A 57,671-nucleotide genomic window follows, 5' to 3' on the forward strand; every position below is an offset into this window, starting at 1 on the left:
AANCTTGATAAGTATGTAGCTGGTCTAGATAAAACTGGATCATCATTCTCTAGACGTCTAAAAGAACTTCAAACTCGTCACAACACAGTTGATGAAGATTATCTTGAAGATCTTGAAGAAGCTTTAATTATGTCTGACATTTCAGTCGAATTAGTTATGGACATCGTTGATGAAGTTCGTAAAGAAGTTAAGATTGAAAATGTTACTGACATTTCACTTGTTAACGAAATTATTGCTGAAAAAATGTTTGTTATTTATACAAATAAATCAAATATTGATACTTCACTAAACATCGAAGAGGATAGAATTAATGTTATCTTAATGGTTGGGGTTAATGGTGCTGGTAAAACTACATCAATTGCTAAACTGGCCAATATGTTAAAACAAGAAGGTAAAAAAGTTCTTATTGCTGCTGGAGATACATTCCGTGCTGGTGCCGTTGAACAACTGGGTGTTTGAGCTGATAGAATCGGTTGTGAAATTGTTAAACCAATTAAAGAAGGAATTGATCCTGCATCAGTTGTTTATGATGCTGTAGCTAAAGCAAAAGCAGAAGATTACGATGTATTAATTATCGATACTGCCGGAAGACTACAAAACAAAGTTAACTTAATGAATGAGCTAGCTAAAATGAATAAAATTATTCAAAAAGAAATTCCTAATGCACCACATGAATCACTATTAGTTATTGATGCAACAACTGGTCAAAACGGAGTTTCACAAGCAACTTCATTTAAAGAGGTAACACCACTAACGGGTATTATTCTTACAAAAATGGACGGAACATCTAAGGGTGGTATTGTTCTAACTATTAAAGATAAATTAGAACTTGCCGTTAAATACATGGGACTTGGAGAATCATTAGATGATTTACAAGAGTTTGACCTTGACGCATTCATTTACGGAATGACAAAAGGATTAATGGAAGATGAATAAATTAGAAGAAAGAGAATACTACTTAGATCTCTTTGATAAATATAGTGGTTTTCTAACTCAAACACAAAAACAAGCTATTCAATTATGCTGAATTGAAGATTTATCATTAGCAGAGGCTTCAGAAGTTGTTGCAACTACAAGAAGTGCAATACATGATGCTATAAGCAAAGGTAAAAAGAAACTTGATAAAATTAATAAAAAAATGAATGGTGAATAATTAAAAGAACTGAATGGTTCTTTTTTCTTTTTTAAAATAACTTGAATTAGTTAATATTATTTAACAAAATTACAAGAGGTTTTTTAATTTAATGTATAATTCATAAAGAAAATAAAAGGGGTTTTTATATGAAATATAAGAGAATTATTATTAAACTTTCTGGAGAAGGTTTAGCGAATAAGGAAGATAGTTTATCAATTGATTTTAAAAAAGTTAAATTAATTGCTGAGCAAATTAAAAAAATACAAGAGCAAGGTGTACAAGTTGGTGTTGTTGTTGGTGGAGGTAACTTCTGAAGAGGTGCTTCAGCTGAAAAGAATGGTATTCCAAGATCTAGAGCAGATTACATAGGAATGCTTGCAACAATCATGAACTCACTTGCATTACAATCAGGTTTTGAAGGTTGTGGAATTAAAACAAGAGTTCAATCTGCAGTTAACATCGACCAAAGAGTTGCTGAATACTACATTAAAGAAAAAGCTATGAATTACTTATCACAAGGTGAATTAGTAATCTTCGCTGGTGGAACAGGTAGACCATTCTTTACAACAGATACTACTTCAACACTTGTAGCATCTGAAATCGGTGCAGACATTATCCTTATGGGTAAAAACGGAACTGATGGAATTTATACAGCAGATCCTAAAGTTGACCCTTCAGCAACACATATTGCTGAAATCACATATGATGAATTACTTGAAAGAGGTCTTGCAGTTATGGATTCAACAGCTGCAGCTATGGCTAGAGATAACGGTGTTAGTCTAATGGTTTTCAACATTAATGAAGAAGACGCATTAGTAAAAGCAATTGAAGGAAAAATTAAACATACTAAGGTGGTTAAATAATATGGAATTAGATTTATACATAATGGAAGCTGAAGATGGGATGAAAACATCTGTTGAAAATTACGAAGTTAACATTTCAAGAATTTCAGCTGGTAGAGCAAACCCAATGATCCTTAACTCTGTAAAAATGGATTACTATGGAACACCAACTCCAATTAACCAATTGGCATCTGTTTCTGTTCCTGAACCAAGACAATTATTGATTAAACCCTTTGAACAAAATATCAATAAAGATATCGTAGCAGTAATCAACTCAGCATCACTTGGATTAAATGCTGTTGATGAAGGTCACCAAGCACGTATCACTTTCCCAGAACTAACAACTGATCGTAGAAGACAACTTGTTAAGGGATTAAGTGAATTCACTGAACAAGCTAAAATCGGTGTTCGTGCAGCGAGACAAGATGCAAATAAAATGATTAAAAAAGATGATGAACTTTCAGAAGATGATGTAAGACATTATCTTGATGAAATTCAAAAACTAACAAACTCATTTATTGCTAAAATCGATGTTATGACAAAACAAAAAACTGAAGAACTAATGACAATCTAGGTAAAACCTAGATTTTTTCTACTATAATTATGTATATGAAAAATTACATAAAAAATATCAACCCAAGATACCCATCAGCTATTATTGCAGCATTGCTTATTATTCCGATTTTCATTTGTATTATTTTAGGTGGAGAAGGTGGAAGAATCTTCGGTTCTATCGTAATGATTATAGGTGCTATTTATGGTTCTTATGAATTCGTTAAGCATATGAAATTACATAAAATTTCAAAGATACTAATTCCTTTCTTGACTGTTTCTGTATTCCTAGTTGAAAAAGACTTCGTAATGATTAATATTATTAGAGATGGCGCTGGAGAATTAGGGAGAATGCAACTTACTCATATGATTGGATTTTCAACAGTATTAATACCTGCAATCATATTAACTCTTGTACTCTTCGATCCTATCGCAAGTACTGAAGGTAAAGTAAAAAGTTATATTTACGCTTTATTCATCACAATAGCTTCTGGATTATTTTTTAGAGTATTATTCTCATTAACAGTCATTGATTGAAAAATTGTTATGTTATTAATTCCTGTAGCAATCATTTCTGATTCATTCGCTTATATAGGGGGATCATTATTAGGTAAGAAATTCCCTAAGAAATTAGCTCCTAAAGTTTCTCCAAAGAAAACATGAGTTGGATTCATCACTGGTTATCTATTTGCAGTTCTTTATATTGTGCTTTACGTACACTTTACAGGTCTGTTTAAGTTTGATGGTGGTGTTTACATTGTTAAGAGTTCATTAATGCTTCCTGAGTCACGTTACATAATTCTATTTGTTGGTATTGCATTAGCATTGCCGATAGTTTCTCCGGTTGGGGACTTGATATTCTCTGCATTCAAAAGAGATATGGATGTTAAAGACTATGGAAAAATTATGCCTGGACACGGGGGTCTTCTTGATAGGATAGATTCTTGAATATTTATAGTAATAACATTTGCATTGATTTTTGAAATGTTAGTATGATAATAAAAACCTAATTCAATAGGTTTTTTATTTTGCCTTTTGAAACTATAAGAGGATACTTTGTTATTTTTTTATGCATTATATTTTCACAATACAACAAATAGAAATGTAAAAAGACATAAATACCTACTTAAAAATAGGAGTTTGAATATTAAAGTGTTTAATGACATTTTTTGAAAATGCAACTTTCGCAATTGTGATTTATTTTTAATAGGGTTTTTTAAAAGTAAATTTCAACCTTACTATATAATTTAATAACTATGAAACAAAAGTTTATAAAATTCGCAGAAAAAATTAAATATGAAATCAGTCCAGAATTATCAGAAGCCCAAATTTACGGTGCAAAATTATTAGAAAAAGACGTCTTTGAACTATACTTCAGATTCGAAAAAACACCATCGGTAGATACGATGGCTGGTTTTGTTGCGGCTATTAATGAGAATTTTGAATTTAGAGCAAAACTAAACTTCAAAATCGAGGAAGTTACTGAAGATGAAGAATTGATTGCTGGATATGTTAAATATGTAATTAGATCATTTATCAATATGCCTCATGTATCTATGCAACTAACTAAAGATCAATTCTCTTATGAAGAGGGAACAATGACTATTGAATTCAAAACTAGAAGTCAATTAGAAAAGATAGAATCATTAACTAATGAAATCCAAAGAGGAATGAAGATGCTTGGTTTCAATAAAATTGAATTTAATCTTGTGTTCAAAGAACCTGAATGAAACTTATTAGAAATGGCTGCAAAAGAAAAAGAAGAAATCCTTAAAAGAGAACTTCCAAAAATCGATGCACAAAAATCTGAACCCGTAGAACATCAAAAGGTTAAAAAATACAATTCAAAAGCTATAGAACTTTCAATACCAGAAGCAAAAGAATTACAAAATGAAAGAGTAACCGTTGAGGGTGAAATCTTTGCGAGAGAAGCCAAAGTCACAAAAACAGGTTGAAATATTATTGAACTTGCAATCACTGACTACAAAGATGCTGTTTATCTTTCTATCTTTGCTGGAAAAGGAGAAGAAGAAGCTGCTAAATATAATCAATATAAAGTTGGGAGTTGAGTAAGTGTTTCAGGTCAAATGACACTAAACACTTATAAAGGTAATCAACACGAAATTAAAGTAAATAAAATAGCTCCTATTAAACCTAAGAAATCTAATAGACAAGACAACGCTACTAAAAAGCGTGTTGAACTAAACACAAAGACAATCATGTCTACTATGGATGGTATTGCATCAGCTGGTGATTATGTAGCCAGAGCAAAAGAGTGAGGACATAGTGCTATTGCTATTCTTGACTCAGAGTCTGTACAAGCATTCCCAGATTTTTATAATTCATCAAAAGGGATAAAAGCTATATATGGTTGTTCTTTCAACATGGTTGATAAAAAAGCTAATTCAGTTATCAATCCAACAGATGAAGGTCTTTCAGATGCTAAATATATCGTATTCGACCTTGAAACTACAGGACTGTCACCACGTTTTGAAGACATCATAGAATTTGGTGCTACAAAAGTTGTGGGTGGACAAATGGTAGAACGTAAACAATTCTTCATTAAACCATCAAAAGAAATTCCGGATTTCATCCAAGAGTTAACAGGTATTACACAAGACATGTGTGAAGATGCCGTTAATGAAGAGCAAGGTATGAAAGATATTCGTGATTACGTTGAAGGGTATGTTCTTGTTGCTCATAATGCAGCATTCGATATGGGATTTATTGACGAGAAACTCGCCAAGTATAATCTTGAACCTTTAAACGCTGTTGTTGTGGATACATTGCCGGCTGCAAAAATTCTAGATCCAGATCAAAAAAGATTTAGACTTGAAAATGTAGCACTCAAAAATGGACACACATACGATTCAACAGTTGCTCACCGTGCTGACTACGATGCTGAAGTTCTAGCTAACACTTGATTAACAATGATTGCAAGATTTAAACGTCAAGGAATAATGACATTGAACGACTTAGCAACAAAAGTTAACGACACTGTTTACAAAACTTCTTTCTCTAAAGAGGTTTCAGTTATAGCTAAAAACAACCAAGGTCTAAAAGAGTTATTTAAATTAGTTTCTAAATCATTAACAGAACAATACTTTAAATCACCAAGACTATTCTGACAAGATTTACCAAAATCAGAAAACTTACTAATAGGTTCTGGTGGTATTAAATCTAAATTTGTTGACTTAATACTTACTGGTACAACTCAACAAATAATCGATGACATCCAAAGATATGACTACATCGAAGTACAACCGCTTAGAAACTTCTCTCATTTAATTTCAAGGAGAAATATTTCTAAACAAAATGTTAAAGATTCTATTAAGTTTGTAATTGAAGAAGCTAAGAAAGCTGGCAAGCCAGTTGTGGCAACTGGTGATGCTCGTTATGTTGATGATATGGATTCAATTTACCATTCAGTTTACATTAATGCAAAAGGTCTTGGAGGAGTTAGACATTATCTATTCAAATATAATGAAAGAAACCCTCAATACCCAGTCCAATCACTTCTTACTACAAATGAAATGAAAGAACAATTTGCATGATTAGGTGTTGAAGACTTAATTGAAGAAATTGTTGTTACAAATACAAATATGATCGCAGATCAAATCGAATCAGTTCAAGTTATTAAGGATGACCTATATACTCCTAAGATTGATCAATCAGATGAGTTACTAACTGAACTTGTTTGAAAAACTGCAAAAGAACAATATGGTGAAGAATTACCTGAAATTGTTTCAGACAGAATTGAAAGAGAACTTGGTAACATCATTAAATATGGATTTGGTATTATCTACTATATTTCACATAAACTGGTTGCTAAGTCTCTTGAAGATGGGTACTTAGTTGGTTCTCGTGGTTCTGTTGGTTCATCTATTGTTGCTACATTCTCTGGTATTACAGAAGTAAACCCATTACCAGCACACTATGTATGTAAGAATTGTAAATATTCTGAATTCCATGGTGGAGGAGACTTTAAGTGTGGATACGACTTACCAGATAAGTACTGTCCAAAATGTGAAAAAATGCTTTACAAAGAAGGGCATGATATTCCATTCGAAACATTCCTTGGTTTTGAAGCTGATAAAGTTCCTGATATCGATCTTAACTTCTCAGGTGATTACCAACCAATCATTCACCAAGAAGTTAAAAGAATATTTGGTGATAAGCATGCTTTCCGTGCCGGAACAATTTCTACCGTTGCTGAAAAAACAGCGTTCGGTTATGTTCGTGCTTGAGCAGAAGAAAATGGTAAAACAATTTCTAGAGCCTTCACAGAATTTATGGCTAAAAATGTTAAAGGTACAAAACGTACAACGGGTCAACACCCTGGTGGTATTATTATCATCCCTGGAGAATTTGATGTTGAGGATTTCTCAGCAATTAACTTCCCAGCAAATGATACTGACGCTGCTTGAAAAACAACTCACTTCGACTTCCACGCCATCCACGATAATGTTCTTAAATTAGACTTACTTGGACACGATGATCCCACCGCTATTAAAATGTTGGAGAGATTAACAGGTGTGGTTGCTACAGAAATTCCTAACTGTGATGAAAATATTATTTCTTTATTCTCTTCACCAAAAGCATTAGGTATTGAACCACAAGATATTTCTGGTGAAACAACTGGAGCCATGGGTATTCCTGAATTTGGTACAAAATTCGTACGTGGAATGCTTAAATCAGTTAAGGTTGACACATTTGCCGATTTAGTATCTATTTCAGGTCTGTCACATGGTACAGACGTTTGAACAAATAATGGTGCCGACTTGATTCGTGACTACAATAAAAAAATCGGGGATCTTATTTCCTGTCGTGATGACATCATGACATACCTTATTAATAAAGGTATGGATTCAAAAGAGTCATTTGTTATCATGGAACAAGTTCGTAAAGGTAAATCAGTTACAGCTGAGCAAGAAGAAAAAATGAAGGCTGCAGGTGTTGAAGAATGATACATCGAGTCATGTAAGAAAATCAAATACATGTTCCCTAAAGCCCACGCTACAGCGTATGTTAAAATGGCATGAAGAATTGCATGATTTAAACTTTACCACCCATTAGCTTACTATGCAACTTACTTTACTACCAGAGCGGATGTTTCAGATGTTGAAACATTAATGGAAGGTAAAGAAAAAATTAAAGAAGTTCTTGTTGACTTCAAAGCTAGAAGATATAAACGTGGTGAAGAAGCATTAAGTAACAAAGAAGAAAACTTAATTCCTATCCTGGAACTTTCTGAAGAATTATATGCACGTGGATTCAATGTTTCAAATATTGATATCAACAACTCACTTGCTAATGAATGAAAAATACATGAAAATGGAAGAACATTAATCCCTCCATTCTCAACAATTGATGGACTTGGAGATGCTGTTGCAGTAAGTATTGTAAAAGCAAGACAAGAAAGAGAATTCACATCTGTTGAAGATGTTATGAAACGTTCTTCTCTAAACAAGACATCAAAAGAAAAACTTAATAAACTTGGTGTGTTTAAAGGTATGGAAGAAACAAACCAATTATCATTATTCTAAAACTTACTAAGGTAAGTTTTTTTATTTAAAAAAATAGCCTAAGCTATTTTTATACTGCCACTTTACCTTTAATTAAAGGGTGTGGATCATAATCACATAATTTAATGTCATCGAATGTAAAGTCAAATAGTGATTTTATGTCTTTGTTTAATTCAACTCTTGGTAACGCTTTTGGTTTTCTTGAAAGTTGTTCATTAACTTGTTCGATGTGGTTTGAATAAATGTGTGTATCACCTGTTGTGTGGATGAATTCTTTAGCTTTTAATCCCGTTACTTGTGCAACCATCATTAATAACAATGAATATGAAGCTATGTTGAACGGAACACCTAAAAATACATCTGCTGATCTTTGGTAAAGTTGTAATGAAAGCTCTCCATTATTAACAAAGAATTGGAAGAAAGTATGACAAGGTGGTAATGCCATGCTTTCAATGTGTGGTGGATTTCATGAAGATACAATCAGCCTTCTACTGTTTGGGTTTGTCTTGATTTGTTCAATAACATTTTTCAATTGATCAACACCTTCGAAGTCCCTTCATTGTTTTCCATAAACAGGTCCTAATTCTCCGAATTTTTTGGCAAATTCTTCATCTGATTTGATTTTTTCAACAAATTCAGCTTGTGTCTCATTTTTGTATTCTGTACTATTTTTAAAACTTTCATAAGGTCATTCGTTTCAAATTCTAACTCCATTATCAACTAAGTATTTTATATTTGTATCACCATTAATGAATCATAATAATTCATGAACAACCGCTTTTCAAAATACCTTTTTAGTTGTTAAAAGTGGGAACCCCTCTGTTAAATCGTATCTTCTTTGTGTTCCAAATTTAGAAATTGTACCTGTTCCGGTTCTATCGCCTTTTTTTGATCCTGATTCTAAGATTTCTTCCATCAAAGTTAAATATTGTTTCATATTATCTCCTACTATTACTCTCTCGTGTATGTATAATTAAATTATAAAGTTTTCAGTCAAAGAAAGTTATTAGATATATTTAAATATCATTACATCGTTGATGAAAAAGAAAGAGGTCAGAATGGAATTTACACAAAAACAATTAAATAGAAGATCAGAAAGAGCTTTGGATATTAACAAACCAATATCAAAAGAAAATATAGAAAAATTAAGAGATGTTGTTAATGCAGGAGCAACTTCAATAAATGGTCAAGGAGCATCAGCAATCTTTATTCAAGATAAAGACATGATTGCAAAATTATCTAAATACAACTGAAATCAAGAACACATCAAAAAAGCATCTTTATTCATTCTTTTCGTTGGAGATATGAATAGATTAAAATATGCATATGAAAAACAAGGCATTAAAGATTGAGAATTAAATGATAAAAACTTCAGTGAGTTATTAAACATTGGTACAATTGACGCCACAATTAAAGCGCAATCTGTAGTAGATGCTGCCCTTACACTAGATATGGGTACATGTTTCATCGGTGGTATGAGACCAGTATCTGACAAACTAATAGAGGATTTAAACTTACCAAGTAATGTATTCCCAATTATCGGTTTAACTGTTGGACACATAGAAAAACAAGAAGAAGTAAAACCAAAATTAGATGCAGTATTTTTCGAAAAATATGATGATGAAAAAATGCGTAAAGAAGTGGATAGATATGATGAAGTAATGAAGGGATATTACGACAAACGTTCTTCAAATAAGAAAGAGGCTAATTGAAGTTCAGTAACTACTGGAACATATAATTATTCATTTTCAGGACCTATGTATGACAAATATTACAAATTATTAAAATCTAAATTTAATACTAAAAAGTAATCAAATATTATATAATTTAATAGCCATCACAACGGAAACCTTGTAACCCGGTCAGGCCAGGAATGGAGCAGCCGCATCGAGAAGTGCTGTGTGTGGTGGTTTTTTTATGCCCTTTTTTCTATGTGAGTTTTTTTTAACTTTTTTGTTGGAGAAAACCTATAAAAAAAGTAATAGAATAATCTTAATGAAATTTTTAACATCGAAAACATGAACAAGGGACAATCTCACTGACTTCTTTAAACGAACTAGTGAGAGCGACTTTTGTTCCCTAGAAGACAAAACATATGCAATGCTATTTTTCGAAAACTCAACAAGGACTCACTATTCGTTTAACAAGGCCGTTCAGGACTTGGGAGGAAAAGTGCTAGATTTAAACACTAGTGCTTCCTCATTAAGCAAAGGTGAGTCTTTTTATGACACAGTTAAGACGTTTGAGGCATTCGGAGTAGATGGTATTGTAATCAGGAGTTCAATTAAGGAGTATTGAAACCAATTAGAAGGAATAAATGTACCAATTATTAACGCAGGTGATGGAGCGAGTTCACATCCTTCACAAGCTTTATTAGATATGTACACTGTATACAAAGAAAAAGGAATGATTGAAAATCAAAGAATTTTAATCATTGGTGATATTAAGCACTCAAGAGTTGCTAAAACAAATATCGACACATGAAGAAAAGTAGGTTCTCAAGTAGATATCACTGGGCCTATGGAGTTTAAGATTGACGATCCAGGATGAATTGATGAATTCGATTCTAAGCTAGATCAGTATGATGTGGTAATGCTATTAAGAATTCAAAGAGAGCGTTTAGATACAGAATATAACGATGAGGACTATAATAATAAATATGGTTTAAACTCAGAAAGATTAAAACGTATGAAAAAAGACGCAATCATTATGCACCCAGGACCTTTCAATAGAGGGGTTGAACTTACTGATGATGTTCTAGACGATCAAAGATGTCGTATATGAGAACAAGTGAGAAATGGTGTGGAAGTTAGAAAAATGATTCTAGCAGTTACCAAGGAGACACATGAATAAAAAAGAAATTCTTGATATTATCAAGAAGAAAGAAATACAGTTTATACAATTACAGTTTATCAACATACACGGGGAATTACATAGTGTTGAAATACCGGTAAATCATATTGAAGGAATGCTAAATTCTGAAACTATGATTGATGGTTCATCTATTAAGGGATATACAAAGATAGATAATTCGGATTTATATCTAAAACCAGATCTTGATACCTTCTTGGTACTTGATTTTATCAACACACCTTATACAGTAGCTAGATTTATATGTGATGTTCTTAATAAAGACGGAACAATGTTTGAAGGTGGCTCAAGACAAACTCTAAGAAGAGTTGAAGAAAAAGCTTCTAAATCAAACTATAAATTATATGCAGGACTGGAAGCGGAATTCTTCTTATTAGAAAAAGATGAAAATGGTAAACTTATCCCAGTTGATAAAGCTGATTACTTTGGAACAACTCCAGGTGATACTGTTTCTGATTTAAAAAGAGAAATGGCGGTTCAATTAATGAATCACGGTTTTGATATCGAAGCCTTTCATAAAGAAGTTGCTCCAGGACAACATGAAATTAACTTCAAATACGATACAGCTTTAAAAACAGCTGACAGAATGATTACATTCAAATGAATAGTTAAAACAATTGCGGATCAATATGGATTAATTGCAACATTTATGCCTAAACCATTTGAAGGTAAGAGTGGTTCAGGGCTTCATTCTAATATATCTATCTTTAAAGATGGAAAAAATATGTTTTGTAATGATAAGGATGAATTATCTAAAGAAATGATGCACTTCATTGCAGGAATCATTAAGAGAACTAAAGAGATGAGTGCAATTACAAATGCATCAGTTAACTCATATAAAAGATTAATACCTGGTTTTGAAGCTCCAAATTGTATCGCTTGATCAGATTCTAATAGATCGGCAATGATTAGAGTTCCGGCATCTCGTGGTGCGGGAACACGTGTAGAAGTAAGAAGTGTAGATGCAACATCAAACCCTTACATAATGCTTGCCGCATTATTCTCAGCTGGTATTGAGGGTATCGAGAAAAAAGAAACACCTTTAAAACCTGTTTATGAAAACCTTTATAAACTTTCAGCTGAAGAATTAAAAGAAATGAATATTGATTTCATACCTTGTTCATTAGGTGAGGCTCTTGAATTATTCAAGGAATCAGAGTTTTTAAAGGAAATTATGGGTGAATGTCAATTCGAACATTACTATAAGCATAAACTTACTGAATGAAAAGAATTTAATCAAGTAGTTCATCAGTGAGAAATAGAAAAATACATCAAATATTAATTAAAACTCTTGAAAAAAAGAGTTTTTTTATTTTTGTAAACTATGATAAATAGTGATTATTATCGGACTAGTTCTTAATGTTATGATTTATTATCAAAACAAATTTCTATTTTTATGTAATATTATATTAATGAAAAACACACATGTAGATACAAATAAAAAAATTAGACTGGTACAAGACCAGCTACAATTTTCAATTTTTGTTTACATTTAGAAAATAAGGGATATATTCCCTTATTTTTTTGTGGATTTAAGGAGTAGCAATGAAATATATAAATGGAATTATTTACTACAAGGGTGAATTGGTTAAAAAAGATTTCGCTGTTGTAAATAAAAGAATAGTATTTGATGGTTTAGAGGATATGCAAGATACAAAGGATTTGAAAAACAAAACAGTTTCACCAGGATTTGTGGATGTTCATATACATACGAGAGTCCCGGGATTTGAATATAAGGAAGATTTAGATCATATAGAAAATGCGATGTTGCATGGTGGGTTCACACACGCGATTGCACAATCAAACACGAATCCTAAACCGGATAATTTAGAAACGTTAAAAGATATACAAGAATTGCTCGATGAAAAACGAGTTAATATAATTCAAGCTGCAAGGATTACCAAGGATGACAAAGTAGTGGATATCGGAAAGATGTCGGAGTCCACGAGGTTATTTACTGATGATGGATTTCCAGTGAAGAAAGAAGAAACAATGTTGGATGCTATTAAATTAGCTAAAACAACGGACTCAACATTAATTCTTCATGAAGAAGATAGTGAAATCAAAGGAGAGATGTATCATTGCTCCTTATCTGATAAAGAAAACATCAAATCATTTGATGAAGATTATGAATCAAATATAGTTGAAAGAGACATAAGGTTGAATAAAGGTATAAATGCAAATATACACATGCAACATATCTCAACTGAAAAATCTATAAAGGCAATTGCTAAAGCAAGGGAAGGTGGTATGAATATTACCGCTGAACTTACTCCGCATCACATGTCACTAGATAACGAAATGATTATTAATGATGGTAAGTTCAAAATGAATCCACCATTATCAAAACCAGAAACAAGACAAGCTTTAATAAAGGCTTTAAAAGATGAGGTAATCACAATAATTGCAACAGATCATGCACCACATTCTGTTGAAGAGAAATCTGGAGGGTTCCAAAAATCAGTTAACGGAATAATTGGTTTAGAAACTTCTTTTGCAGTGGTGAACACAATCGCTCAGAAAAACCAAATACCATTGAAGACAATAATAAATGCTATGTCTATTAACCCAGGAAAATTAATGGGTGTCAATATGGAAATAGAAGAAGGAAGTATAGCTAACCTAACAATATTGGATGTTGATAAAAAATGAGTATTTAAACCAGAAAACATTAAATCAAAATCAAAGAATACACCTTTCCTAAATATGGAATTAATCGGTAAGGTTGAATCAATCATCTTAAATGGTGAATACATAGAATTGAAAGAGAAAAATTAACAAGGAGAATATTATGAATATGAAAATTAAAATGCCAGGATTAGAATTTGACAAACCCGTTTACAATGGGTCAGGATCATTTGAGTATGGAGAATACCAATGAACAGCTTTTGCAAAAGCAATGGACTTTCAAGGATTGCCAGCAGTAACATTGAAAACATCAACAATTAAATCAAAAATTACACCAGAGAAAAGATCTAACTTGATGTATTCAAAAGGTTCACAAATAATGAACTCAATCGGTTTACAAAATCCGCCAATTGAAGGTGTTGTTAAAAAGATTGCAGAATATAATGAAATCATAGAACAACCATTAATTGCATCAGCATCAGGTGATACAATTGATGAATTTGCAGAAAACGTAAAAATTCTTTCAGAACAAGATGTTGTTGCTGTAGAAATTAACCTATCATGTCCAAATGTAGACAAGGGTGGAATTACATTTGGTACAGATGTTGAAGTTGTTGAAGAAGTAGTTAGAAGATGTAAAGCAGTTTCTAAAAAACCTATTTACGTTAAATTAACACCTAATGTTACAAATATTGCGGATATTGCAATTGCAGCAGAAAAAGGTGGAGCAGATGCAATCATTGCTATAAACACATTATTAGGATTTATGGTTGATCCTAAAACAGGAAAACCAGTTGTAGCACGTGGTTATGGTGGTTATTCAGGTCCTGGTATTTTCCCAGTAGCAGCAAGAGCTGTTCACCAAATCTTTAAGGTTGTTAATATTCCTATAGTTGGTGTTGGTGGAATTATGAAAGGTCAAGATGTTATTGATATGATGTCTGCAGGAGCTTCAGTTTGTCAAGTAGTTACTGGTTCACACAATGATGTGGAATTCTTCACAAAAATTAATAAAGAAGTTGAAGAAATTTTAGAAGAACTAGGAGTTAAAGATATCAATGAAATCATTGGTAGATCACACAAATTTAAACCAACTCAAGTATTACCACAAGGACAAAATTCACATTAATATGGAATACAATTCAAAAATTATTATTGCGTGTGATTTTAATTCAAAAGAAGAGGTTTATTCATTAGTTGATAAATTAAAAGGTAAAAAATTATTCCTTAAATTAGGAATGCAATTACTTTATAAAGAAGGTTTTGATTTTATTAAAGAATTAAAAAGTCAAGGACACAATATCTTTATTGATTTAAAGGTTCATGATATACCAAATACAGCAAAAAATGCAGTTAAATCAATCGCCACATACGAACCTGATTTTATAACAATTCATGCATTGAATGGAATCGAAGCAATGAAAGCAATGCAAAGTGCAGTAGAGAATAAAAATTCAAAATTATTAGCCGTAACTATTCTAACATCTATGGGTCAAGAAGATATGGAATCTATGAATATAAATGTTCCTGTAAAATCTGAAGTTGACACACTACTTGGCTTAGCTAAAAAAGCCGGAATTTGAGGAGCAGTTTCAAGTGCTCAAGAATCGCCAATGGTAAAGAAACATGGGATGTTTTCTATAACTCCAGGTATCAGATTAGAGAGTGATGAAAATCAAGATCAAAAAAGAGTTTTAACACCTTACAAAGCTATTAAAAATGGTTCAGATTTTATCGTAGTTGGAAGAACTATAACTCAATCAAAAACACCATTAAAAACATATGAAGAAATTGAATCACAAATAAAGAAAGCGGAGGAAGAAAATGAATAAAGTTGCAAAACATTTATTGGATATAAAGGCCGTCCAATTAAACACAAAAAATAAATTTACATGAGCAAGTGGAATTAAATCCCCAATTTATACAGATAACAGATTAATAATGTCTTATCCAGAAGCTAGAAAAGAGATTGAAGAAGAATTTGCTAAGTTAATTATAAGAACTTTCCCTGAAGTTACGTTACTTATGGGTACAGCAACAGCTGGTATTCCACATGCTGCGTTTCTTTCAGAAATCATGGACTTACCAATGGGATATGTTAGAGGTAGCGCAAAAGCACATGGTAAGCAAAATCAAATTGAAGGATTAGTAAGAGAGGGTGATAAAATCGTTGTTATAGAAGACTTATTTTCAACTGGTGGTTCTTCATTAACTGCAATTAAATCACTTGAAGATCAAGGGTATGAGGTATTGGGTGTTGTGTCAATATTCTCATATGAACTAACAAAACTAAAAAACAACTTCAAATCCATAAAATATGCATCATTAGTGACTCTTGACGAGGTATTAGAGGAAGCAAAAAACTCTTCTTACCTTGATTCAAATGAGATTCAAGAGGTTAAAGAGTTCATTTCAAAACTGTAATAAAAAAACAAGTAACCTTGTTTTTTTTATTGGCTTTTTATTTACCTGCTGGTGCATATGGTGGGTGCTTAGCAACTCATGCTGAATCTAATAATTCTTTAGATGCTGCGTGAGCTAAGAAACCTACGATTAATGCTGCAAGTAGAAGTACAATACCTAAACCTAACATTATTCAACCAAATGATTTACCTTTGACGAATGTTAAAATCATTCCTATAACGAATAGTAGTCCAGCGATTGCACCGATAGCAACTGCTATGTAACCTCCATAGTAAGCTAAGTATCAAGCTCCTTTATATTGGTTATTTGGTAATAAATCTAAAGCGTCTTTGTTGAAAGACTTACTTATTGTATGACCGTGGTCCCCGTTTGTTAGTGCCATTGCACCTAAGATAATTCCTAGTAATGCTGCCACTGCGATAATAATCATTGTTACTATCCTTCTTGGTGAAAATTTTCCCATGTATCTCTCCTTTAATATTTCGTGCTTTTATTATACAAGGAAACGACGTCAATACCATAAAAATAAAGAAAAAAATAACTGTATATAATACACTCAATTTTTTTTATTTTTCTCATAGATTTATCAGTTCTCCATGATATGATTTTTATATGAGTTATAAAGCACTATATAGAACACATAGACCGACTAATTTTGATGAAATTAAAGGTCAAGACCATATTACAACAACATTAAAAAACATCATTAAATCTGAGAAGGTATCACATGCGTATTTATTCTCAGGACCAAGAGGTACTGGTAAAACATCAGCTGCTAAAGTATTCGCGAATGTTTTAAACTGTAAAAATCTTTCTGAAGATTTAAAACCATGTTTAAAATGCGGATTATGTTTAGAAGCTAAAAAAGGTTCATCAATGGATATTATTGAAATTGATGCGGCTTCAAACAATGGTGTTGCTGAAATTAGAGAGTTAAGAGATAACGTTAGATACGCTCCATCAAATGCTAAATATAAAATTTACATTATTGATGAGGTTCATATGTTATCAAAGGGAGCTTTTAATGCGTTACTTAAAACATTAGAAGAACCTCCAAAACACGCAATATTTATTTTAGCTACAACAGAACCACATAAAATTCCTGTGACAATATTATCTAGAACACAAAGATTTAATTTTAGACGTGTTGAAGATTCAGTATTAGTTTCTCACTTAATTGAAGTGTTAGACAAAGAAGGGTTAAAATACGATAAATCTTCTATTAAGTTAATTGCAAAATTAGCTAACGGTGGATTACGTGATGCATTATCAATTGCTGACCAAGCATCTTCATATACTAATGGAGGAATTTCTTTCGAAGCTATTTCACAAGTATTTGGAATTGTTTCGTTAGAATCTCAAGTTGACATTATTAATTTTGCTGCAAGTAAAAATGTAGATGGATTATTATCACTAATTAATAAATTTATAGATGGTGGAATTGATCTTACTAGACTTTCAATGTCGCTTATAGATATTATTAAGGACTTCATTATCTTTAATAAAACAGGACAAACTAAATTATTAGAAGTACTTAATGAAGAACAAGTTGGAGAATTATCAATTACAGTAGATTCTGCATATAACATGTTAGATATACTGGTTGAATTAATTACTCAATTATCTCGTTCAGAGTATCCAAGACAAGCATTCGAATTAGCAATGCTTAAATTAACAAAAACAGCAGAAAATGTTGTGGTTATGCCAAAAACATCTCCTGTATTAGAAAACAAAGAACCTGCATTCACAGCAATCCACGAAACAAAAGCACCGATTGTTGAAGAAAAAGTAGAGGAAATTGCAATGCCAGAACCAACGCCTGAATTGCAAGCACCTATTATTAATGGAGATTCAAAACCAAGTCTATTTGAAGAAATTCAAAAAGAAGAAGTTATTCAAGAGTCTCAAGTGGAAGAACCACAAATTGAAGAACCACAAATTGAAGAAGAAGAAGGTGAATCATTACTAGAACAACTTTCAAAACCTAAGAAAGAAATCCTAAATGATCCAACACAACCAAAATATGTTCCATTTATTAATGAAAGACCTGTTGTTAATAAAGTTGAACCAGTTGAACCAACACCTGAACCAAAAATCGAAATGGCTACAGCGCCAAGCGAAAATATTCAATTCGAAAAAACTGATGAAATACCTAATGTTCCAGAAGAATCTTCAGACTCATTAATGGATTTATTCAGTACACAAGAATTAAAAGAAAAAGTTCCTACAGAGGAAACAATAATTGATATGGAAGAAATTGAATCTTCAACTCAAGTTATTTCAGCTGACTTAGAAAAAACAAGTCATGCAGAAGAAATTGAAGAGGACATTACAACAACACAAGAAATTCAAATCAATGCTTATAAAGAAGAAAAAGTTGCTGATGTGCCAATGGCAAACGAAGCTGAAGAACCCGCTGATTTATTATCACTATTCACTTCTGATGCAACAACACAAATTCAAGAACCAACACAAGTAACTAATTCTGTATCAGATATTATTAACTTATTAGTTCAATCAGATAAAGCGGTTCAAGCACACGTTAAGAAATCATGAACTTCAATAATTTCTTATGCAGCGAACTCAAGATATAGTGAATATGCTTCACTGCTTGATTCAGCAAGGTTAATTTCATCTGGTAAAGACTTCATTCTTGTATCATCAAAAGATGCAAGTATCTGTACTAGAATTAACGAAGTTAAATTCAAGAGAAGATTTGTTGAATTGGTTAAACATGTATTTGGAGAAACAAAAAACGTTTTTGCAATTACAAGAGATCAATTTATAGATGTAAAAGAAAGATACACAGTGCTAGCGAAATCAAATTCACTACCACAACCACAAAAAATTATGGTTCCTTCATTAGGGGAACAAGAAAAAACTAAAGCACACAAGTTAGGGGAAGATCTTTTCGGAGAACTATTCTCAGCTTAATATAAAGGAGAAAAATATGAACATAAACGCAATGATGCAACAAGCTAAAAAAATGCAAGCAGAAATGGAAGCTAAACAAGCAGAACTTAATAAAAAAGAATTCCTAATCGAAAGACAAGGAATCTCAATCGTTATCATGGGAGATAGAACTATTAAATCTGTAAAAATCAACGAAGCACTTGTTGATGAAGATGATGTTGAAACATTAGAAGATATGGTAATTATCGCTATGAATGCAGCTAATGCCAAAATTGATGAAGAGCAAGCAGCAATTTCTCCTCAGCAAGCAGGTATGGGGATGCCATTCTAATGGATAAACCATTATTTATAACATTCGAGGGACCAGACGGTTCTGGTAAAACAACAGCTTTAAATAGCTTAGTTAAATACTTACAAAAAAATAGAAACGATCTAAACTTTATATTTACTAGAGAACCAGGTGGTTCACAAAATGCTTCTGCTGAAAAAGTAAGAAACATTATTCTAGATAAAGAAAATGTTATCGGTGATAAATCAGAAGCTTTATTATATGCTGCAGCAAGAAGACTTCACTTAGAACAAACTATTTGACCAGCACTTAAAGAAAACAAATTAGTTCTTTGTGATAGGTATATCGATTCTTCATTAGCATATCAAGGAGAAGGTAGAGGACTAGGAATTGACTTTGTGACTGAATTAAATAATTTAGCAACAGACAACACATGACCAGATGTAACAATATTCTTCGACATTACTCCTGAAAAAGCAATGGAAAGAGCTGCAAATAGAGCTCCTAAGGATAGATTAGAACTTGCGGGTGATGAATTTCACCAAAAAGTTTATAAAGGCTACAAAAAGGTTATAGCTAACGAACCTAAAAGATTTAGAGTTATCGATGCTACACAATCAATCGAAAAAGTATTTGAAGACGTATTAGCAATAATAGCTACATTAATATAATTAATCGCACAAGCGATTTTTTATTTTGCAATTACATACCAAGATAGGAATGAATGTGAATCCTGATAAAGAATTCGATTAATTAAAATCATAATCACTATTTTTCAATATAATTTATATATGTTTATGAAAAACCAAGTAAGAAAAACAAATCCAATAGCATATTCTACAATTAGAAATGCAAAGAGATCAAATAAATTGTCACACGCATACTTAATTTCCGCAGAACAAAGAGTTGATACTTCACCCGTAGCAAACCTTTTATTAAGAGCAATTGTTTGTGTACAAAGAGGTGTTGTGGCATGTGGAGAATGTTCACCTTGTAGAAGAATCGTTGAAGATAAATATGCAGATATTGAAATAGTTGATGGAACAAAAGGAATGATTAAAAAAGAGTTTATTGTTAAGGCGACAGAACACCTAACTCAAACAGCAATTGAAGCTGCAGGTAAAAAGATTCTTTATATTAAGAATATAGAGAACGCAAATAAACAATCAATAAACTCATTATTAAAATTCATTGAAGAACCTCAACCAAATACATTCATAATAATGACAACAAATGATTTAAATAGTGTTTTAAATACAATTAAATCAAGATCACAAATAATGCAACTAAGACCAAAGAACATTGAGATTCTTTCAGAACAAATAGTTGAAAAAGGTGTGATCGCTAAATACAGTAAAGTACTTGCAAATATTTACATTAATGCAGATGATGCTTTTGAAGCATATGAAGGTGACTTTGTTGCTAACTTTAAAGAGATAACACTCTTTATGGAAGAACTTCTTTTAAACAAGAATGAAGCACCGATAATGTTTGAAAATATTATCAAGAAACGTTCAAATTACAAATTGATGTTTGAAATCATGAATATCTTTTTAAATGATATTTGAAGAGCAAAACTTGGTCAAGAAATATATTGTATTTCTAGAGACAAAATTATTAATAAATATGCAGAATCAAACTTTGATTATTCAATAGTTATTGAAGCATTACAAGAGTTCAAAAGAACTGTTGGATATAACGGTAACTTTGACCTAGCAAAAGAAAAATTAATATTCAGAATAATGGAGGCGTAATGGAAGAATCAAAAATCTATATAGTAGGTACACCAATAGGTAACCTAGAAGATATAACAATAAGAGCAATCAACACTTTAAAGATGGTTGATATTATTGCATGTGAAGATACAAGACAAACAAGAAAACTACTTTCTCACTATGAAATAATGGGTAAAAAATTAATTGCTTACCATGATAAAAATGAAAAGAATTCAGCTAAAGGGATCATTGAATTAGTTGAACAAGGCAACAACATCGCGGTTGTTTCGGATGCTGGTATGCCAGTTATTGCGGATCCTGGTTTTGAAGTTATAAGACAAGCAAGAGCTGCTGAAATTAAAATTGAAGTAATTCCTGGTCCATCAGCACAAACTACTGTTGCTGCGATTTCAGGTCTGTCACCTAAATATTCATTCATAGGATTCTTAAATCCTAAAACAGGTAAAAGAAAAAATGAGTTAAAAGCATTACAAGAAGGAACATACGTTACTTATGTTTCTCCATATAAATTAGAATCAACACTTCTAGATATCGAAGAAGTTCATGGTCCTGAAACAAGAGTGTTCTTAGCAAAAGAATTAACTAAAATGCACGAGAAAACTTACGCAGGTACTGTACAACAAGTTTATAACCAAGTAAAGAATAATGTTAAGGGTGAATACACAATGGCATTTGAGGTAAAGAAAAATGATTAGTCCACAAGATTATCAAATAGGGACAATCATAACTTTGAAAAAACCACACCCTTCAAAAACAATTGAATGAGAAGTCATAAGATTGGGTTTAGATATTAAATTAAAGTCAACAACTGTTGAGAACACTTATATCATTATGGAGCGTCCTTCATTCCATAAAAGAGTTAAAACAATAATCAAAAAGTAAAGGGGATACAATGGCACAACATTTTAAAATGAGACGTCTTAAAAGAAAAGATTGAAGAGATATGTTTGAATATGGATCTGATGCAGAAACAACTCAATTCTTAAGATGAGGCCCTTATAAGACGGAAGAAGAAGCTAAAGAATCAAACAAGATGTTAAGAAAAGGTTCTGATCAAGTTTTTGCAATAGTTTCTTATGGAAAAATGATTGGAACTATAACTTTCATGAATATAACTGATACTACGGTTGAAGTTGGATTCGTTCTTAATAAAGAGTACTGAGGAATGGGAATTGGTACTATGGCATTAACAAGAGCCATGAACTTTGCTTATAGATGACACAAGAAGAAAAGTATTGTTGCTATTGCTAATAAGAACAACGAAGCATCACAAGGATTGTTGAAAAAATGTGGCTTTGAAATTGATAAACAAGTTAAAGATGATATATATTTCATTTTTAAAATATAACGTCTAATAGCACTAAAAATTTGTAAAACACAAAAATACCGCAAAAGTCGGTATTTTTTAAAAAGTCATTTTTTTATCATTTTTTTATGTATTTTTAAACTTTTTTTGTTGTGTAAGTTTTAAATAACATTGAATAAGTTTTTAAAATAAAGGTGTGTTGCTATTATTAGAATATATAGGAATGGGACAAAAAACTACTATTCCAATTAAAAAAATAAATCAAAACGCCAAAACCAAAGTATCGCCAAATACAAAATCACAAATTTAAAATATATATTATGTTTTCTAAAAATTGTTTCAAGGTAATACCAAAAGGGCTTTTAGGCGCTTAGGGAGAGAAATGAAAAAAATAAATAAGAAAGTTGTTATAGCTACAACAGCTACAGCAGCATTAACTGCAGCAGCAGCAATGACAGTTATGAATACGAAAGCTGTAGAAAATAATGATTCAAAATCAATTAAATATCTACAAAGTCAACAAAATGTTGTGAGTTATGAACAAATGATTCAAGAAAAGACACAAGAAAGAATTAAGAATACTGGAGCAACAACTCAAGAAGAAATACAAAAGATTGAAAGAGATATAGTCAAAGAGAATGCGGGTCACGTTTCTAATAAGGTTGCCAATAGTGTAAATGCTTATGCAGCAGCTAATGAAGAAGTGACAAAATTTACACTTCACACAAGAGTATTCCCATTCCATGTTAAGAATCCAAAAGCTGTTTACAAATTCACTGGATCTACAGATACATTTTATGGATCACTTGGAGCAGCGATGATGGAAGGTAAAGAAAAGTGAACAAAAATACAAGCACTGATGCTTCCAATTGATTTAGAAGTTGACAGATCGAAGATGAACGGAACACAAAGATATTTAAAATATGATTACGTTGTCAAAAAAGAACAATTTAAATTTGAGAACTTCGTTAAAATCGCTAAAATTCTTGGGTTTGAGCTTAAGGATCCAGTTGGTTATAAGGCTACTTGAGAGGCTCAACAAAAAGATATGCCTCTTAAAGCGCAAATAGATACGCAAGTTGGTCCAAATGGAGATGGTAAATTACAATTTGAATTTGATCTTGCTGATCTAACGGGTGTTGATGATATTTTAGTATTCTCAGATTTTAAAACTGATTTATTTAAAAATACTTCTGCAACTGATAAAACTCCAGTTAAAGTTCAACATTCTTTCTATAATTCATTTATGCTTTGAGATACTGCCGATAAAAAATTATTGGGTAAAGATGGTGGTATACATGCCGTTAATGCTGAAAACAAAAAAGTGACGCCTCAATATGGTGACTGAAGTCTTGAAATTGCTCATTCAGGTCATGATGAATGAATAAAACCAGGTCTTAAATTAATTAAGAAGAAGCAGAGAAATATGCTTGTTAATATTGGTAAAGAAGAACAATCACAATATGTTGATGCTCAAATTGAACTTGATAAAGCAAAACTAATTAATCAAAATGGTAAAAGACTTTCTGAAATAGCTAGTGCATTTAATAACCTTGCTAATTTAAATAAGAAAAAAGCGGAATTAAAAACTCTATTTGGAATTGACTTAGACAAATTCGTTGACCCAAAACAATTCAAAGATTACAAACTAATTGCTGGACCAACAGGGGAATTAACAATTGAAATTAAATCAAGTGCTGTAAAGACTGGAACTAGAACAGTTAAACTTTCAACAGTTGTAACTGGTAAAAAGGATGAAGAAATTGTTGCTGCTGATATCAAAGCAATTGAAACAGCACTTAATGATGCAAAACCAGAAACAACAAAAGCAAAAGATTTACAAACTAAAGTTAATGAAATTGCTAAAAATGCAGATGTGACAGATGCAACAGTTAAAGCTGCTGTAGATAAAGCGGTTGCTGATGCAGATGCTGCTGTTAAATTAATAACTGCTGCAGAAACAGCTGCTCAAGAAGCAAAAACAAAAGCTGATGCTGTAACGAAAGCTATCGAAGATGCGACAAAAGCTGAAGATGAATGAAAAAAAGCTAGTGCTGCTGATAAAGATACAAAAGAAAAAGCAATGAAAACTGCTATGGAAGCGGTTGAACAAGCGGTTAAGGAAATGAAAGCAGCTAAAACAGCTGCTGAAAAAGCGAAGACTGCTATTGGTAAGTCTTTAGATACTGCTAAGGCTTCTAAAAAAGCTATGGAAGATGCAGTTGCCGCAAACCTGGATAAAGCAATTGCTGATGCTAAAACAAAAGATGGCGATGCTGCAAAAGCTGCCACAGATGCAAAAACAGAACTTGGTAATGCGACAACTAAAGCTGCAGATGCTGATGCTGCTGCAAAAGCTGCTGATGCTGCTGCAACAAAAAATAAAGATCCTCAATTAACAGCAGGATTCAAGAAAGCTGCTACTGATGCAACAACCGCTAAAGACGCTGCTGACGATGCAAAAGCAAAAGCTGCAGATGCTGATACAAAAGCAAAAGCTGCTAAGAAAGCAACTGAAGATTCTATAGCTGCCGCAGAAGCTGTTAAGAATGCAACAACTCCAGCAGATATAGCAAAAGCTATTGCTGCTGCAAAAGCTGCAAAAGCTGCTGCTGATCAAGCTATGAAAGATGCTGAAGCTGCCGCAACTGCTGCCGCAACAGCTAAAACAAAAGCTGCTAAAGCTAAAGCAACCGCAGATGCTTCTATAAAAGCTGCTGCAGATGCAAAAACTGCAAAAGAAGCTAAAGATGCTGCGGATGCTATAACTGCTGCAAAAGCTGTTGCTGCAAAAGCTGCCACAGATGCAACAAAAACAAAATCAGAACTTGGTGATGCAACAACTAAAGCTACTGATGCTGATACAGCTTCAAAAGCTGCGGATGCCGCTGCAACAAATAATAAAGATCCTAAATTAACAGCAGGATTCAACAAAGCTGCTGCAGATGCAAAAACTGCAAAAGACGCTGCTGACGAGGCAAAAGCAAAAGCTGCTGATGCTGATACAAAAGCAAAAGCTGCACAAAAAGCTGCAGATGCTTCAGCAACTGCTGCCGAAGCTGTTAAGAATGCGAAAACTCCAGCGGATAGAGCTAAGGCTGTTGCTGCTGCCAAGGCTGCAAAAGACGCTGCTGATCAAGCTATGAAAGATGCTGAAGCCGCTGCAACTGCTGCCGCAAAAGCGAAAGCAAACGCCGCTACAGCTAAAACAGCTGCAGATGCTTCTATAAAAGCTGCTGCAGATGCAAAAACTGCAAAAGAAGCTAAAGATGCTGATGACGCCGTAACTGCTGCAAAAGCCGCTGCTAAAAAAGCTGCCGCTGATGCAAAAACTGCAAAAGACGCTGTTACCGATGCAACAACTAAAGCTTCTGATGCTCAAAAAGCATTAGCTGACGCAAAAGCGAAAGCCGCTGCAAATAAAGATCCTAAATTAAAAACTGCACTCGATCAAGCAGTTAAGGATGCTCAAGCCGCAAAAGATGCTGCTGATACTACATTAACAAAAGCAACAGAAGCTGATACAAAAGCTAAAGATGCACAAAAAGCTGCAGATGCTTCAGTAACTGCTGCCGAAGCTGTTAAAACAGCAAAACCAACGGATAGAGCTAAAGCTGTTGCGGATGCAAAAGCTGCGAAAAAAGCTGCAGATGCTGCAACACAAGCTGCTAACAATGCAAAAACTGCTGCTGAACAATCAAAAGCAGCTTTCGATAAAGCTGTTGTAACAGCAAATGCTTCTAAGAAAACTGCTGATACTGCTGTTTCTGGTAAGAAAGAACAAGCTAGAATCGAAAAAGAAATTAAAGATGCAAAAGATAAAGCTACACAAGCTACAAAAGACGCCGCAACTGCAAAAGCTGCTGCTGATAAAGCTGTTAAAGATGCTCAAACTGCAAAAGATGCACTAGCTGACGCAAAAGCAAAAGCTGCTGCAAACCAAGATCCTACTCTAAAAGCTGCACTTGATAAAGCTGTTGCGGATGCTCAAGCCGCAAAAGATGCCGCTGATAAAGCTGTAACATCAACTGCAGCTGCAAATAAAGATGCGCAAGATGCAAAAACAAAAGCAGATGCTTCAGTAACTGCTGCCGAAGCCGTTAAAACAGCAACTCCAGCTGATAAAGCAAAAGCTATGGCTGATGCAAAAACTAAAAAAGCCGCAGCGGATGCCGCGATTGCTAAAGCTCATGCATCACACGTTACTGCAACACAAGATATCGCTGATGCCGCAAAAGCAAAAACAACAGCAAACAAATCTGCAAAAGATGCTGAAATTGCAGCTGACTTAGCTCAAGCTACTGCTGATGCTAAGAAAGCAGCAGCAAAAGATACAGATGCTCAAAAAGCATTAGACGCTGCAAAAGCAAAAGCAAAAGATGCTCAAAAAGCATTAGATGCTGCAAAAGCTAAAGTTACTGCAAACCAAGATCCTACTCTAAAAGCTGTGCTTGATAAAGCTGTTAATGATGCTCAAGCTGCAAAAGATGCTGCGGATGCTACGGCAACAAAAGCTCAAGCCGCAAAAGATGCTACCGCTGATGCTAAAACAAAAGCAGATGCTTCAGTAACTGCTGCAAATGCTATGAAAAATGCAACTCCTGCTGATAAAGCTGCAAAAGAAAAAGCATTTAAAACTGCTAAGAAAGCTGCGGATGCTGCTGCACATGCAGCTGATACAGCGATACATGAAGCTGCACAAGCTGATGCTGACCAAGCGGTAGCTGCCAAAGCTGCGAATACTTCAAAACAAGCTGCTGATAAAGCTGTTTCTGATAAAAAAGAACAAGATAGAATCGCTAAAGAAATCGCAGACGCAAAAGCAAATGCTACAAAAGCAGCAACAAAAGCTTCTGATGCTCAAAAAGCATTAGACGGTGCAAAAGCAAAAGCAAAAGATGCTGACAAAGCACTAACTGATGCAAAAGCAAAAGCCGCTGCGAATCAAGATCCTGCTCTAAAAGCTGCTCTTGATCAAGCGGTTAAAGATGCTCAAACTGCAAAAGCCGCTGCTGATGAAGCAAAAGCAAAAGCAACAGATGCTGATGCAAAAGCAAAAGCTTCACAAAAAGCTGCAGATGCTTCAGTAACTGCTGCCGAAGCTGTTAAAACAGCAACTCCAGCCGATAAAGCAAAAGCTATGGCCGATGCAAAAACAAAAAAAGCTGCTGCTAATGCAGCTGCACAAGCTGCTGATAAAGCAACTGCAGATGCTTCACAAGCAATTGCGAAAGCAACAAAAGCAAACGCAGATGCTAATGCATCAAAAAATGCTGCAAAAGACGCTGCAAAAGCAAAAGCAATCGCTGATGCAAAAGCTGCTGCTGAAGCTAAGAAAATAAAAGATGCTATTGATGCTGCGAACGCTGCTAAAACAGCTGCAGATGCAAAAGCAAAAGCTGCTGACCAAGCTGCAAAAGATGCTGCCAAAGCTAAAGCTGATGCTGATAAAGCACTAGCTGATGCACAAGCTAAAGCAAAAAATGTAGATCCTAAAAACAAAGCTGCAAAAGCTGCTGCTGATAAAGCGGTTAAAGCTGCAAAAGCTGCACAAACAAAAGCAACTGCTGCTGATAAAGGTGCGCAAGCTGCAAAAACAAAAGCTGATGCTTCTGTAACAGCTGCTAAGAAATCTGTAGCTGCTGCAAACGCTATGAAAAATGCAACTCCTGCTGATAAAGCAAAAGCTATGGCTGATGCAAAAGCTGCAAAAGCTGCCGCTGATAAAGCTGCACAAGATGCAGACTCTTCAAAAACTAAAGCTGACAAAGCTATTCAGGATGCGAATAAAGCAAAAGCAGATGCGAAGAAATCTTCAGAAGCTGTAGATAAAGCTACAAACGCTTCAAAACAAGCTAAAGCTGCAACTGTTGAAGAATCTAAACCAGATAAGAAGAAACCAGCCGTAATTGCATTATCAGTTATTGGTGGTGTGTTACTAGCAATAGTATCATTCGGATTATTCTTCAAACTTAGAAAATAATTATCACTAAAAAATAATTAAACAAATAAAACTCTACACACGTAAATACGGTGTAGATTTTTTTATTCCATCATGTGTAACGTTTTATATTCATTAAATTTAAAATACTAGGTTATCAATAAAATGTTTCTTTCTTTTTTAATTTAGATATAATTAAAGAAGAGCAGGGGCACTCCTTAAATGGGGTTGAGAAGCACTCTTATTACCGGTTGAGTTAACACTCGCGTCGGGAGCTATCTTTACTTTCGTCTGCTCAGAAAGCGGACTTTTTATATGAAAAAAACACAACAAAATATTAAAAAAGATCAAGATAACAAAAAAGGATTTTGATTTAAGTTCTCAATAAGAGAAATGGTTATATGCGCATTGATTCTTTCTATGTTCATTGCAGCAAAATCAATAAACTCATTAATACCAGAACTAATGCCAGGGATTAAGTTTCAATTAATCTATATATTGTTACCAATAATATCCTTAGTATTCGGATGAAAGATATCAGGTATAACAATGTCTATTTATATTTTTATAATAGCTTGATTAGCACCAACTTTCTTTATCCATGGGATAACTTATGTTAAAGGTGTAAAATACGTTTTCCTTGAATATTTACTAGACTATGTAATCCCTGTATTATCATTAGCAATTATTCCTGGATTAGTTTTAAGATTCGAAAATAAATTATGAGTATTCTTGTTCATAACTATTGCATTCGTTCTAACATTCCTATCTCACTTTACTGCTGGGATTGTAATGTGAGGTTCATATGCACAATGAGGTTATGGACCTGTTGCATATTCAGCAGCAGCAAACTCTATAGTTGTTTGATCTGCATTTGGATTTAGTGCAATATTTGCTTATCCATGTGTAACAAGAATTAGAATTGCAATTAATGGAATATTCGTACAAAAAGGATATGAAATTGAAAGATAAAGTTAAAGAACTATTAATTGATAAAACAAATATAAAAGCGGAAGATATCAATGAAATAGTTGATTTAAAGGGCGGAAGTAGTTCCAATGAGAACTACTTAGTCAAATTAAACAATGGCACTAAATATCAAGTTAAAATGCCTGATAGACGAATGATTCAATCAAAGAATAACTATGCATACAAAAAATATGAACCAACAATGATTAAATTCATTGGTGAAGATGGTACTCTTATAAAAGAATGGATTGAAGGTGCACAACCTGACTTTGCAAATAAATCAGATTGTATTAAAGTACTTAATGAAATAAAACAATTCCATAAGATTAAACCTCAAGAGAATACGGAATTTGAGTTTGGTCTTTATGCATATAGGGACACAACCAACATTTCTAAAAATCTTTTAGAAGAATTTGATGAATTAAGTAAATTCCTAGAAGGATTCCCCAAAGGGTTTATTCATGGAGATATTAATCCAGGGAATATATTAGTTAATGAAGAAAAAGCTTATTTAATTGACTTAGAATGATCCATGAATGGTTGATTAGTTTTAGATTATGCTTATCTTATTGCTTTCTCTAATATTGATCCTATGATGGTGTCTGAATTTTCTAAATATAATCTGACTGATTTACAAAAAATAGTTAGATTAGTATATATCCATACATTGATGTGATGTGAAAACGAAGAAACTGAAAAAGCTAATATTCTTTTTAAAGAAATAATAAATAAACTCGCTTAGAGTTTTTTTAATGTTTTTAAAAAATGTGATAAAAATTTATGTATAATAATTAAGCAAAAATACTTGCAACAAAATATGGCGGATGTGGTGAAGTGGTTAACACATCGGTTTGTGGTACCGACATTCGCGGGTTCAATTCCCGTCATCCGCCCCATTTTTTTTCGCCATTTTTTAGTGGTTAACTTAAGAATATGGGGTTGCATAGTAAAAACTTATAAGAAAAAAAGGACCTTATGATTAGGTCTCTTTTTTTATTTGTTGTTCATTCCTTCTTGGTGACAATTTCTACATCTTGCTTCATACTCTGAATCTCCAACTACAACTGTTTCTTGAGAATCGGTTTTACGTAGTGTTTTAGATGCAGGATTTCCACACTTGAAACATACTGCTTGAAGTTTAGTTACAAACTCCGCTACAGCTAGTAATTGTGGAGCACTAGCAAAAGGTTTACCCATAAAGTCTGTATCAAGACATGAAATAATAACTCTTACACCCTTGTTAGCTAAGATTGTTGCGATTTCAACAAGTTCATCCCCAAAGAATTGAGCTTCATCAATAGCAACAGCTTTATATGATTCATTTCACTCTTCTAGAATCTCTGAAGCCTTGTTCATTTGTTTGGTATCGATTGATGAACCTGCACGAGAAATGATCTTACCTTTTTCTCATCTATCGTCCATCATTGGCTTGATAACTAACGTTTTTGTTTTAGCGAAACCCAATGTTTTAATTCTTTTTATAAGCTCTTCTGACTTACCTGAAAACATTGGTCCTGTGATTACTTCGATGTGTCCACCTGAATATACTCTATACATAATTGCCTCCCTAAGCATTTCAACCCTTTAATAAGGTACAAATAAGATTGTACTCTTTTTGAAGTGTGAATATTCCCTATAATATAAAAAAATTACATTCGATTTGCTATAATGGGTGTATGAAAAAGAAACTAGATTTAACAGAAGAAATTTCTGTTGATAAAGATGCAAGAAATAAACAAAATAAAAAGAGAATTAGAAGACTTATTTTTTCAGTTATTATCATTGCAATCACAGCTGGCGCAGTAGTTGGAGTTTCTTTCGCTATAGCTATTGTTAACAAACATAAAGAGAAGACTGGTGAGTTAGAAACTAACGCATCATACAGTAGCACAATAAAAATAGAAAACATATATAAATAAAGGAGTCAATATGGCATTAACAGCAGGAATCGTAGGATTACCAAACGTAGGTAAATCAACATTATTTAACGCAATCACAAATTCACAAGTAGAGGCGGCAAACTACCCATTTGCAACAATCGAACCAAACGTAGGTGTGGTTAACGTTCCGGATTCAAGACTAGACGCACTAGCTGAATACGTAAAACCAGAAAGAATCTTACCAGCAACATTTGAATTTACAGATATCGCAGGTTTAGTTGAAGGAGCATCAAAAGGTGAAGGTCTTGGAAACAAGTTCTTAGCTAACATTAGAGAAACAGATGCTATTGTTCAAGTAGTTAGATGTTTTGAAGATGAAAACATTACTCACGTTTCGGGTTCAGTTGATCCTGTTAGAGATATGGAAGTTATTAATTTAGAACTTCTATTTGCTGATATGGATACAGTTCAAAACGTACTTAAAAGAGTTGAAAAAAGAGCTCTTGCTACTAAAGATAAAGTTCTTCTGCATGAACTAACAGTTGCTAAGAAACTTGAAGAAGCATTCCTTGCTGAAATTCCTGCTCGTAAAGTGGAATTAACAGAAGATGAATACAAAACTGCTAGAGGTTACAACTTACTATCTCTTAAACCAATTATCTATGTAGGAAATGTACATGAATCATTTGTTGCTAATCCAGAAGATTCTCCATTATTCAAAACATTAGAAGAAGAAGCTAAAAAACAAGGAGCAGGTGCTATTGGTATCTCAGCTCAAATCGAACATGAACTATCTCAACTAGAAGGTGAAGATAAACAAATGTTCCTTGATGATCTTGGTGTTAAAGAATCAGGACTTGACAGACTTGTTAGAGCTACATACTCACTACTAAATCTTGCTACTTACTTTACTGCTGGTGTATTAGAAGTTAGAGCTTGAACATTTAAAAACGGAATGGCAGCTCCTGCATGTGCTGGTGTAATCCACACAGACTTCGAAAAAGGGTTCATTAGAGCTGAAGTTATTGCATTCCAGGACTATGTTGACAATCATGGTGAACAAGGTGCTAAAGATGCCGGAAAAGCTAGATTAGAAGGAAAAGACTACATCATGCAAGATGGAGATGTATGTCACTTCAGAATTAATAAATAAAAAAATAAGCCTAACGGCTTTTTTTATTTCGTCAAAAAGATTTCAACATAAATAAATATATTGCAATACCAGTGAATTTGCTAATATTGATTATATGTTCAAGAAAATGAAAAAGATAATAATAGGTTTCGGTACCCTTACATCGATTGTGGTTGTGCCAATTGCAACGGCAATTTCGTGCCATGAAGGTGATACACAATGTAATGATGGTACTTTTTCTAATGCTAAAGGAAGAGGTGCATGTTCACATCATGATGGCGTTAGAGATTGAGATTATCATGAATAAAAATATAATTATATAAATTATAAAATAATATTAAATTAAGCAATTGTACTTGTTTTTTTATTTATCAATTATGTTTTAAGGTTGTTTCTAATATGTATAATTTACTAAATAAAAGGAGTGATATGTTAAATAAAATAATAGAGGGAATTAAAGCATCAGATAAGATCGCTTTATTCCACCACATAAACCCAGATGGAGATACACTTTCTTCTTCATATGGTTTAGCCCTTGCGCTAAGAAGTAAGTTCCCCGAAAAGGAAATCAAGGTTGTTGCCAACAAAAAAGATCTTTTTAGAAGATTTGAATTCATTGATTTTAAAGAAGAAGTATTTATTGATTCAATTGATGAAACTTGAACAACAGTTGTTGGAGATACATCTGATATTAAAAGAATTGATAGAAATGAAGAATTCTTAAAAGGAAAAATGAAAATATGTTTCGACCATCACCAAAATGATGCAACTATGGAATATGATATTTTCTGAAAAGAATCATCATGAATTGCTTCATCATTACAAGCTGTTGAAATAGCTAAAGCACTTGAAGTTGAATTTGATAAAGATATTGCTTTCCACTTAGCTGTAGGTATCCTTACAGATTCAGGAAACTTTGCATTCTCACTAGGTGATCCAATGCCAATGAAATCTTACGGATTCTTATTAGGATTTATGGAAGATTCACAAATCGACCATTTATTCAATTCAATGAGAAGAAGAACTAAGAAAGATATTGATATTGAAAAATTCATGTGAAACAATGTTCAATACAAAGAAAATCTTACTTACTTAAAAGTAACAATGAAAGATTTAGAAGAACTTGGTGTTGAAGAAAAAGACGTTAAGATGAAAGTTAATAGAATGGGGAACATCGAAGGTTTCGATAGATGAGCTCTATTTACTGAAGTGTTAGATAAAGAAGGAAACATGTATATTAAGGGTTCAACAAGATCACTTGGATGTAATGTTTCAAAAGTTGCTATGAAGTTTAATGGTGGAGGTCACGTAAGGGCTGCTGGAGTTCAAGCAAAAGATTGAAATGAAGTAGAGGAAATCATCACAGCATTAATTGCTGCTGAATAAGGAGATATTATGAAACAACAAATTGTAGAAGCATTAAAAAATGCAGATAAGATCGCTTTATTCCACCACATAAACCCAGATGGAGATACACTTTCTTCTTCATACGGATTTGCACTTGCACTTAGACAAATTTTCCCAGAAAAACAAATAGCTTGAGTAATTAATAGAGAAGCTATTGTTGATAGATTCCCATGAATCGAATTAGATGAATCAATTATTAGAGATTCAATTGATGAAACATGAACAACAGTTATTGGTGATACATCAGCTATCAATAGAATTGATAGAAAAGAAGAGTTCTTAAAAGGTGAAACAAAAATATGTTTTGACCACCACAGAAATACTCCTGATTATGATTACGATATTATGTGAATTGAATCAACATGAATCGCATCATCATTACAAGCGGTAGAACTAGCTAAAGCTCTTGGTGTGGAACTTGATGAAAACATTGCTTTCCACTTAGGAGTTGGTATCCTTACAGATTCAGGAAACTTCGTATATTCAAGAGCTAATCCACACCCTGTATTAGCATTCAGCGGATTACTAGAACACATTTCAAATGAGAAAATGGACTTCCTTTACCAACAACTAAAAAGAAGAACAAAAGATGATATTGAAATGGCACAATACATTTTAAATAACATGCAATTCAAAGGTAACCTTACATATTTAAAAGCTTCAAAAGAAGATTCAGAAAAATATGGAGGTAAGAACCTTAAAATCAAAGTTAACCAAATGGCAAACATCGAAGGTTACGATAGATGAGCTATCTTTGTAGAAATGGCTGATAAAGATCCTGAAGAAGGTATTATTGCTGAATTCAGATCACTTGGATGTAACACATCAGAAGTTGCTATTGCACATGGCGGAGGAGGACACATTAGAGCATCTGGTTGTCCACCAAAATCATGAGAAGAAGTTGATCAAATTATTGATGAATTAATTGCATTACCAGCAACACCAGAAGAATAAAAAAACAACACGTTTGTGTTGTTTTTATTAATTGCTATTTTCTTGCTACATATATTCTTCCGATTGAATTATCTTTGTTAATTTTGAATGAAACAACTTTTAAGTTTAGGCCATTGAAATATTTGTTTAAAATAATTTGAGCAATTTCGTGTGGTGTTGCAAATGATTTTTTACCTAGTCTAACAATTTCATCATTAATGAAATCTCCTAATAGATTTCTTACATAACTACCAAAGTTAATTACGTATGATTTTGTACTATCTTGAGCTCTATAAACAAAATCATTACCTTGGAATGAAAGGAATATATCTCCGTATTTTGAAGCTTCGAATGTTTTCTTACCTGTTTTTTCAATATAACGTGAGACACCATCTTCTGTAACTTTCTTGTATTCTACGTTTTCATAGTCACCATTAGCATTTACTTTACCAATTTTTGTGATTGTATATGTAACTGTATCAAATCCGATTTTTTCAGTAGATGTTTGACCAACTTCCATTTTTCTAAATCATAATCTAGTTGGTTTACCTTTTTTAGTTTCTAGTAGGTATCCCCTACCTGCTAATGAAGGAGCAATTGAATCGTTGAAGATATCATTGTTAAACATTCCTTTTGAAGCTTTTAATCTATCTTCTTTATTTACAAGTGAAAGATTTGTGTGTTTAACTATTTCGTTATATCTTTCTGTGTCAAATATTTTATTGAATTCCCTTGTTAGTGATGTTGGTGCATAGATACCTTCACTAGCGTTAGTTGCTTTCTTAGTGTTTGGCTTTTTAATAGCCTTTACAGCTTTCTTGGAAATTTCCTTAGTATCTTTGACATGGGTTGGGTTTTTAACTGCTACAACAGGTTTATGTGTTGTTTTAGCAGCCTTTACGGGTTGAGCCTTAACTGGTTTAATAGATTTCTTAACAGCTGGCTTAGTTACAACTTGTTTTAATTGACCTATTGTCTTAGCTACATTTGTAATATCATTTTTAACATCTGCCATTTTTGATTGAATCTTCCCAATTTTTTGTAAAGCAGTTTTAACAACGTTGTTTAATGTTCCGCCCATACCTGATAGACCATCTAGGTTGTTGTTGATAGTTTTAATTAAAGTCTTTTGTTCAGTTTCGTCTTTTTGAAGTGATTTTAATTTCTCTTCTTTAAGATCTTTAATTGTTTGTAGATGTTTAATATTGTTTTCTGTTAATTTTTTAATTTGGTTAACAAGATTTTTAATTGTTGCACTTTCTGGACTGTCTTGCATTTCTGCATTGTTAGCAATGCTTAAGTACTCTTCGATTGCAGATTGTAGTTCTACAGGGTTTCCACTTTCTAATGAATTCGTTAATTTATTGATTAACTTTTGTGATGCTTGTTTATATTGTGTCAGTGTAGCGCTTGAATGATGTTTAATCACACGTTTTTCTGGTGCTTGATTACCACAGGCGATTGTAGTTGCTAAAGGTGCTATAACGGCGGCGATTGCACCTAAGCTTAATACTGCTTTCTTTTTATTCTTCATAATTCTCTCCTTAATATTTCTTTATTTTTAACATAGATAGTTTTTGATTGAAACTACCATGCGAGAGTATTATATAGTACAAAATAAAGAAAAACTCTGAATGTGTATAGAAAATATTTTTCAAAATAATTATGTTTTAAAAATTAAAAACCATTCTTTAAAAATGCGTTGATTTTCAAGTGATGAATATATACTCCCATTACTGGATATTTCCCTATTTAAGCACCTATCAACACATTTCTAAATGATATGAATATATTTTCAAAGTTAGATTTGGACCATTGTTATGTTGAGATACTTATGGGTAATCGAATGAATATTAGAGAAAGATAATGCTATAGAACCTGAGTTGTTAAGTGCTGATGCACCTAAAGTAATTCCTAGTATAAAAGGTATAAACAATATTAGTAATTGTATAAAGTTAAAAGTCGACTTTTGTGTTTTGTGATCATAAGACCTCGACCCGTTTTTATTGATGTTTGTTTATTGCAAAAAAATAAAAACAACACGTTTGTGTTGCTTTTATTTAACGGCTTTTGAAGTAAGTGTTTCAACTTCTTTTGCAAGTTTGCTTGCAATTTTATTAAGAACAGCAAATTGAGTTACCAATTCTTTACCCTCTTTTGTTTTTGAAAAAGGATTCTTAGATAATTCTTCTGGTTTAGCATTCATCATTTGTCCTAGGAATTTGTTACCTTCTTTTGAAGCTACTAATGTTGAGATTTCTCATAAAGCTACTGAGTACTTTTTAATATCTTTTCTCATTTCATCGGTAAAAGTAAAACTTTCTTTTGTTGAGTCTTTCTTAGTTACAACAATAGTTTTAATGCTTGTGATTTCTTCTATTACAGATTCTATTTTTTTAGCATTAGTTTGAGAAACCTCCACCATTTTTTTGCACTTGTGTTTGCATTATTGGCTTTCATTATTTTTTCAGTTCATTCATCATAAGCAAATGTTTTTGATAATGAAGCATCGTGCTTTGTTATTGATTTATTTAAGAATTTATTTCTTGCGAAAAGTGGTTCCATCATAAAGATTTTAATAACGCTCTTTTTGATTTCAGCTTCTTTTTCAAGGTTGGTAGATATATTGGTTGTTTCGTTAAGTTTTAGAGATTTATCTATCTTGCTCTCAAGAGTTTTTTTAGACTCCATGAATTTTTCGAAATTTGTTTTCTCTTTATCTTGCTTTCCACAAGAAACGGCAATAACGGGTGTAATTGCTACTGCAGTAGCTAAAACTCCCATTGTAATCTTTTTAGTTTTCATATTCTCTCCTTTAAATATTTCCTTTTTATTATATAACTTTTTTATATTCGAGTACTTGTTTTAACAAGTTCAAATAAAAAATGTATTTTGGAATATAATAAAATAGCACAAATGAAAAGCTAAGAATAAATGTAAAAGGAATGACTCAGTCAGCTGTCCTAGCAACCGTAAAGCCGGAAAACTTATTTATGATCAAAACTATACTTTACTAAGGATAAAGTTATTGCCCTTTAAATGCAATAACTTATTACAAGTTGTGCATTTTATTTTATAAAAAAGGAGCAAAAATGAATAAAAAAATTAAGATAGGGATCCTATCAACAGCAATGGTCGCATTGCCAATAGCCACAGTAATTTCATGTGGTAAAGAAGAAAAAACAAAGCCACAAAGTCCAAAAACACCTAGCGCAGGAATCAATACCCCTGATTCTAAAACAAACCCAAAACCCAAAGTAACTAAAGTAACACCTAAGGTAAAAACAACACCACAAGTTCAATCAGTTACTATTGGTAATATATTCAATATATTAAATGAAGAAACAATTAAAAAAGCAGGAAGAAAAAGTATACTTTCAAAAGCAAATATGCATTTTGATTCAGCTACATCAAAGAATATTTATAAATCCACTAATAAAGAATTTATATTTGACGTATCATATCCAAAACTATTAATTAAAAGTAGTAGGATTAAAAACGCTAAACCAGGTAAAGTTTTAAACACAACATTCAAGTTAAATAAAACAGAGTTCGACATACTTGCTAAATTCTATACAGAGATTTTTATGAAGTATGGAAAACACCAAGAAAAATTACCTGCAGGCATTAAACACGATAGAAAACTGATAGTAGAACTAATAAATAAAGTGAAACCAACTTCTCATTGAATGATTACAGTTGTCGAATAAAAGGAAGTCATTATGAAAAAAATAAAAATGAGCTTAGCAACCCTAGTTGTTGTCGCTACACCAATGGTTGCAGTTGTTGCTTGTTCCAATGGGAAGAATGACGCACAGAATAAAAATACTAACTCAAACAAAAATACACCCAAACAAGAAGCAAAGTTTGTTGAGGTTCCATATACAATCCATACAACTTATGAACTTATTAATTTTGATATGTTGAGAGATGCTGATGAGAAAGCAAGGATGGAAGCTGATGCTGAACCTGGAAAACACTTTATCTCTTCGACCAATATCCAAACAAAAGGTTCTCATGGTGACCTATTAATGAAAAAGGTTTTAAATGATGAAAACAATACTTTCTACATTGATTTGCTTGATAGAAATGATAATTCTCATTTAAGTGATAAACCAATAAAACTAAACAAAGATGAGTTGATGAGTTTATCTAAATTCATAACAAAAATACTTTTGGAAAACCCTCAAAAACAAAAAACTAAAAGATATCTACCTATAGATATTAAGCATAATAGAAAAGAACTTATTGATGTCTTGAATAAAGATCAAAAAGGTAGAGAGTATTGAAACAATGTGTATGTTGACACACCAAAAAACGTTGATATATCAGAAGCTAAAAAACACCCTGTAACAATTAATAATTTTGGTTACATTTTAGTTAAGAAAGACATAGCTAAATGAAGATGAAATCTTTTACTGGGGAACCTAATTAATTCCAATGATATAAGTTCATGGGATAAAAGACAAAAAGAAATCGTGGATAAAAAGAATACTTGATTTATTTTGAACCCTGACTATCCAACTAGATTAAATAAAACGGGTAAAGTTCTTAAAACTCCAATTGGTCTTACAAGATATGAATTTGAAGTATTTTCTTCATTTTGAACAGAATTTTACTCTGCACCAGTTTGAAATACAGAAGTGAAAATGGTTCTACCAATTGAATTAACAAGACATAGAGAAGAATTAATAGGTATGTTAAATAACATGCGTGATTACAACCATAAAAACTTAATAGTAGTAGATCATAAGTAAAGGGATAAATGAAAGAAAAAACAACATTGAAAAAAGCATTTAAAATAACACCTCAACGTATTGCGTTGTTGGGGATGTTTTTAGCATTACTTCTTGTATTCAAATATGCTTTTGGATTTGTTCCTGGTATAGAAACTACAACATTCTTATTTATTATATTCGGTATCTTTTTACCTATACTTGACCTAAGTATTTTGATTGCATCGTTTAACTTAATAATCATCGCTATTTATGGTGTGGGTTATTGATGAATAATGTATTGATTAATTTGACCAGTCATTGCATTTGGTTCTAAATTAATTTCCTTAAAGATAAAGAGCATATACTTCTTTGCTTTCTGAGGATTCATAATGGGTATGTCAATTGGGTTTTGATACTACTTCTTAGATCTTGCAATACAAGGTCCTGAATATGCAAGGATAAGAATTATTACTGCATTACCGGTAAACCTTATTGAAGGATTTACAACAATGTTCTTGGTAGTGCTTCTTGCAATACCAATTCAAAAAGTGTTTAAACTATCATCATCAAAATTTTATGATGGAGAAGTGTTTGCGTTTAAAATAACCAAGAACCCAAAACTAGCAATTTTCATTACAATAATATTAGCGTTGCTATCAACGTCAGCTATAGTTACAATTTTTGTAACAGAAGAAGTATTTGTAAAATGACAGAATAAAGAACTTCGAAAGAAAATGAATCATGATTATTTACCTTCCAATGGGGATACACCGAAAACTATAAGTAACACTAAAACTAAGTATGGTGTTTATAAAGAATTAGATAATCTTTCAATAACTAAAGACACAACACCAAACACGGGTGGTAGCATGTATCTAACTAACCAAAGTTATAACAGTGTTTTAAAGAAGGTTAAGGATTTACCAGGTAAACAGGTTGCTATTGTTGTTATTGCAGATAGAAAGACCTATACAGAGATATTAGATATACCAAATTGAAAAAGTGGAGACAAGGTATCAACTATTTTAACTAAGTCTAAAAGATTCAACTTTAATCTTGGAAGAAATAATGGTGCATTATATGAATTTGGTTTTAAAGGAATTGCGGATGATAAAAAAACCAAAACAAATAAATGAGGAGAATCAAACAAACAATGAGATAGACACTTCTACCCTCTGTATTACATAAATCATAAGTATGCAGGTTTATATGTTAACTTACAAAATGTAGAAGATGAAGATATATTGGAATTCTCATATGATCATATTTAATAAAAGGCTATAAAGTCTTTTATTTTTTTCAGTTGAATTCATAACAATCGAGCATATATATTAAAAACAACGCATTGTAACACACTATCATCAATCCAATTCCTAAGAATAAGGTTAAAAAAATATCGATAATTGAACCACGTTATTTGTAGCTTTATGGAAATAAAAAAACTTATTTTTATTAGTTTTTTTATTTTATGAGACTATAATTTCAATATGAATAATTTTAATGAAAATGAAGAGTTGGATAGAGTTTTCAATATAAAAGAAAGTGGCAAAACTTTTACTAAAGAAACAATAAGGATTTTCTTGAAAAATACAAATAAAAATATATTAATGATTGCGCAAGGAGGAATGGGTAAAACTTATTTTTCGAAAAAGATAAGTGAATATTCAAATAAAAAAATATTCAAATCTCAAGAGATTAAAAGGAATGATATTTGCTCGAATATAATAATTGATAATCTTGACGAAGTTCCTTTGGAAAAAGCGCAAGAAATAATTACATGAGTTACAACATCCAAGAGTGAAGGGGTAATAATTTTTTCAAGGCCAGAAACGATTTCTTATCAAATAGATTCACTAATAAAAATTGAGTTTAAAACTGTCCAAGATATTAATCCAAGATTTTTATTTGATTTTAAAATTAAAGGTAAAAATAAACTTTATCAAAAAATGGAAAATTTCTTTTTAAGCGAATCAAAAATAAACGAATTTGAATTTGATTTTTTATCAATTTTATCTTTTAAAGTTTTAATAGAAGGTAAGATTCACATGAATAAATATGATTTGTTTGAATTTACAAGAAAATACAACTTTAATAACTCTACTCATATATCTATTCAAGATTTAATTGAAAAAGATGTTTTAACAAATAAATTCAATGATGAAAGAGTGTACTTTAAATCTAAAACAATTCCGTCATTTTTCGTGATTTGTTTCATCAAAAGATTTGCACATATCAAAAATTCTTTCATTTCATATTTTAATAATTTTGGGGCGCAAATATCCTTCAAAGAAACAGCGCAAATAATAAATATGATGGATGACGAGAAACTGGATTTGAAATGAAGATTAATACAAAATAATTTATTCTTCTTTATGTTTATTTCTGTTCAAGAATGATCTGATGAACTTACAGAAATACTCACTTATGGAAGTGAAAGAGTGACTAAAAATAAATTTACAAAGTTGATATCTAGATTGCAAATAATGTGTTCTAATGATATCCATTATGATGGAACTCTGATCTTTTATGATTCCAAAAAAATAATGGAATCTATTGAGCCAGAAGAATATATTTCCAATTTACAAAGTGGTATTTTAAATAAAACAAAAGCAAAAAAAGCTGTTTATTCATACATAAACACACTGAAGCTTCTTGCCATCAAAGAAAAAAAGTTTTTTACTCAATTAAAAAGTATTGTAAAAAAAATTAAATGAGAAGAATTTCAAGGAGAATATCCAACTGGGGAACGTTGGTGTAAAGTCATTGAATACATATTTAATAAAACATCTATCAATAATATAAAAATAGAAGAATATTCTAATTACGCAGGACCCATCGAAACCGCTACCCATTTTTTGATGATTTATAACAAGAATAAGGCATTGGAAATTTTAAAATATTTTAAATTCACAAAATATTCAACATATGAAAAGGATGTTCTATGAAATTTCATAGAATGGATGTTGCATAATGAAGAATTCGAGTCTCTAACCCTCTTTTTACTAACGCAAGGATTGGATCATAAAACTAATGAAAAAATAATATTAAAAGTAGGACCTCAAAAATTTAGTGGATATTTAAAAAAGATTCATGACAATTATCAAAGAGATATTGAAAAAATATATAAGAAATATGACAATTATGCAATACAAATCAGTTCTGAATTCTTTGAGGAATATTTTGATTGAAAATACTATCAACTTTTTGAAGAAGTGGAAATGAAAGAGTGGATTCAATTAAGGGATTCCCAAATAGAGCAAACAGTTTTAATTCCTTTTACAGAATTAAAAGAAAGAGTATTATCATTTAATAACTCAAATATAAAAGAATTATTCAACAAATATGATAATAAACCCCTAAAAAGAATAGTTGAATTAAAGGTGGAAGGTGAAGTATCGGAAGGATTTATAAAACAAATATTAGAAAAAATTAAAAAAATATTTTCTGAATCTACCAATTTTCATAAAATCATAAAAAATACAGAACCAATTTTGCAAATATTATTTAAACTTGGATGGGAACCCGATGTAAAAGAAATATCACCATTCTTGTTGGTATACATACCGTATATAAAATTAAATCAAAGTCAATTTTCTAATAAATTCGAAGAAGAAGAATCTTGATATTCAGAGTTAAATGAGACAATGATTAATCAAAAAGTTATTTCATACTTCAAGAAAAAAGAGAATTTTGCTAAGATGGCGACTTTTAAAAATCAATATGCACTGAATAAAATTATCACACCTCTACTTCGAGAAATTGATTTCCCAGAAAAAGAGGAGTTTATAACATTGTTGCCCCATACGAACGACTCTTTATTTTGAAACGTTTATAATGAATATTTTTATAATTCTAAAAAATCTAAAGAGAGATCGAAGCAATTGGAATGAATCCCCTTGAATCTTTATCAATATTATCAATTTAAAGATAAGACCGAGCTTTTGTTTAAAAATGAAAAAGTGGATGTTGAATTCTTTAAGAAATTGGTTTGTGAAATGCTAAAATCTGATTTTTCATTTTTGAAAGAAAATATTAATAAAGTCCAAACAGTTGAATGATACGACAATTTCTTTGAGACTTGAAGAAGTAAATCTGTGTATGTTTCATTGGTAAATGATTTAATTAAATTTGGTTTAATAGAATGATACTTTTCATTGTTGAAAGAAAGGGTGTATAAAGAAATTCAAAAAGGTAATTTACAATTGGTGGTTCCTTTATTCATTGAGAATTTAATTAGTTTTTCATATATAAGTGGCGAACAACATATTCAGAAAAAAATGGAAATTAATGAATTAATGGAGGAAGTGGCAACCGAGAATGAAAAGAGATTCATTAAAAAGATTTGATTAATTAAAACAGGTGAAATATTAAATCCTAAATTCAAAAATAAACAATTTCAAATAGATGATTTTTATAGATACTTAAATGATGATCAAACATTAGAAGAATTTAATCAACAATTCAAAATGGAAATTTTCCCATTGATAGAAGAGATTGCTAAAAATCAATATAAAGTTTCTAAAAGAAGTTTTGAAACTGAAGTTCATGAAAAAATAACTAAAGATTTACCGGAAATGTTGTTTAGAAAATATTCAATTTTATACCAGCCTGAATCCAACGCTTTCAATCCGGAAGAAAATAGCAGAATAGACTTCATCCTCTCCAAAATGAATAAATACCTTTTCTTAGAATTGAAGTCTTCAACCGATTCTAGATTAAGTGGTAAAAAATTAACCGAACAATTATTTAAGTATCAAAACAAATATAGGTTAAGATGCATTAATACCTTAATAATATTTAATATAAATAAAATGGGTTCAATAAAAAGGCGAAGAATCCTTAAAAAGGCTTGAGCATCTAATTTTGAAGTTCTTTTTGTTGAATTATATGAAGAGCAAAACTAATTTAAATACTTAGCATTTTGCAATCATGCTGCCACTTTTCCTTTTAATTATTGGAAAGTGCTTGCAGCATTTTTTTTACGGATTTTAATGAACAATCATAGATTTTAATAAGTTATTATATGCGATAAAGCTAATCATTTTTTCAAGGTATATGACTAAATATTCATTGTTTTCTATTTTGCTTTAAAAAATATTTTAGTATAATAGTTTAAGTTAAAAACTAATTTTAAAAAAGGGGAATGAAAATGAAGAAGAATTTAAAGTCGTTAGGAGCCATAACAGCAGCTTTGACAGTGCCAGTTGCAACTGCTGTTTCATGTGGTAGTGACAACAAATCAGAAGAAAAGAATAAAAATGTTACACCAACAACACAACCAGTAAAAACAAGCAAAGAAGATTTAACTAAAAAAGCAAATGAATCAAAACCTAAAAACCTAAAAGCTATTAAGGAATTATTTAGTAGCGCAAGGTTTATTGAACAAGGTAATAAAAAAGTTGAAGAACTTGCAAAAGAGATTAATTCTATTAAAGATCTTGAAAAGAAAATCAAAGCCATAAGTAACGCTACAAATATAAGTTTATGAAACACAAAGAATGGAACAAACATAACTGATGTTACATTAACCCCCAAAATGGATGGTACAGTTGCCGTTCTTATTTCAACTAACACTTTAAATGCATCAAACCCCAAAGATTCAATAGATGTTACTATTGTTGGTATTTCAGATAATGAAATAGACAAGAAACTTATTATTAATAAAGTAAATGAAACACAAACAAAAAATATTGCGGATATTGAAAATAAATTAAATGCACACCTTATTAAGCAAGGTCAATTTAAATCATCAGAAATCGCAAATAAAATTAACGGTATTAGCGATATGACATTAAAGTTACAAGCGCTTAAAGATGCTGCTGGCATCAATCTTGACAAAAATAATAATGGAACAGAAATAACTAATATCATTCTTGCATCTAAACCAGATGGTTCTATAACAATTATTGTTTCTACAAAAACTCAAAATGCCTCAACACCGTCTAAGAATGTTTTTGGTTCAATAAAAGGTAAAGCGGATAATGCATTAAAGGTTGCTTCGGTTAAACCAAAAGTTAATAAAGATGAATTACAAAAAACAAACATTTCAAATATTGAAAAAGAAATCCAAAATAAAACATTACACAATCAAGGTAATAGGAAAGTGGTTGATATAGCGAAAGAGATTGAATTAATTAAAGATCTTGATGCGAAAATTACAGCCATAAATAAACTAACTGGCGCAAACTTAACAAAAGAAAATAACGGAACAACAATTACACAAATTGCTTTAACAACAAAAACAGACGGTTCTATTATTGTTGTTATCTCAACAGACACTCCAAATACGACTTCTAAAGCTTCAAACGTAACCGGAACAATAAAAGGTATGTCTGATGCTGAAATTGATGCTATAAACCTTAAAAATGCAGCGGATAAAGCACAGAAGACAAACATTGACGTAATCAACAATAAATTTACTAATTCTAAATTAATAAAACAAGGAAATAGAAAAGCTTCAGAAGTAGTTAATGAAATAAATGGTATTAACGATATTGAAGATAAATTCAAAGCAATAGAAAAAGAAATCGGTGTAAAACTTGAAAAAGTAAATAACGAAACAACAATTACTAATGTAATATTAGCTTCAACTCCAAATGGAGAAGTTCTAATATTAATTTCTACAGACACACCAGGTGCAACTGACTCAAGTAAAGATATAACAATCAAAGTATCAAGTACATCAGATGCGAAGGTTGATGCAAAACTAGATAACGAAAAAGCTGATAAAGATATTTTAGTGAATGAACAAAATATAAAGAATAGTTTTGTTGATGCAAAAATTGTTGATCAAAAAGTTAAGAAAGTTCAAACAATAGTTGATGAAGTTAATGCGATTACAGATATTGATGCAAAATTATCTGCTATTAAAAAATTAACTAATGTGAATTTACCAAAAGAAAATAATGGAACAATAATCGATGATATTTCTTTAGTTGCTGATTCAAAAACTGGTGAGATTTCAATTTCAATTAAAACAATAACTGCAAACGCTACAAATCCTAATAAAGAAATAAAAGTAATGGTTAAAGGTAAAACAGATGCAACTATTGATAGTGAAGTTGCATTAGCGGTAGCTAACCAAGCACAACAAGACAACACCAAAACTATCGACGGATTATTAAAGAAAGCAAAACTACTTAACCAAGGAAATAGAAAAGTTTCTGAAATTGTCGATGGCATTAACACAATCAAAAACTTAGATAAAAAACTTGAATTGATTAAAACAGAAATAGGAATAGATTTACCAAAAGATCAAAATGGTACAACTATTAAAAATATAACTCTTACATCAATGTCCGATGGAACAATTGCCATAGTGGTTGCAACAACTACAAATGGCGCGAGTGTTGCAGAAAAAGAATTAACAGGAATCATAAAAGGGCAACCTGACGCAGAAATCATTACTAAAATAGCTAATGAAAAACAAACACAGAATATTCTTGCAATTAATAATGCACTTAAGGTGATGAAGTTACTTAACCAAGGTACAAATAAGACATCAAAAATAAAAGAAACTATCAACAATATGAATGGTATCGATGCGAAGTTGAAAGCTATTAAAGATATGTTGAATGTTGATTTAAATAAAACAATTGATACAACTGAGATTACAGATATAACAATCGCATCTAAGGTAGATGGAACTATCTCAGTTTCAATTAAAACAAACACACAAAATGCAAAAACTCCACTAAACATAGTTGAATCAAGCATAAAGGGTAAAAGTGATGCGGATATTGAAAAGGAATTAATTGTTCCTGCAAATAATTTCCCTTATGATGTTAAAACAACAAGTAAGTGAACAAAATTACCTAAAGATTTTGACTTCTCTAGAATTTCTCATATTCCAAATGGAGCATTTAAAAACTTAAAAGAATTACCAGAGAATTTTGACTTCTCAAAAGTTACTTCTATTGGAGAAGAAGCATTCGAAAAACTAACTTCTATTCCTATTAAGAAAAATGCATTTGCTAATGTTAAAACAATTGGCAAAAGAGCTTTCCTAGGATTAAGACAATTACCTAATGGAAACATGTTTGCTAATGTAGAACGAATAGAAGAAGGTGCATTCTACGTTTTAGAATCACTCCCAAGTAATACTAACTTTAATAAACTTACAATAATTGGTTCTGGTGCATTCCACAATTTAAAACATTTACCTCTTGGAATTAAATTCCCTGAAGTTAAAACAATCGGTATGGGTGCATTTGGAATGTTATCAAGTTGAACTGAGGGTGTTGAATTCCCTAAAGTTGAAACTATTGAAGATGGTGCTTTCTACCACCTGAAAGAAATTCCTGATGGACTTAATTTCTCAAAAGTTACTTCTATCGGTGTTGGTGCATTCTATTCATTAAATGCATTACCTGCAAAAGCAGATCTAAATAAAGTAAAAACTATTGGTGATAATGCATTTTATAACTTAGTGGCATTACCTCTTGGTGTTGGATTCCCTGAACTTGAAAGCATTGGAAACGAAGCGTTTAGAAGTTTAGAATTTATGCAAGATAAAACAGTCTTTCCAAAACTTACAACTATTGGATATAAAGCATTCATGAGTTTAGTATCATTACCTGATAATGTTAAACTTTCAAAATTAACAAGTGTCGGTATTGGTGCATTCTCAAAATTAACAGCTTTACCTAGATATATTGATTTAGCACATCTAAAAACTATTGAAGATGGTGCATTCTTCGGACTATTAACATTACCTGCAGGAATTAACTTATCTAATGTTATAAGCCTTGGAGATGGTTCATTCGGTAGTTTAACTACTATACCTCAAGGTGTAAAACTTAAAAAAGTTGATATCAATCAATTAACTAAAGCATTTACTAAAATAGATAAAAAGACTCTTGAAACAGCTAATAGATAATTATAAATACTGAGTAAAGCTCGGTATTTTTTAATTTTTATGGCCTTTTACAATGTGTAAGACAATTACCTAAAATGGAAAATCATATAATAAGTTTGTGGATTAGTTATTCACTCGAAAATGAAGTGTAAATTCGATTTATTTAAATTAATGCAGTAACTTACAGTGATATTGAACATGCTATTTTGAATACTAGTCCACGCCTTCAACGAATTCCAAGAGAGATAAAATTAAAAATTAGATAAAAAAAGTTGCCCATTTGGGCAGCTTTTTGTTTCGCTAAGTATGTATAAGTTTATTGATCTTAGTTTTTGTCTCATCTACAACGATAGTTCTTTCTCTAATCATTTTCATAATCTTTTTAACTATTGGCTCTTTAATTAATTTTTTATATGATTCTAAAAATTGAATTGGATCTTCTAAATTCATTTTTTCTATAAGTTTTTCAACTTCTGATGTTGTTGCTACTTTGAATATATCTCATGTATCTAATAAGATTGCTTTTGCATGTTTTATCATATCTTCTTCAATTTTATAAGTAGTGATTTTATTTTTACTATCTTGGATAACAACTTCTTTTATTGAAAATACTTCAGGAGCAATAGAAAGCATTCGTTTTGCTGCTTCAGCTAAGTTAGTTTGTGTGGAATTAATCAAACCTTTAGCGTCTTCAGTGTCGGAGAAAGTTTTTAATACTTGCGACATTGAATTTGTTCATTTATTATATTGAATCAAATGAGGTAAAACTTCTTTGTTCTTAATAATTGAATTGAATGAAGTTTTCTTTTTAGTGAAATATTCTGGAATCAACATATAACGAATAAGTTGTTGGTTATTTTGAATGCTTCCATTGAATTTTGTTTCATCTATCTTTAAAGTAATTGTTCTTTCTTGTTTTATAGTTTCATCAAATTTCTTTAATAGTGACTTTTTCTCATCTTGTATTTTTTCAAGTGCACTTTTCTTACCACAAGATATGGCGATCACTGGAGTAATGAACGTCAATGCAGTTAAAGCACCAATTGAAACTCTTTTTAAACTTTTATTCATATAATCACCCTCTTTTCTTGTTTGTGAAATAATTATACTACTTGTTAAGGATGTAAATAACAATAAAAGTTAATATTTGGTTTCCAAATGATACCTTTTTAAACTTTTTTTGATATTTTTTAAAAAAATACAGGAAGGGCGGAGGTGTCTTTTGATTGTTTAGTATTAGCCTTTGAAGAATTTAATAAAAACAGCAAATTAGTTAATCACTTGAAACTTATATATACAAGTGGTATAATTATATTGTGGTATAGGTGAGAATAATAAAACAATTCAAATAATTGGGCCATCAATACTTCTTTATTTAATGATTCTTGTAATCGTTATGGGTCACTGAAGAGTATTATTGGAAAAGCCAATGTTATTTCTATCAACATATTCCCAATTAACCTTAATCATAATTAAACACTTATGCCATACCCTCCTTAGGACGAGGGTGAGAATAAAAAAGAAAAGAGACGAAATACACAGTGAGTTTTACTCACGGGGTGCACGTAAATTTTATTATTGGATATTGCTGTATAACTCAATAAAACAATGATCAATACAATAAACGCAAGATCACTGAAAAAAAGTTTGTCCTAAACAAATTTAATACTATTGCCATCATGAATTTATTCGATATTAATAAAAGAAATGTCTGAGCTTTTATTGATATAAAAAGATAAATTAGATAAGTAGTGTCGAGATAGATTGAAAACCCTAATACATGGGGCATATTCAAAGCCAGTTCAATGCATTGAGCACTAATAAACAAGTTTAAACACTTATTGGAGTCAACCACTTGGTTGGCTTTTTCATTCTTGAAATTGAGTAGTAGTTTATAATATCCTGGAAAGGATGTCTATGAGTAAAAATGAAGTTAGCCAAATGTCTCACGATGCAAGAGTAGCTTGAACTATTGCTCAAGTTATCCTTATACTTGCTTTAATAATTTCAATTGCATTTATTTTAATGTGAATATACAATTCAAAAATCAAAAGAAAGAATTCAAAAGACTACACTGGTAAAGATATCACTAATTATATCTTTGATAAAAGAGGCGTAGAAGTTAACTATAAAGAAAGTTATTTATATGTTAAGTTCTGAAATTACTATAAAAAGAAAAAGCTATATAGAATAAGACCTTGAACAGCTTCAAGAAAATCTCTATGAACATTAATGGATGCTTCGCAACAAGCTTACGTCACAACCGCTATCGAAAGAAATGAAAAAAAACAACTGTGAGGTATATTTTGAGCTCCCCTGATAATTGTTATTGTTGGGTATGTCTTATGTGGTGTATTTCTTGTAGCGGACGCTAAAACGCTTAAAAACTATGAAACATTAAAAGGTGTTAACTGAACTTGAATGAGTCTTGCTATCGCTTCTGTGATATTCTCACACTCAATAGCTGACTTTACAAGGATAGTAACTGTATGAAGAAAGGTTATGCCTTTATTAAAAGAGACTGGACTTACCAAAAGAGAATTAATAACTATTAATGTTATATTCTTCTTAAGATCATTGCTATCGATTATTTCTTACTTCTTAACTGTTAAGAAAATCTTTGTTAAGTTGTCATTGAAGTTTTATAACTGAATAATTCATATTTAGATATGGAAATGATTGATCAGTTGAAACTAAAGGTATTGAGGTAAATTTTATCTTAAGGTTGATACAACGGAATAACTATTGCTATTATTGCCATGAATATTAAGGGTATACTAACAAGAAGATTAAAGGAATGAAAAATTATCAACAGTACAAAAGAGAATTATTCAATATTAAACAAACAAAATAGTCATAAAAAAACAAGCTATGAAGCTGTTTTTTATTTTAATCAATTTCAGAAAGGGTTTCATACTCCAAAATCTCTTTTCGTCTTTGATCTTTCCTTCTTTTAATATCGATTACCATGAAGATGGATATCAATAAAAGTATGATGGCTACAATCAAGAAGATAGTTAGGGTTGCGGTCATTTTACCCATGTGTAAAACATCTATTAAGAAAGCTAACATTAATCCAGATGAAGAAGTCAATGAAATCAGCAATGCAAAGAATTTAATCAGACGCATTTTTTTGGCATTTCTTACTTGATCTTCTCTTTGTTTTTTTAATCTAGATTCAGACTCGATTTTAATTAGTTGTTCATCGATCCTGCCTGCTGTTTCAATGATGTTTTGAATACCTAAAATAGGGAATAACTTCTCTTGTAGGCGTTTTGCACTTGGGTAAATGAATAAATCACTACTTACAAATGAACTTACTTCCTTGTTGTTTCTATAAATTTCTTTGATTTGTGTCAATGATTTTTCTAGTGCGTAAGAATTGTCTGGCATCTTATTGTGCAATTTCCAAAATTCTTGAAATTTCAGTATCAACTCAACATTTAATGATTTTTTATAAAGTAATAATTCATATATAAAAATTGTCAAGAATTGATTTAGCATTCTTTTCTTATAGTAAGGATTATATTCCTTTGGTATTTCAAAAATTGCTTGTTGAGTGGCAAATATTTGAGCCGTTCCATAATTAGCTAAATCTTCATTTATTCTTTTTTCTAATTCTTTTTCAACGACTTTTTTACCTGATTGAGAAACGCTTATATTTTTCATTAAATCTTCTGATAATTTTTCATAAGAATAAATGAAAAACTTAGGCATATCCAAACTCTTGATTTCATTTTTTCTGAAAAATTCTTTAAGCGTCATCAATGAAGTTCATCCATCTTTTGTTTCTATTTTGATTTTTGATTTATTTATGAAAATATCTCTGCACAAAGTGTCGACATTAACTGTTAAATTAAGAAATTGTAAATATGCAAACCCATAATTCGGGTTTGAACTATTAAAGTTTTTGAAAGTGAATTTAGCGTTGTGTAGCGCACCTTCGTGTTCAACTTTAATATTTAAACAATATTTTGCAAAGTCATCATATTTAAAAGAAGGGATTAATTCATCTTCAAAAGTCTCCTTCATAACATCATTAAAATCCTTCATAAAAGCAACATCCAGTTTATATTTATTTTCGAATATTTTTTCTAGTGGTTGGTTTATAGAAAAAGAAAACATACTTATTAAATCACCAAACTTCAAATTGTGTGTGTTTTGATTTACATCTTTTGCAAATTGCTTAACTTCATTTAAAAATTTATTTCTATCTTCTTTCTTTGTTGTAGCTTTAGATTCCATGTATTTTTTAGATTTTCCTATCGGTTCTTTGTTGTAAACAATTACATCAACTTCTTTTCCATTAGAATCTATGACCTTCATATTATATTTTTTGTACATAGGAACACTCTCTCATTGTTCACAAGTAAATAACTCTTCTAAAGTAACGTTGATTATTGTTCCTTCAACTTCTCTAGTATCATCTTCCTTGATGCAAAGATATGGAGTTTCATCACTGTATTTTCCATATTTTTTTAAAGTGGCTTTTGTTCCTCTTTTTATTTTCCCGAAGACAATCTTTTGGATTTCTGGTTCTTGAAATGTCCCATAACTAAATAATTTATATTTTTTATTCATAAAATAATTTTAGCACATGAAAAAAATACCGTAAGATATCCAATGCTAAATAAAACACACACTTTGAATCTATACATACAAGTTTGATGCTATAATTTTTTCACATATCAAAATTAAAAGGAGAGAAATGAATAAAGAATTAAATAAAACAAAAAAAGAAAGATCGTGAGGAAAACTTTCAAGAGTTAAAGTACTTAATCTTATTACTTTGGCTGTCTCATGTCTTTCTTTAGCGTTTGCAATAGCATTTATTGTTATTTACACCGATGCACATACACAAGTTTTTAAATTTGTTTCATACGACAGATTAAATGGTGGTGCAAGAACAAGGTATTTATATGGATACTATATATATGATGTTGTTACTATGGAGGTTGTTTTTGCGGCAATTTTAACAATACTAGCAGCAGTGAATTTCGCTGTAAACTTTATGTATTCGCCAAAACAAATGGCGAGCGTGGCTCAAGAAGACTTAAAGTTACAAAAGATTATTAAGATAGTAAATATGGTTGGAGGATTAATATTTGTAAATGGAATTTTAGTCTTAATCATGTTATGAAAGCAAAAGAAAAATATATTAACTTTCTTAGCGCCAATAGCAGCATCAGCTATTGTGTTGGCTGTAGTCCCAAGTGTTGTTCAGGTTTCTACTTATGATAAATTAAATAAACCTGTAGAATCAATGAAATCTTTAATGAATAGAAAATCAGTGATAAATATCGATAGAAAAAATCGTAATGTTGAAATTGATTTGAAAGCATTAAGTGAAGAGATGACGGATGAAAAACTTGCATATGAGTTATCTGCTAGAGATAAAGTTGATTTTGGCGAAACATTTAGTAGTGATGAGTACTTAGAAACATGACTTTCATCATTTAAAATTATGGATCAAGATTTTGCTTGAAAAGAAACGGAAGAAGTAAAAATTTGATTAAACTGAGATAAAAATGTTGAAAAGATAGAAATTACAAATTCAATGAATAAAGCAATAAATGCAATCGTTAAAAATCTTAGAATGTGAAACACTGGATATGTTGTGAGTTTTGGAAATAACTGAAATTTAAAAGAAGTAAGTGGAGATCTAGGGATTGCGTTTAAAGCAAGGAGTGTGGCAATGCCTAAGGACGTGAAAGAAAACCCATTTAAAAAATAAGGAAATTAAGGAGAAATATGAAATTAAAAAATAAAAAAATGATTCTAGGGACTCTTGGAACAATCGCAACGGTTTCCTTACCTCTTGCAACTGTTATTTCTTGTGGTAAAGAAGAAAAAGTGGAAACACATTTCTTAAGCAAATTCACAGCTACAGTTGATAGTGAATCATTCAAAAAAGATGGTTGAGGAACACAAGCAAGCTCTAGTAAACATATTTTGGAAACAGTTACAAAAAACGGTAAAAAAATGCAAGTGTTGAGTCATGGCTTTGTAGATTATTTAGCTCATCAAGTGAATATTGTTGATTTAACAAAAGATCACAAAGTATTCTATATGGATCTAAGAGAATTGAGTTTAGATGATCTTGGTGATTATTTTGTAGAAAAAATGTCAGATATTAAAATGGAAACAAAAGAATACGCTTTAAAAGGAAATGGTGGTTCAGAAACGCGTACTTTAAGAGGTTCTTCAGGTATCTTATTAAATATTAGTGATAATAATTTTACAAGAAAGTATCAAACAAAGGATTCTGATTCAGGCGCTGATTATGATACTTTTGCTGAAAAAACATATAAACTAATAAACGATGTGGAAGCGATTAGGGGTGTTGTTTTTTCTAAGTGAGACTGATCATATTTTGATGAAACAAAAAATGAATGAGGTGCTGCTCATTGACTTAGTTGAACGGAGGATCAAGATTATCCAGGGTTTGCAGCCAATTGAAAAATTAGATATAAATAAAATAAGCGCAATGCTTATTTTTTTTATTTTAAAATATGTATCCTTGGTCATTTATTTAATTGCTGCAATGTGAGTATAAAATAACAAAATTGCCTTGATGTTTCAACTTATACACACAAGTATTTGTTATAATGAATTAAGTATAAAAATACGAGAAAAAGGAGAGAGATGAATAAAGTATTAAAAACAAATGATGTTAGTACGTCAAAGAGTGGAAAAAACAAGCTTTCTATATTTAACATCATTACATTGACAATGTCATGCATATCATTAATATTATTTTTGATTGGGTTAGTTTCTTTTATCACTTTAACTGAACAATACGTCCAAACATCTGATAAATATGGAAATACTGAATTTGTATATTCTATTAACGCGCATTACTTATCAATAACAGCAACAATTATAATGGTTACTTTACTTATACCAGCAATTACCAATATAATCATTGGAATATTATCTTCAAAGAAATCAATAAAGAATTTAGAAGAGAAAAATCAGAAATTACAAAAAGCTATAAAAATAATCAATCTTATGGGTGGGTTGATATTCGTAAATGGAATTTTAGTTCTAATTATGATGTGAAGAAATAAAAAAGGAATTATTCCTTTCTTGGCAGTTGCAGCAGCATTACCAATGGCTGCAGTAATTTCGTCAAGTGTTACATCTGTAACGGCAACACAAAAAATATCTGAATCATTAAAACTTTTTAAAGGAGCTTCAGAAAAAACAATGGTCAAAATAGATGCTAAAAATAAAGTTGTGAATGTTGACTTAAAAACATTGAGTGAATCATTAACAGATGAAATGCTTAAACAAAAATTCCTGCATGAACCCGAACAAATGATTATTGGTGGAGGTACGGGATCACAAGGAGAAATAACAATTATAGAAGCGTGAGCTTATACTCTTAAATCTGTTGTTGATTTCCAGGAAGTTTATAAAGAAGAAAAAAATAAAACTTGAAATAATGGCGCAAGTGAGGAGTTGCATTTTTCACTGAATTGAAATAATAGCGTTAAAAAAATTCAAATTACCGCTGCTATGAATATGGCCATCAATGCCATCATAGATATTATCAATCCAAGTAAATACGATATAAGCTTTGGAAATAATTCATCATTAGAAGAAATTAGTGGTGATTTAGGTAGCGCATTCAAAGCTGAAAAAATCATATTACCTAATGGTGTTAAAGAAAACCCATTTGAAAAATAATGAAAGAGAGAAAACATGAAAATAAAAAATAAAAAAATGATTCTAGGGACTTTTGGAACAATGGCAATGATTTCCTTACCTCTTGCAACTGTTATTTCTTGTGGTCAAAAAGAAACTGAATCACATTACGTTGAAGAATATTCATTAACCATTAATAAGAAAACTGTTGCAAAAGATGGTTGAGGAAATAAAAACAAAAAAATCACTGAATCAGTTACTGATGCATATGGTAAAGCTAAAAATGTATTAAGTGAAGATTTCTCGGATTATGTATTTAAAAAGGTGCAAGAAACAAATTTAAAAGAAGATCATAAAATAGCTTATATTGATTTAAGAGATTTTGGATTAGATGGGTTAGGTGAAAATTTCATTGGAAAAATGAAGAATATTCAAATAGAAAAGAAAAGATATTCAATTAAATCTAAAGATGGTGAAAAATCAGGGACAATAAGAGGTACTTCAGGTATTTTATTAAATATAGAAAATAATAATTTCACTAAGGCATTTGCGAACACAACATCGACTAGCTATGATGAAAAAGATTTCAAAAATGAAATGGAAAAAATGATGGAGCAAACCGAATCAATTAGGGGTGTTATATACGCTAAAAAAGAAAGCGGTTATATTGAACTCGATCATTATGTTGACTGAATGAAATGAACTCTAGATAAACAAAATCCTGGGCTTGCAGCCAATTGGAAAATTAGATATGTTTAAAATAAGTTAACCACTTATTTTTTTATTGACTTATTTTGAGAGTTTTAAACTTTTAATTAGCTTAAGTCAGATATATTTATTCCCTTTAATTAAAATAACTTTAAATAGCTTTAAAATTAATTCGATTGAAGGTTAGTGCATTTACTAAAGGGTAAAATTTGTCTATGTTAAATAATAAAGAAAATGATGAATGAACTGATGATTCAATAAAGAAAGAAACTGAGGTGAGCGATATACTTTCTTGCTTATTAAGGTAATTTTAAAATATATAAAATACTATATCTATCAAGTGTTAAATAAAGCATACATATTCTAAATTTACATATATCAACATGCTATAATTTACCTTATATTCAAAATAAAGGAGAGAGATGAACAAAACATTTAAAAATTCTGAAAAAGAAAAAACTACAAGGAAAGTATCTGAAATTAAAGTATTTAATATGATTGCATTGATTAATTCATGCCTTTCTTTAGCACTTATAATTTCAATAGTTATTATCTACAAAGGATTTAACACTCAATATTTAGTGCTTGAAAATAATACGTTAAGCGGTAAGTTTATATATGCAAGAAGTATATATGGAGCTTCAACACAACTGGCGGTTCTTGCATGTTTATTAATTGTGCCCTTGATTCTTAATTTCGTTATTGGTATTCTGCATTTGAAGAAATTCATGCTGACATTGAGTGGAACAGACTTAAAGTTACAAAAAATTATTAAGGTAATCAATATATTAGGAGGACTAGTAATAATAAATGGAATCCTGGCTTTAGTTATGCTGTGAAGACAAAAGAAAAATGCTTTTTCATTTTTTGCACCACTAATTGTCCCGGTTGCAGTATTGGCTATATTCCCAAGTGTTGTTCAAGCTACAACTGTTAAATCTGTGGTTGATCCAATAGCGGAACTCAATGACTTACCAAGCAAAAATATTGTAAAAGTTGATACACAATCTAGAAACATTGAAATTGATTTAAAAGCAATAGCAAATGAAGACTTTTCGCAAGAACTTGTTAGATCTAGGGAAAAGATAAAACTTGGTGTAACAGAATGAGAGGATGTTTGAAAAGAGAGTCTTATAGATGCTTGAGCTGAAAACGATAAAATTTTAAACAAAGATTATGACTGAGAAGGAAAAGGTGAAGTGCACGTTTCACTAAATTGAGATAAAAACGTTAAAGAAATTCACATTACTAATAT

Annotated in this window: 46 protein-coding genes, 1 tRNA gene, 1 other RNA gene, 1 pseudogene and 1 riboswitch (1 of these 50 running past the window's edge); of the genes and pseudogenes, 41 read left to right on the plus strand and 8 right to left on the minus strand. The window is 31.2% G+C overall.

The window, feature by feature from the left end; genetic code table 4:
• Positions 1-3: 3 nt before the first annotated feature.
• The 6 genes and pseudogenes from ftsY to ACOMC1_RS00480 all read left to right on the plus strand — a co-directional run.
• Positions 4-936 (plus strand): annotated as a pseudogene (gene ftsY / locus ACOMC1_RS00455) (signal recognition particle-docking protein FtsY); the annotation flags it as partial.
• Positions 929-1,153 carry a sigma factor-like helix-turn-helix DNA-binding protein gene (locus ACOMC1_RS00460; protein WP_420330688.1) on the plus strand — a complete coding sequence of 75 codons (225 nt, stop codon included), beginning with the start codon at positions 929-931 and terminating at the stop codon, positions 1,151-1,153. The pseudogene ftsY and the gene ACOMC1_RS00460, both read left to right, overlap by 8 nt.
• A 128-nt stretch (positions 1,154-1,281) precedes the next feature.
• A complete protein-coding gene (pyrH, locus tag ACOMC1_RS00465; RefSeq protein ID WP_420330689.1) occupies positions 1,282-1,998 on the plus strand; it encodes a UMP kinase in 717 nt (238 codons plus the stop codon).
• A 1-nt stretch (position 1,999) separates the two neighbouring features.
• Positions 2,000-2,551 carry a ribosome recycling factor gene (gene frr, locus ACOMC1_RS00470; RefSeq protein ID WP_420330690.1) on the plus strand — a complete coding sequence of 184 codons (552 nt, stop codon included), beginning with the start codon at positions 2,000-2,002 and terminating at the stop codon, positions 2,549-2,551.
• Positions 2,552-2,586: 35 nt separating this feature from the next.
• Positions 2,587-3,528, plus strand: coding sequence for a phosphatidate cytidylyltransferase (locus ACOMC1_RS00475; RefSeq protein ID WP_420330691.1), 942 nt, complete (start codon positions 2,587-2,589; stop codon positions 3,526-3,528).
• 257 nt (positions 3,529-3,785) lie between these two features.
• Positions 3,786-8,075: a PolC-type DNA polymerase III gene (locus ACOMC1_RS00480; RefSeq protein WP_420330692.1), complete on the plus strand. Its 4,290-nt coding sequence runs from the start codon at positions 3,786-3,788 to the stop codon at positions 8,073-8,075.
• Positions 8,076-8,124: 49 nt separating this feature from the next.
• Here ACOMC1_RS00480 and ACOMC1_RS00485 read toward each other — a convergent pair whose 3' ends face one another.
• Complete coding sequence (locus ACOMC1_RS00485; RefSeq protein ID WP_420330693.1) at positions 8,125-8,991, minus strand: thymidylate synthase; 867 nt, start codon at positions 8,989-8,991, stop codon at positions 8,125-8,127.
• 121 nt (positions 8,992-9,112) lie between these two features.
• Between ACOMC1_RS00485 and ACOMC1_RS00490 the strand changes: the two genes are divergently transcribed.
• The 8 genes from ACOMC1_RS00490 (at position 9,113) to pyrE (ending at position 15,977) form a co-directional block, all read left to right on the plus strand.
• Entirely contained in the window at positions 9,113-9,865 is a 753-nt protein-coding gene (locus tag ACOMC1_RS00490; RefSeq protein ID WP_420330694.1) for a nitroreductase family protein, read from the plus strand.
• 15 nt (positions 9,866-9,880) lie between these two features.
• Positions 9,881-9,977, plus strand: an RNA gene (gene ffs / locus ACOMC1_RS00495) — signal recognition particle sRNA small type.
• 72 nt (positions 9,978-10,049) lie between these two features.
• Entirely contained in the window at positions 10,050-10,907 is an 858-nt protein-coding gene (locus ACOMC1_RS00500) for an aspartate carbamoyltransferase catalytic subunit (protein ID WP_420330695.1), read from the plus strand.
• The gene (gene glnA / locus ACOMC1_RS00505) at positions 10,900-12,207 is read left to right on the plus strand and encodes a type I glutamate--ammonia ligase (protein ID WP_420330696.1); all 1,308 of its coding nucleotides are present in this window, start codon (positions 10,900-10,902) and stop codon (positions 12,205-12,207) included. Before ACOMC1_RS00500 ends, glnA begins: the two co-directional genes overlap by 8 nt.
• 263 nt (positions 12,208-12,470) lie before the next feature.
• Positions 12,471-13,703: a dihydroorotase gene (locus ACOMC1_RS00510; protein WP_420330697.1), complete on the plus strand. Its 1,233-nt coding sequence runs from the start codon at positions 12,471-12,473 to the stop codon at positions 13,701-13,703.
• A gap of 13 nt (positions 13,704-13,716) precedes the next feature.
• The gene (locus ACOMC1_RS00515) at positions 13,717-14,682 is read left to right on the plus strand and encodes a dihydroorotate dehydrogenase (RefSeq protein ID WP_420330698.1); all 966 of its coding nucleotides are present in this window, start codon (positions 13,717-13,719) and stop codon (positions 14,680-14,682) included.
• Position 14,683: 1 nt separating this feature from the next.
• Entirely contained in the window at positions 14,684-15,385 is a 702-nt protein-coding gene (pyrF, locus tag ACOMC1_RS00520) for an orotidine-5'-phosphate decarboxylase (protein WP_420330699.1), read from the plus strand.
• Positions 15,378-15,977 (plus strand): orotate phosphoribosyltransferase, encoded by a 600-nt coding sequence (gene pyrE, locus ACOMC1_RS00525; protein WP_420330700.1) that lies wholly within the window; start codon positions 15,378-15,380, stop codon positions 15,975-15,977. The genes pyrF and pyrE overlap by 8 nt, the downstream gene beginning before the upstream one ends.
• 37 nt (positions 15,978-16,014) lie before the next feature.
• On the opposite strand, the gene ACOMC1_RS00530 is transcribed toward pyrE, so the two are convergent.
• Entirely contained in the window at positions 16,015-16,440 is a 426-nt protein-coding gene (locus ACOMC1_RS00530) for a hypothetical protein (protein ID WP_420330701.1), read from the minus strand.
• Positions 16,441-16,589: 149 nt separating this feature from the next.
• On the opposite strand from ACOMC1_RS00530, the gene dnaX reads away from it, so the two are divergent.
• The 11 genes from dnaX to ACOMC1_RS00585 all read left to right on the plus strand — a co-directional run bounded on the left by dnaX (position 16,590) and on the right by ACOMC1_RS00585 (position 30,027).
• Positions 16,590-18,911 (plus strand): DNA polymerase III subunit gamma/tau, encoded by a 2,322-nt coding sequence (gene dnaX, locus ACOMC1_RS00535; RefSeq protein WP_420330702.1) that lies wholly within the window; start codon positions 16,590-16,592, stop codon positions 18,909-18,911.
• A gap of 16 nt (positions 18,912-18,927) precedes the next feature.
• On the plus strand, positions 18,928-19,221 hold the full coding sequence (locus ACOMC1_RS00540) for a YbaB/EbfC family nucleoid-associated protein (RefSeq protein ID WP_420330703.1): 294 nt from the start codon (positions 18,928-18,930) through the stop codon (positions 19,219-19,221).
• On the plus strand, positions 19,221-19,850 hold the full coding sequence (gene tmk / locus ACOMC1_RS00545; protein WP_420330704.1) for a dTMP kinase: 630 nt from the start codon (positions 19,221-19,223) through the stop codon (positions 19,848-19,850). The genes ACOMC1_RS00540 and tmk overlap by 1 nt, the downstream gene beginning before the upstream one ends.
• A gap of 120 nt (positions 19,851-19,970) precedes the next feature.
• The gene (locus ACOMC1_RS00550) at positions 19,971-20,933 is read left to right on the plus strand and encodes a hypothetical protein (protein WP_420330705.1); all 963 of its coding nucleotides are present in this window, start codon (positions 19,971-19,973) and stop codon (positions 20,931-20,933) included.
• A complete protein-coding gene (gene rsmI / locus ACOMC1_RS00555; protein ID WP_420330706.1) occupies positions 20,933-21,610 on the plus strand; it encodes a 16S rRNA (cytidine(1402)-2'-O)-methyltransferase in 678 nt (225 codons plus the stop codon). Before ACOMC1_RS00550 ends, rsmI begins: the two co-directional genes overlap by 1 nt.
• Entirely contained in the window at positions 21,603-21,797 is a 195-nt protein-coding gene (locus ACOMC1_RS00560) for a DUF951 family protein (protein ID WP_420330707.1), read from the plus strand. The genes rsmI and ACOMC1_RS00560 overlap by 8 nt, the downstream gene beginning before the upstream one ends.
• 10 nt (positions 21,798-21,807) lie before the next feature.
• On the plus strand, positions 21,808-22,263 hold the full coding sequence (locus ACOMC1_RS00565; protein WP_420330708.1) for a GNAT family N-acetyltransferase: 456 nt from the start codon (positions 21,808-21,810) through the stop codon (positions 22,261-22,263).
• 340 nt (positions 22,264-22,603) lie between these two features.
• Entirely contained in the window at positions 22,604-28,204 is a 5,601-nt protein-coding gene (locus ACOMC1_RS00570) for a hypothetical protein (protein WP_420330709.1), read from the plus strand.
• Positions 28,205-28,359: 155 nt separating this feature from the next.
• Positions 28,360-28,453, plus strand: a riboswitch (TPP riboswitch).
• A 24-nt stretch (positions 28,454-28,477) separates the two neighbouring features.
• Complete coding sequence (locus tag ACOMC1_RS00575) at positions 28,478-29,134, plus strand: energy-coupled thiamine transporter ThiT (RefSeq protein ID WP_420330710.1); 657 nt, start codon at positions 28,478-28,480, stop codon at positions 29,132-29,134.
• On the plus strand, positions 29,118-29,873 hold the full coding sequence (locus ACOMC1_RS00580; RefSeq protein ID WP_420330711.1) for a phosphotransferase: 756 nt from the start codon (positions 29,118-29,120) through the stop codon (positions 29,871-29,873). Before ACOMC1_RS00575 ends, ACOMC1_RS00580 begins: the two co-directional genes overlap by 17 nt.
• A 78-nt stretch (positions 29,874-29,951) precedes the next feature.
• Positions 29,952-30,027, plus strand: a tRNA-His gene (locus ACOMC1_RS00585).
• A 97-nt stretch (positions 30,028-30,124) separates the two neighbouring features.
• Here ACOMC1_RS00585 and ACOMC1_RS00590 read toward each other — a convergent pair.
• Complete coding sequence (locus ACOMC1_RS00590; protein WP_420330712.1) at positions 30,125-30,688, minus strand: thymidine kinase; 564 nt, start codon at positions 30,686-30,688, stop codon at positions 30,125-30,127.
• A 119-nt stretch (positions 30,689-30,807) separates the two neighbouring features.
• Here ACOMC1_RS00590 and ACOMC1_RS00595 point away from each other — a divergent pair, with 119 nt between their 5' ends.
• The 5 genes from ACOMC1_RS00595 to ACOMC1_RS00615 all read left to right on the plus strand — a co-directional run bounded on the left by ACOMC1_RS00595 (position 30,808) and on the right by ACOMC1_RS00615 (position 34,504).
• The gene (locus tag ACOMC1_RS00595) at positions 30,808-31,050 is read left to right on the plus strand and encodes a hypothetical protein (protein WP_420330713.1); all 243 of its coding nucleotides are present in this window, start codon (positions 30,808-30,810) and stop codon (positions 31,048-31,050) included.
• Between the two features lie 10 nt (positions 31,051-31,060).
• Positions 31,061-32,164, plus strand: a complete 1,104-nt coding sequence (ychF, locus tag ACOMC1_RS00600) for a redox-regulated ATPase YchF (protein WP_420330714.1) — start codon at positions 31,061-31,063, stop codon at positions 32,162-32,164.
• Positions 32,165-32,258: 94 nt separating this feature from the next.
• Positions 32,259-32,450 carry a hypothetical protein gene (locus ACOMC1_RS00605; protein ID WP_420330715.1) on the plus strand — a complete coding sequence of 64 codons (192 nt, stop codon included), beginning with the start codon at positions 32,259-32,261 and terminating at the stop codon, positions 32,448-32,450.
• A 122-nt stretch (positions 32,451-32,572) separates the two neighbouring features.
• On the plus strand, positions 32,573-33,529 hold the full coding sequence (locus ACOMC1_RS00610; RefSeq protein ID WP_420330716.1) for a DHH family phosphoesterase: 957 nt from the start codon (positions 32,573-32,575) through the stop codon (positions 33,527-33,529).
• Between the two features lie 9 nt (positions 33,530-33,538).
• Entirely contained in the window at positions 33,539-34,504 is a 966-nt protein-coding gene (locus ACOMC1_RS00615; protein ID WP_420330717.1) for a DHH family phosphoesterase, read from the plus strand.
• Between the two features lie 34 nt (positions 34,505-34,538).
• Here the strand turns inward: ACOMC1_RS00615 and ACOMC1_RS00620 are convergent, their stop codons facing one another.
• The 3 genes from ACOMC1_RS00620 to ACOMC1_RS00630 form a co-directional block, all read right to left on the minus strand.
• Positions 34,539-36,017 (minus strand): hypothetical protein, encoded by a 1,479-nt coding sequence (locus ACOMC1_RS00620; protein WP_420330718.1) that lies wholly within the window; start codon positions 36,015-36,017, stop codon positions 34,539-34,541.
• A gap of 522 nt (positions 36,018-36,539) precedes the next feature.
• Positions 36,540-36,908: a hypothetical protein gene (locus ACOMC1_RS00625; protein WP_420330719.1), complete on the minus strand. Its 369-nt coding sequence runs from the start codon at positions 36,906-36,908 to the stop codon at positions 36,540-36,542.
• A complete protein-coding gene (locus tag ACOMC1_RS00630; protein ID WP_420330720.1) occupies positions 36,872-37,288 on the minus strand; it encodes a hypothetical protein in 417 nt (138 codons plus the stop codon). Before ACOMC1_RS00630 ends, ACOMC1_RS00625 begins: the two co-directional genes overlap by 37 nt.
• Before the next feature lie 287 nt (positions 37,289-37,575).
• Here ACOMC1_RS00630 and ACOMC1_RS00635 point away from each other — a divergent pair, with 287 nt between their 5' ends.
• The 5 genes from ACOMC1_RS00635 to ACOMC1_RS00655 all read left to right on the plus strand — a co-directional run bounded on the left by ACOMC1_RS00635 (position 37,576) and on the right by ACOMC1_RS00655 (position 48,079).
• A complete protein-coding gene (locus tag ACOMC1_RS00635) occupies positions 37,576-38,193 on the plus strand; it encodes a hypothetical protein (RefSeq protein ID WP_420330721.1) in 618 nt (205 codons plus the stop codon).
• Positions 38,194-38,205: 12 nt separating this feature from the next.
• A complete protein-coding gene (locus ACOMC1_RS00640) occupies positions 38,206-39,240 on the plus strand; it encodes a hypothetical protein (RefSeq protein WP_420330722.1) in 1,035 nt (344 codons plus the stop codon).
• Between the two features lie 8 nt (positions 39,241-39,248).
• Positions 39,249-40,472, plus strand: a complete 1,224-nt coding sequence (locus ACOMC1_RS00645) for a hypothetical protein (RefSeq protein WP_420330723.1) — start codon at positions 39,249-39,251, stop codon at positions 40,470-40,472.
• A 216-nt stretch (positions 40,473-40,688) separates the two neighbouring features.
• Positions 40,689-44,105: a hypothetical protein gene (locus ACOMC1_RS00650; RefSeq protein ID WP_420330724.1), complete on the plus strand. Its 3,417-nt coding sequence runs from the start codon at positions 40,689-40,691 to the stop codon at positions 44,103-44,105.
• 245 nt (positions 44,106-44,350) lie between these two features.
• Positions 44,351-48,079, plus strand: coding sequence for a leucine-rich repeat protein (locus ACOMC1_RS00655; protein ID WP_420330725.1), 3,729 nt, complete (start codon positions 44,351-44,353; stop codon positions 48,077-48,079).
• 279 nt (positions 48,080-48,358) lie between these two features.
• Here ACOMC1_RS00655 and ACOMC1_RS00660 read toward each other — a convergent pair whose 3' ends face one another.
• Positions 48,359-49,129 carry a hypothetical protein gene (locus tag ACOMC1_RS00660; RefSeq protein ID WP_420330726.1) on the minus strand — a complete coding sequence of 257 codons (771 nt, stop codon included), beginning with the start codon at positions 49,127-49,129 and terminating at the stop codon, positions 48,359-48,361.
• Between the two features lie 846 nt (positions 49,130-49,975).
• Between ACOMC1_RS00660 and ACOMC1_RS00665 the strand changes: the two genes are divergently transcribed.
• Positions 49,976-50,725: a hypothetical protein gene (locus ACOMC1_RS00665; RefSeq protein ID WP_420330727.1), complete on the plus strand. Its 750-nt coding sequence runs from the start codon at positions 49,976-49,978 to the stop codon at positions 50,723-50,725.
• Between the two features lie 222 nt (positions 50,726-50,947).
• On the opposite strand, the gene ACOMC1_RS00670 is transcribed toward ACOMC1_RS00665, so the two are convergent.
• Entirely contained in the window at positions 50,948-52,639 is a 1,692-nt protein-coding gene (locus ACOMC1_RS00670) for a gamma-glutamylcyclotransferase family protein (protein WP_420330728.1), read from the minus strand.
• A gap of 127 nt (positions 52,640-52,766) precedes the next feature.
• On the opposite strand from ACOMC1_RS00670, the gene ACOMC1_RS00675 reads away from it, so the two are divergent.
• The 5 genes from ACOMC1_RS00675 to ACOMC1_RS00695 all read left to right on the plus strand — a co-directional run.
• Positions 52,767-53,792 (plus strand): hypothetical protein, encoded by a 1,026-nt coding sequence (locus ACOMC1_RS00675; protein WP_420330729.1) that lies wholly within the window; start codon positions 52,767-52,769, stop codon positions 53,790-53,792.
• Between the two features lie 17 nt (positions 53,793-53,809).
• A complete protein-coding gene (locus ACOMC1_RS00680) occupies positions 53,810-54,535 on the plus strand; it encodes a hypothetical protein (protein ID WP_420330730.1) in 726 nt (241 codons plus the stop codon).
• Positions 54,536-54,703: 168 nt separating this feature from the next.
• Positions 54,704-55,750, plus strand: a complete 1,047-nt coding sequence (locus ACOMC1_RS00685; RefSeq protein ID WP_420330731.1) for a hypothetical protein — start codon at positions 54,704-54,706, stop codon at positions 55,748-55,750.
• A gap of 15 nt (positions 55,751-55,765) precedes the next feature.
• The gene (locus ACOMC1_RS00690) at positions 55,766-56,467 is read left to right on the plus strand and encodes a hypothetical protein (protein ID WP_420330732.1); all 702 of its coding nucleotides are present in this window, start codon (positions 55,766-55,768) and stop codon (positions 56,465-56,467) included.
• Between the two features lie 371 nt (positions 56,468-56,838).
• Positions 56,839-57,671: the 5' portion of a hypothetical protein gene (locus tag ACOMC1_RS00695; RefSeq protein ID WP_420330733.1), read on the plus strand. The gene runs 178 nt beyond the window's last position; 833 of the gene's 1,011 nt are visible here — the first part of the coding sequence; its start codon is at positions 56,839-56,841; its stop codon lies off the right edge, out of view.

The organism is Mycoplasma todarodis (genome assembly GCF_965212735.1).
Taxonomy (GTDB): domain Bacteria; phylum Bacillota_I; class Bacilli_A; order Mycoplasmatales; family Metamycoplasmataceae; genus Mycoplasma_K; species Mycoplasma_K todarodis_A.